The organism is Ideonella flava (assembly GCF_051857595.1).
GTDB lineage: Bacteria > Pseudomonadota > Gammaproteobacteria > Burkholderiales > Burkholderiaceae_C > Ideonella.
The window spans coordinates 1-53805 of the sequence record NZ_JBPZHD010000013.1; the positions used below are offsets into that span (position 1 = coordinate 1).

Here is a 53805-nt window from a genome sequence, read left to right on the forward strand (position 1 = left end):
ATGGACGAACTTGCGTCGCCATCGAGGGCGAAGCCCGTGCCGCCTCATCAACGTGCGTGCGCGATGGCGGCCCACTTTCATGCCTTGAACTTGCAGCGCCTGGCTGATTCGGCGGCTGCCATAGGTCCTGCCGCTGACTTCGAACGCCGCCCTGACGGCCACAGCATCCACCGATGTCGTGGTGCCGCGGCATGGGCGCTTGAGCGACTCGTAGTACCCCGCCCGACTGACCTCGAAGATCCGGCATAGCTGCACGATGGGCGCCTTCTCCGACCAATCCGTGATCAACCGATGGATCACTTCAGTTCCCGGGCGAAGAAGGCGGACGCTTTTTTTAGCAAATCATTGTCCGATTTCAGCTGCCGGTTCTCCGCTTCGAGCTGCCTGATCCGCTGCTGCTCCGGCGTCAGCGGCTTGCCCAGTCCGGGCTCGCCTGACTTCTCGGCGTCGAACTGCTCGAGCCAGCGACGCACCGCCGTCTCGCCAACGCCAAGATCCTTGCAGACCTGGCTCACGCTCAGGTCTTGCTCGCGAACCATGCGCACCACTTGCAGCTTGAACGCCGCGTCAAACGTACGTCTTGTCTTTGTCATCTCAGTCGGGACCTCTCGGGATTGAGCTCCCTATCGAGGTGTCCGGACGGATTGGACCACTGCAGTGATGCCCATCCCAACCGTGGGAGTGGCAGCCTGCCGAACCCGCCGCCGTTCACCCTGAGCTTGTCGAAGGGCCCAATGGCACATCGCTGGCTTCGACAAGCTCAGCCCGAACGGAAAGGTGATGCCCATCCCAACCGTGGGAGTGGGAGCCTGCCGCACCCGACCACCGTTCACCCTGAGCTTGTCGAAGGGCCCGCATCACCAGGCTTCGACAGGCTCAGCCCGAACGGAAAGGTGTGCTCATCCCAACCGTGGGAGTGGCAGCCTGCCGAACCCCACCGCCGTTCACCCTGAGCTTGTCGAAGGGCCCAATGGCACATCGCTGGCTTCGACAAGCTCAGCCCGAACGGAAAGGTGATGCCCATCCCAACCGTGGGAGTGGGAGCCTGCCGCAACCCACCACCGTTCACCCTGAGCTTGTCGAAGGGCCCGCATCACCAGGCTTCGACAAGCTCAGCCCGAACGGAAAGGTGGTGCTCATCCCAGCCGTGGGAGGGGGAGCCTGCCGCAACCCACCACCGTTCACCCTGAGCTTGTCGAAGGGCCCGCATCACCAGGCTTCGACAAGCTCAGCCCGAACGGAAAGGCGGTGCTCATCCCAGCCGTGGGAGGGGGAGCCTGCCGCACCCCACCACCGTTCACCCTGAGCTTGTCGAAGGGCCCAATGGCACATCGCTGGCTTCGACAGGCTCAGCCCGAACGGGCGATGTGCGAGCCGATGCCACTCTCATTTCAAGCGCAGGCGAGTCGCATCTCAGTGCGCCGAGACAGGCGACAAAGCGTTTCCGCGGACAGGTTCAGATGCGAAGCCAGGTCCTTCTGCACCAGGCGGCCGATGAGCTGAGGATGGCGGCGCGAGAAGGCGTCGACCCGCGCGGAGGCATCGAGCAGCAGCAGGCCGACGGCATGGTCGACGAGCGTCTGGCCCAGCGTGACGACGCGGTCGTGGAAGACCTGCTGAGCCTGGGGATGCCGCGCGAGGAAGGCACACCACTCGCTCATCGGCAGCGAGGCCACGCAGCCGCTGGCCGCGCACACCACCGAGTACGCCACCGCGTCCTGCCGGCGCCAGGCTTCGTAGCAGGTCTCGAAGTCGCCCTCGCCGGCGAAGCGCAAGGTCATCTCGCGGCCTTGCGGGCTGGTGACGATGCGCTTGAGCAAACCCTCGAGCACGAAGAACTGGCGCAGCTCGCGGCTGCCTTGCTCGAGCATGCATTCGCCGCGATGCGTGTCGTGCATCTCGAGCAGGTCGATGAGCTCGGCCAATGCGCCGTCATCGAGCTGCGCCAGTAGCGGATGCCGGGCGAGTTGCAGGCCGAGGAAGTGATGCCGCGGATGGGTCGACAGGTGTTGCTTCATGCGGAGCAACTCTAGGTGTGGCGATGCACGCTGCATCCAGTGAAACGTCATCGTCCGCATGGGACTTCACGCACCTTCGGCACGTGACGAAGGTCACGCCGAACCTGCGGGAAATCCGCGATGCCCATTCCCGGAAAGTTGACCCGGGTCAAGCGAATTCGAGGGCCCTCGGCGGGACAGTGACCCCGCAGTCGACAGCCACCCTTCGCGGCCGTCGCACCCCTCGAGAGTCCGCCAGGAGCCCACCAGGAGTCACCTTTCCATGAGCCACGCCAACCCTGCCTTTACCCCCTCCCAAAGCACGCCGAGTCCGCAGTTCCGATGGGGACAGCTCGCGATGGGCATCGTCTGCATGGCGATGATCGCCAACCTGCAGTACGGATGGACGCTGTTCGTCAATCCGATCTCCGAGAAGTACGGCTGGACGCGCGCCGCGATCCAGGTCGCGTTCACGATCTTCGTGCTGGCCGAGACCTGGCTGGTGCCCATCGAGGGCTACCTGGTCGACAAGTTCGGCCCGCGTCCGGTGGTGCTGGGCGGCGGCCTGCTGTGCGGCCTCGGCTGGGTGCTGAACTCCTTTGCCGATTCACTGCCGCTGCTGTACTTCGCGGCCGCCGTCAGCGGTGTCGGCGCAGGTGCCGTCTACGGCACTTGCGTGGGCAATGCGCTGAAGTGGTTCCCCGACCGCCGCGGCCTCGCCGCGGGCCTCACGGCCGCGGGCTTCGGTGCCGGCTCGGCGCTGACCATCCTGCCGATCACGATGATGATCAAGGCGCAGGGCTACGAGTCCGCGTTCCTCTACTTCGGCATCGGGCAGGGCCTGGTGGTGATGCTGCTGGCGCTGTTCCTCGCCAACCCCAACGCCTTCAAGAAGGGCAGCTCGGCCGGTTCGCACCTGACGCAAAGCCGTCGCGACTACAGCCCCTCCGAAGTGCTGCGCAAGCCGGTGTTCTGGGTCATGTACGCGATGTTCGTCATGGTCGCGGCCGGCGGCCTGATGGCCACCGCGCAGCTCGCGCCCATCGCCAAGGATTTCAAGATCGGCGACGTGCCGGTGAACATCATGGGGCTGGTGCTGCCCGCGCTGACTTTCGCGATGGCCATCGACCGCGTGCTCAACGGCCTGACGCGTCCGTTCTTCGGCTGGGTCTCCGACCGCATCGGCCGCGAGCAGACGATGTTCATCTGCTTCGCGCTGGAGTCCGTCGGCATCCTCGCGCTGTACCAGTTCGGCTCGCATCCGGTCGCCTTCGTGGTGCTCACCGGCCTGGTGTTCTTCGCCTGGGGCGAGATCTACAGCCTGTTCCCCTCGACCTGCGCCGACACCTTCGGCTCCAAGTACGCCGCGGCCAACGCCGGCATGCTGTACACCGCCAAGGGCACGGCCTCTTTGCTCGTGCCGCTGTCCAGCGTCCTGATGGCGGCCACCGGCAGCTGGCACGCGGTGTTCATCGCCGCGAGCTTCATGAACGCGGCGGCCGCGTTGCTGGCCTGGTTCGTGCTGCGGCCGATGCGCCAGCGGCAGATGGCCGAGGCGATGTTCGTGCCGTCGGCCGGCACGCCGCGCGTCGAGCCGGCTCCCCAGGGCGCGCGCGCCTGAGTGCCGTGACCCGCGTGAAAGGTCGGGGTCGATGCCAACAATGCCCTGAGGTCTCTTGACGCCGTCAGCCGGCATACAGGTAAACCCTGAGAAAATGGCTCCCAGTTGTTCTTCGACTGGGAGCCTGAATTGCATCTCGCCCTCGCGCTTTACCGCCTGTATGAGTCGCGCCGCGTCCACCGCGCGCTGAAGACCCTGGCCCTCGAGACCCGTACGCTGCTCGCCGCGCTGGCGAGCCCTCACCAGATCATCGACGAGGTCCAGGCCATGCGTGCGATGCAGCTCGAGGCGGCCCGCATCGAGCCCACGCAACCGGCCCGCGCGGCCGTCCTGCGGCATCACGCGGCCCGCATGGGGTTGTAGCCAGCCTTCTTCTTTTCGGACTCGTCGGGAGACGAGCCCTTCATCACCGATCGCATCGGCGTAAACACGCACGCCGCGTTCCGTGAATCTTGACTGCGGTCAACGGCGTTTCGTCCTACGCAGATTGACGATGTCTCCACACAGACATTCGACTCCCCTCCCGGGAGCGTCATCAGGAGACATCGCATGAACGCAGCTGCATTTCCCTTCTCGATCACGGCGCGGGTCACCCTGGTGGCCGCAGCCGCCACGATGGCGATGGCCACCCCCGCGTGGGCGTGGGAGCCCGCCAAGCCGGTCGAGTTCATCGTGCCGGCCGGCACCGGTGGCGGCGCCGACCAGATGGCGCGCCTCATCCAGGGGATCATCGTCAAGCACAAGCTGATGAACCAGTCGATGATCGTCGTGAACAAGTCCGGTGGCGCGGGCGCCGAGGGCTTCCTCGACATCAAGGGCGCCAAGGGCGATCCGCACAAGATCATCATCACCCTGTCCAACCTGTTCACGACGCCGATCGCCACCGGCGTGCCCTTCAACTGGAAGGACATGACGCCGGTCTCGATGATGGCGCTCGACCAGTTCGTGCTGTGGGTCAACGCCACGTCGCCGTACAAGACCGCCAGCGAGTACATCGCCGCCGTGAAGGCCGCCGGCCCGAGCAAGTTCAAGATGGGCGGCACCGGCTCCAAGCAGGAAGACCAGATCATCACCGTCAGCCTCGAGAAGGCGACGGGCACCAAGTTCATCTACGTGCCTTACAAGGGCGGCGGCGAGGTCGCGGTGCAGCTCGTCGGCGATCACATCAACTCCACCGTCAACAACCCCATCGAGGCGGTGGCGCAGTGGCGCGCGGGCTCGCTGCGCCCGCTGTGCGTGTTCGACCACGAGCGCATGCCCTACAAGACCAAGGTCACCGAGACGCAGTCCTGGGCTGACATCCCGACCTGCAAGGAGGCCGGGGTGCCCACCGACTACGTGATGCTGCGGGGCCTGTTCATGGCGCCCGGCGTGACGCCCGACCAGCAGGCCTACTACGTCAACCTGATGCAGAAGGTGCGCGAGACGCCGGACTGGAAGGAGTACATGGAGAAGGGCGCCTTCAACACCACCGCGATGTCCGGCGCCGACTTCCAGAAGTGGCTCGCCGGCGCCGAGGCGGCCCACAAGGCGCTGATGACCGAAGCCGGCTTCGTCGTCGCCCAGCAGTAGTCGCTGCACCCCTCCCACTCACAGGAGTGATCCATGGCTCATGAACAGCCCGTGGGGCAGGCGCGCCCGCTCGTGCGCAACAACCGCATCGATGCGATGGTGGCGGCGCTGCTGACGATGGTCGGCCTGGTCGTCCTGGTCGAGGCCCGGCGCCTGGGCGCCGGCTGGACCAGCGACGGCCCCGGCCCCGGCTACTTCCCCTTCTACATCGGCGCGCTGCTGGCCATAGGCGGCGTCGGCATCCTGTACCAGTCGCTGCTGTCGAAGACGGCGAACACCGGCACCTTCGTCGACAGCGAGCAGTTCAAGCGCGTGATGTCGGTGCTGCTGCCCGCCGTGCTGTACGTGGCGGTGATCATGGTGCTGGGCCAGTACGTCGCCTCGGCCATCTTCATCGCGCTGTTCATGGTGTGGCTCGGCAAGTACTCGTGGCTCAAGAGCGTGGTGGTCGGCCTGGCCGTCAACGCGTTGTTCTTCGCCATGTTCGAGGTCTGGTTCAAGGTGCCGCTGTTCAAGGGCGCCTTCGATCTCCTGGCCTTCCTCGGCTACTGACCTCCTGCAAGGAGCAGACCCAAATGGAAGAACTCTCCGCCCTCTTCCAGGGCTTCGCCGTGGTGCTCACGCCGACCAACATCGGCCTGATGTTCATCGGCATCACCCTGGGCGTCCTGATCGGCGTGCTGCCGGGCCTCGGCGGCGCCAACGGCGTCGCCATCCTGTTGCCGCTCACCTTCGCCATGTCGCCCACTTCGGCGATCGTGATGCTGTCGTGCATCTACTGGGGCGCGCTGTTCGGCGGCGCGATCACCTCGGTGCTGTTCAACATTCCGGGAGAGCCCTGGTCCGTGGCCACCACCTTCGACGGCTATCCGTTGGCGCAGAAGGGCAAGGCCGGCGAGGCGCTGACGGCCGCCTTCACCTCCTCGTTCATCGGTGCCTTTGTCGCGGTGCTGATGATCACCTTCCTCGCGCCACTGGTGGCCAAGTTCGCGCTGAAGTTCGGCGCGCCGGAGTTCTTCGCCGTCTACCTGCTCACCTTCTGCAGCTTCGTGGGCATGGGCAAGGGGTCACCGTTCAAGGTGCTGGTGTCGATGGCGCTCGGCTTCGCGCTGGCGACGGTCGGCATGGATACCGTGACCGGCCAGCTGCGCATGACCTTCGGCATCCCGGACCTGATGCGGGGCTTCGACTTCCTGATCGCGGTCATCGGCCTGTTCGGCATCGGCGAGATCCTGCTGTCGATGGAAGAGGGCCTGAACTTCTCAGGCAAGGCCGCGCGCATCAACCCGAAGGTGGTGTGGGAGACGTGGAAGCAGCTGCCGCGCTACTGGATCACCTCGGTGCGCAGTTCGCTGGTCGGCATGTGGATGGGCATCACCCCCGGCGGCGCGACACCGGCCTCGTTCATGAGCTATGGCCTGGCGAAGAAGATGTCCAAGAACGGCGAGAAGTTCGGCACCGGCGAGGTCGAAGGCGTGATCGCGCCGGAGACGGCGGCGCACGCAGCAGGCACCAGCGCGCTGCTGCCCATGCTCGCGCTGGGCATCCCCGGCTCGCCGACTGCGGCGGTGCTGCTGGGCGGCCTGCTGATCTGGGGCCTGCAGCCCGGGCCGCTGCTGTTCACCGAGCAGAAGGATTTCGTCTGGGGCCTGATCGCCAGCATGTACCTGGGCAACCTGGCCGGGCTGATCGTGGTGCTGTCGACGGTGCCGCTGTTCGCGTCCATCCTGCGCATCCCCTTCTCGATCATCGCGCCGGTGATCATCGTGATCTGCGCGATCGGCGCCTACACGGTGCACAGCGCCATGCTCGACGTCTGGTTGATGCTGGCCTTCGGCGTGATCGGCTACGTCTTCAAGAAGCTCGACTACCCGCTCGCGCCGCTGGTGCTGGCGCTGGTGCTCGGCGACAAGGCGGAGGACTCGTTCCGCCAGTCGATGCTGGTGTCGCAGGGCGACGTCGGGATCATGTGGTCCAACCCGCTGGTGGGCACCATCACGACGCTCGCGCTGACGATGTTGTTCTGGCCGCTGCTGTCGAAGCTGCTGGCGCTGGTTCGCACGCCGAAGGCCAAGCCGGCGTTCGCCGACGAACAACCCGTGGATTGAGAGCAGGCTGAATCGCCTTGAACGCCGCGGCCTCGGCCGCGGCGTTCTGCTTTCAGATCTTCCCGCTATGTCGGAGGCGGCTGAGCGTCTCGGCGGAGAGGTTCAGGTACGACGCCAGCTGCTTCTGCGGAATCCGGTCGACGAGGTCGGGATGCTTGCGCACGAAGCGGTGCACCCGCCCCGGCGCGTCCAGCAGGTGCAGCGTGATGGTGTGGGCCATGATCTCGCTCATCACGCGCATCACGTAGAACTCGAACGAGGCCTTGGCCTTGGGGTGCGCATCGAGGAAGGCCGCCCACTCCTTCAGCGGCATGCGGATCACGCGGGCCTTGGTGACGCAGACGATGCCGTAGGGCGTGGGGGTGCCGAGCCGCCAGGCGGCGTAGCTCGTCTCCATGTCGTTCTCGTCGGCGAAGCGAAGGATCATCTCCTTGCCTTCCTGGTTCGACACGACGCGCTTGAGGATGCCGTCGATGATGAAGTACTGCTCCATCTCGCGCACGCCCTGGTAGAGCAGGAAGTCGCCCTTGCCGCCGTCGAACACCGACATGTGGGGCTCCAGCTCCTCGCGGTCCGCATCGTCGAGATCCTTCAGCACGTCGTTGTGCTTGAGCTCCAGGCGGATCACGTTCCTTTCGGGATGGGTGGCCAGCAACGTCATGGCAGCGAGGCTTGATTTTTTGAATGTTGACCGCGGTCAACGAAGAAATCGACGCCCGCGAATGATAGTCGTCGCACGCCATTGATTCCCCCCCGGGATACCTGAAGGAGACACATGTCCAGCGTCCTCGACAACCCGCCGGCAGCCCGCGAGAGTGCCGCGCCCAAGACGGTCCCAGCGCAGACCGACGGCTTCCACCTCGTCATCGACGCGCTGAAGCTCAACGGCATCGACACCATCTTCGGCCTGCCCGGCATCCCCATTACCGACCTGACCCGGCTCGCGCAGGCCGAGGGCCTGCGGGTGATCTCATTCCGCCATGAGCAGCATGCCGGCAACGCCGCCGCCGCCGCGGGCTTCCTGACGCAGAAGCCGGGCATCTGCCTGACCGTCTCCGCGCCCGGCTTCCTCAACGGCCTGACCGCGCTGGCGAACGCCACCACCAACTGCTTCCCGATGATCCTCATCAGCGGCTCGTCGGAGCGCGAGATCGTCGACCTGCAGCAGGGCGACTACGAGGAGATGGACCAGCTCGCCATCGCCAAGCCGCTGTGCAAGGCCGCCTTCCGCGTGCTGCATGCGCAGGACATCGGCGTGGGCATCGCGCGCGCCATCCGCTCCGCGCTGTCGGGCCGCCCGGGCGGCGTCTACCTCGACCTGCCGGCCAAGCTGTTCTCGCAGACCATGGATGCGGTGGCCGGCCGCGACTCGCTGATCAAGGTGATCGACCCGGCACCGCGCCAGATCCCCGCGCCGGACACGGTGCAGCGTGCACTGCAGGTGCTCGAAAGCGCCAGGCGGCCGCTGATCCTGCTCGGCAAGGGCGCGGCCTATGCGCAGGCCGACGACGAGATCCGCGCCCTGGTCGAGAAGACCGGCATCCCCTACCTGCCGATGTCGATGGCCAAGGGCCTGCTGCCCGACACGCACGAGCAATCCGCCTCCGCCGCGCGCTCCTACGCGCTGGCCGAGGCGGACGTGGTGATGCTGGTCGGCGCGCGCCTGAACTGGCTGCTCTCGCACGGCAAGGGCAAGACCTGGGGCGGTCCGGACCCGGTGAAGGTGGCGAAGAAGTTCATCCAGATCGACATCTCGCCGACCGAGATCGACAGCAACGTGCCCATCGCGGCGCCGCTGATCGGCGACATCGGCTCCTGCGTGTCCGCGCTGCTTGCCGGCATCGGCGACCACTGGAGGAAGCCGCCGGCGGAGTGGACCGGCGCCATCGCCGACCGCAAGGACAAGAACCTGTCGAAGATGGCCGCGATGCTCAGGCAGGACGCGGTGCCGATGAACTTCCACGGCGCGCTGGGCGTGATCCGCGACCTGGTCAAGGAGCGGCCGGACGCGATCATCGTCAACGAGGGTGCCAACACGCTGGACTTCGGCCGCAGCATCGTCGACATGTACCAGCCCCGCAAGCGCCTGGACTGCGGGACCTGGGGAATCATGGGCATAGGGATGGGCTTCGCGGTGGCCGCCGCGGTGACGACCGGCAAGCCGGTCATCGCGATCGAGGGCGACTCGGCCTTCGGCTTCAGCGGCATGGAGGTCGAGACCATCTGCCGCTATGACCTGCCGGTCTGCGTCGTCGTCTTCAACAACAACGGCGTCTACAAGGGCACCGACGTGAACCCCACGGGCCACGCCGACCCGGCGCCCACCGTGTTCGTCAAGAACTCTCGCTACGAGCTGCTGATGGAGGCCTTCGGCGGCAAGGGCGTCGTGGCCCGCACGCCCGCCGAGCTGAAGAGCGCCCTGCAGGAGGCCGTCGCCACCGGCCGGCCGACCCTGATCAACGCTGTCATCGACGAGACCGCCGGCACCGAGAGCGGCCGCATCACCAGCCTGAACCCCGCCAAGGCGGCCATCAACAAGTAATCCATCTTGAAAGACAAGGAGCGAACCATGAGCAAGCCCCTCGAAGGTGTCCGCATCATCGATTTCACCCACGTCCAGGCCGGCCCCGCATGCACCCAGATGCTGGCCTGGTTCGGCGCCGACGTGATCAAGGTCGAGCGCCCCGGCTCGGGCGACGTCACCCGCAGCCAGCTGCGCGACATCCCCGATGCCGACGCGCTGTACTTCACCATGCTCAACAGCAACAAGCGCTCGCTGACGCTGGACACCAAGACGTCCGACGGCAAGAAGGTGCTGGAGGACCTGATCAAGCGCTCGGACGTGATGGTCGAGAACTTCGGCCCCGGCGCGCTGGACCGCATGGGCTTCACCTGGGAGTACATCCAGAAGCTCAACCCCGGCATGATCCTGGCCTCGGTCAAGGGCTTCAGCGAAGGCCACCACTACGAGGACCTGAAGGTCTACGAGAACGTCGCGCAATGCGCCGGCGGCGCGGCCTCGACCACCGGCTGGTGGAAGGGCGAGAACTCGGCGCCGACCATCTCTGCGGCCGCGCTGGGCGACACCAACACCGGCATGCACCTGGCCATCGGCATCCTGACGGCCTACATCGGCCGCCAGAAGACCGGCAAGGGCCAGAAGGTGGCGGTGTCGATGCAGGACGCCGTGCTGAACCTGTGCCGCGTGAAGATGCGCGACCAGCAGCGCCTGGAACGCGTGGGCTACCTCGAGGAGTACCCGCAGTACCCGCACGAGATGGAAGCCTTCGCCGACAAGGTGACGCCGCGCGGCGGCAATGCCGGCGGCGGCGGCCAGCCGGGCTGGATCCTGAAGTGCAAGGGCTGGGAGACCGACCCCAACGCCTACATCTACTTCACGGTGCAGGGCCATGCCTGGGAGCCGATCTGCGACGCGCTGGGCAAGCCGGAGTGGAAGACCGACCCGGCCTACACCACCCCCAAGGCTCGCCAGCCGCACATCGAGAAGATCTTCGCCACCATCGAGGACTTCATCAAGGACAAGACCAAGTTCGAGGCGGTCGACATCTTCCGCAAGTACGACATCCCCTGCGCCCCGGTGCTGTCGATGAAGGAGCTGCTGCGCGACGAATCGCTGCGCAAGAGCGGCTCGATCGTGGAAGTGCCGCACAAGGTGCGCGGCAGCTACTACACGATCGGCAGCCCGATCAAGTTCTCGGACCTCAAGCCCGAAGTGACCGCCTCCCCGCTGCTGGGCGAGCACACCGACGACGTGCTGGCCGAGCTGGGCTACACGCCGGACCAGATCGCGACCTTCCACGCGGTGAAGGTGGTCTGAGCCCGAGGGCACGCCCGTGGCCGGCGTCCTGTGGCTGGCGCAAGGCGGCGCCCTGCGCTGCCGCACCGAGCACAGCCTGCACATCCTGCCCCCCACGCTTGCGCTGTGGGTGGCGCAGGGGGTGCGCAGCGAGGTGCAAGGCCTGGGCGGTGCGCGCTTGCGGCGCATCGAGCTGTCCGTGGCGGATGAAGCCGTCAGCTGCAGCGTCACGCTGGCGGGGCCCCTGCTGGCGTCCCTGGCCGATACCCTGGACGGTGTGGCGGACGACGAATCCGCCACGCCGCGCCAGCGGCTCGCCCTCGCGGTCGCGCGTGAAGAGCTGCAACGCGCCGAGCCCTTGCCCATTGGCATCGCGCTGCCGCGCTCGCCCGCGTTGCGGCGGGCCTGCGAAGCGGCGCTGCGAGAAGAGGCGCCAGGGGACTGCAGCCTGCTTGCCCTTGCCGAGGCCGCCCACACCAGCGTGCGCACCTTGGCGCGGAGGTTCCAGCAAGAGCTGGCAACGCCCTTCAGCGAGTGGCGCTCCCAGGTGCGGCTGGCCCGGATGATCACGCTGTGGGCGGAAGGCCACAGCCTGGGCGCCAGCGCGGCGGCGGTCGGCTACGCGAATCCGAGCGCGATGTCTTTCATGGTGCGGCGGCTCGTCGGGATGACGCCCAGCCGCCTGCTCATGTCGAGGCCCTAGCCTGCGCGTCCGAAGACCAGCGTCAGGTTGTTGGCCGGCATGTCGAAGCGGCGTTGCAGCGCCAGGCCGGCGCGATGTGCTTCCGCTTCGACCTCCGCCAGGCGCCGCAGGCCCCAGGACGGGTCGCGGGCGCGCAGGCTGGCATCGAAGGCGAGGTTGCTGTCCGCCGTCGGCTCGCCGTCGACGATGAACGGGCCGTAGACGATGAGCAGGCCGCCACTTTCGACCAGGTGCCGCGAGGCGCCTTGCATTAGCGCCGCGCACGTCGCCCACGGCGAGATGTGCAGCATGTTGGCGCAGTAGATCGCATCGAATGGCCCGAGGGCGGCGGGCCAGGGGGAGGCGAGCACGTCCAGACGCAGAACGGGCAGCACGTTGGCCAGGCCCGCGCAGCGCGCCGCGATGCCGGGCAGGGAGCTCTCGTCGGCATCGGTCGGCTGCCATCGCCAGGCCGGCTGCGCCGCGGCAAAGTGGGCCGCGTGCTGGCCGGTGCCGGAGGCGATCTCGAGCACGGTGGCCGATGGCGGGAGCCACTGCCGGAGCACGCTCAGGACGGGCTCCTTGTTGCGATCCGCGGCGGGGCTGAATGGCAGGGCTTCGGAACTCATGGCCGGATCATGCTCCTGCCGGGCGGGTGGTCGGCGCGTGGCTGAAGGAAGTCGGGATCCCCTGCCGAGCGGTGGTGTGAGAAGCTGCGCCGTGCGACAGCCGTCGGCTGCTGCCATCCCCGCATCCGCCCACCTCCAGGAGACCGGCCTTGAGCGACACCGAGAAGCATGTTGCACGGATCATCGAGACCTACCGATCGGCCGTCTACGCCAAGGATGCCGCGGCGCTCATGCGCCTGTACGACCCGAAGGTACGGGTGTTCGATGCCTGGGGAGTCTGGTCTTACGAGAACGCCGAGGCCTGGCAGCGAACCGTCGAGAGCTGGTTCGGCTCCCTGGGGCAGGAACGGGTGAAGGTCACGTTCGACGACGTCATCGTCACCGATGCCCGCGAGTCGGCCATCGTCAGTGCCATCGTCACCTACGCCAGCGTTTCGCCTGAAGGCACGGCGCTGCGCGCGATGCAGAATCGCCTGACCTGGGGCCTCAAGACCAGCGGGCACGTGCTGCGCATCGTTCACGAGCACACCTCGGCGCCCATCGGCTTCGAGGACCAGAAGGCTATTCTTCAGCGTGCAGCCACCCCGTCGGCGAACTGAAAGACACAGGAGACGACACCATGTCCAAGGCCGCATTCAGCGTCGAGGCGTTCGGCATCTATCTGCTGGTCCTCGGGGTAGGGCTCGCGTTCGTCCCTAACCTGCTGCTGTCGGTCTTCGGCATGCCCCGGACCGAAGAGGTCTGGATCCGCGTCGTCGGCGTGCTGGTCTTCAACATCGGCGTGTACTACTGGTTCGCCGCAAAGGGCGAGGCGACCGAAGTCTTCCAGGCGTCGGTCTACACGCGGGTGCTCGTCCTCGCCTCGTTTGCGGCTTTTGCACTCCTCGGCCTGGCGAGCCCGGTCCTGATCCTCTTCGGCGCGGCCGACTTCGCCGGCGCGGTCTGGACCTGGTTCTCGCTCAGGGCGAGCTCTCCGATCGTCGGACGGGCCGGCGCCTGAAGCCCGCTCGTCCTTGCCGCGGCCGGAACGAGTTCTGGCGGCTGTTTCATCCCGTGCACTCAAGGCAGGAGCCACCCCATGAAGCGTGTGACCGGAATTGGCGGAATCTTCTTCAAGGCCAGGGACCCGAAGGCCCTTCGCGAGTGGTATCGCGAGCATCTCGGCTTCGACCTGGAGGAGTGGGGCGGGGCGGTCTTTCGCTGGGCCACGCCGGACAACGCCAGCGGCGCGGGAACGACCGTCTGGAGCCTGTTCGAAGATTCATCGACGTACTTCGCTCCCAGCACCGCGCCGTTCATGATCAACTACCGCGTCGCGGATCTGCACTCCCTGCTCGCCGCGCTTCGAGCCGAGGGATGCACCGTGGACGACAAGGTCGACGAATCTGAGCTGGGCAAGTTCGGCTGGGTCATGGACCCCGAGGGAAACCGCGTGGAGCTGTGGCAACCGCCTGAAGGACGATGAGTCGCCGCGTGGCCGCCACGCAGGGCGCTTCCAACCGTGTTTCATCGACTGGCCGCTGACGCCACCCTCGTTCTGCACCTGGCATTCATCGCCTTCGCCTTGTTCGGTGCGGTGTTGGCGTGGCGTTGGCGTTGGGTTCCGCTGGTCCAGCTCCCTGCCGCGGCTTGGGGCATCTTCGTGGAAGCCACGGGTCGCTTGTGCCCGCTCACCGGCCTCGAGAATCACTTTCGTGTGCTGGCCGGCCAAGGCGGATACGCCGAAGGTTTCATCGAGCGCTATCTCCTGCCCGTGATCTACCCCTCTGGCCTCACGCGCGATGTCCAGCTGGTCCTTGCCATCATCGTCCTGGCCGTCAATGGGGCGATCTATGGCATCCTCTTCTGGCGGCGTCGGCACCATGCCTATCCGGAGTGACGCATCGAGCGACGGACCATGCAGAGCCAGCCCTGCGAACCGAACATCTTCGAATCGAAGCGCCTGCATGCTCGCCGTATAGGGCCGGCGGATGCGCCGGCCATGCATCGGGTGTACGGCGATGCTGGCGCCATGCGCTGGGTAGGCGACGGACAACCGCTCGATCTGGCCCAGTGCGAACACTGGGTCGAGGTGACGCTGCGCAACTATGCTGAACGCGGCTACGGGATGTTCGCCCTCGCCAGTCGAGAGTCTGGCGAGGTGATCGGCTTTTGCGGGCTGGTCCATCCCGGCGGCCAGCGGGAAGTGGAGTTGAAGTACGCCCTTCGCCGCGAATCCTGGGGGCGCGGCCTGGCCTCGGAGGCTGCTGCCGCCATGTTGGGCTACGCCGGATCCGTCCTGGGCATTCGACGCGTCATCGCGACCACCGCACCGGACAACGTCGCTTCCCATCGGGTCCTTCTCAAGGCCGGCATGCGACGCGGAGAACTTCGCGCCAACGACGACGGAAGCTTCACGCAGCTCTTTGCCTGGACGGCCGAAGGTGGCGAGAATGCGCCCTGACGCCCTCGGAGAGGCTGGGAGGCAAGATGGCAGCATGCACCATCGTTCACTCTGACAAGCGCAGGCGGGTCCGCCTCGTGGGCCACGACTGAGGTGGCACGGGCCATGGATTCGATCAAGCTGCGGGTCGGTCGGCCCATCACCCCGGACCAGTTCGAAGAGCTCTCGGACGAGCAGCTCGTGCGGCTGATCCCCAAGGCCTACCGCGAGTTCTTCCCGGGCAAGGACTTCTGCGCGGACGGGCATTTCTACCTGCACGACGGCACGGCCTGGTGCTTCTATCGTGGCGGCTTCCTCGACGAGTAGCCGCGGTCAGCACGTGTTGCGGATGCCACCACTTCGCCACATCATTGCTGTCGCCTACACCGCGGTCGGCTTCGCTCTGAGCTTCGTCCTGCTGGCGCAAGTGATCGGCCCGGATTCCCCGTGGCTCGTCTTGCTGCTGATGTTCTATTTCATGGGCCTGGCCAAGGTCGCCGAGCCGCTCGTCGTGATGGGGATGCCCGCATCGCTCAGGGCCGTTCGTGCCTGGGAGGCATCGGGGCAGGTCTACCGGCAGCTGGGGGTCCAGCGTTTTGGCCGGCTGCTGCGCGACACGCCGCTGCGCCACCTCAACTCGGGCGTCTATCTTTCGTCCGATGCGCCAGACCTGTCGGGCCTCTACAACCGAGCGGCGTCAGCGGAGGCCACGCACTTCTGGGCGGCGCTGCTGTGGACGCCGTACACCGTCTACCTGTTGCTCACACGCCGACTGGGCATGGCGTTGCTGTTCGTCGCCGTCCAGTTGCTCTTCAACGTCTATCCGATCCTGCATCTGCGCTGGCTGCGCGGGCGACTGGATGGGCTGCGCGGACGCAGCCGCCACCGATTCGTCGCGTAGCGCGCTGCTCAGCCCGCTGCCTTGCGCGTTCGCGCCGACATCACCCTCGGCAGGCTGTCCTCTATCCAGTCGGCCAGGGCCCGCACGCGCTGGGCGGCCTCCTCGCCCAAGGGGCTGAGGCTGTATTCGACGTGGGGCGGCACCACGTCCAGCGCGACGCGGTCGACCAGGCCGTCGCCCTCCAGCCGCTGCAGGCTCTGCGCCAGCATGCGTTCGCTGACGCCGCCGATGGCGCGGCGAAGTTCGCTGAAACGGTGGGTGCCGGTGTCGAGCACCAGCAGGATCAGCACGCCCCAGCGGCTGGTCAGGTGCATCAGCACTTCGCGCGAGGGGCACTGCTCGGCGAGCAGGTTGGCCTTGCGTTTCTGGAGCAGCTTGGCGGCGGAGCGCGGGGTCGAGGTCATGGCGGTCCAGTCACTTACCTTTTTGTAAGTACTTACGGAAAGTTTGTGTTCATCCTACAGTAGCCGCTCTTTCCTCACCAGCACAAGAAAGGCACAGCCATGATCGGCATCACCGGCGCCACCGGCCAGTTGGGACGCATCGTCGTCGAGAAGCTCAAGCAAAAGTTCCAAGGGCAGCCCGACGCCGCGCAGATCGTCGCCCTCGTTCGCTCGCCGGAGAAGGCGGCAGACCTCGGCGTGACCGCCCGCGCGGCCTCCTACGGGGATCCGCAGGCGCTCGCCGCAGCGCTGAAGGGCATTGACACCCTGCTGCTGATCTCCTCGAGCGAGGTCGGCCAGCGACTCGCGCAGCACCAGAACGTGATCGAGGCGGCCGCCAAGGCCGGCGTGAAGCACCTCGTCTACACCAGCCTGCTGCGGGCGGACACCTCGCCTCTGAGCCTGGCCCAGGAGCACCTGGAGACCGAGAAGCTGATCCGCGCCAGCGGCATCCCGTTCACGATCCTGCGCAACAGCTGGTACATCGAGAACCACGCGGCCTCGGCCAAGACGGCGGTGGCGGCCGGAGCGCTGATCGGCTGTGCGGGCGAAGGCCGCATCTCCGGCGCCACGCGGGAGGACTATGCCGAGGCCGCAGTGGCCGTGCTCACCGGCTCCGGCCACGCCGGCAAGACCTACGAGCTGGGCGGAGACGAGGCCTACACCCTGGCGCAGCTGGCGGCCGAGATCTCGCGCCAGGCCGGCAAGGACGTCCCCTACCGCAACCTCAGCCAGCCCGACTACGCCGCGGCGCTGGAGGGCTTCGGCCTGCCGGGCTGGCTGGCGCAGGCGCTGGCGTCATGGGATGCCGATGCGTCGCGCAACGTGCTGCTCGAAGAGGGCCGGGCGCTGTCCACGCTGATCGGGCGGCCCACCACGCCGCTGTCGGTGGCGGTGGCGCGAGCGCTCGCCTGATCGCCCGCGGGCTCGCCGTTTGCTGAATGCGGGGCTGGAGCCCCGCGTCAGCATGTCCTCGACCATCGCCCTGATCCGCCATGCCGAGAAGCCATCGGAGGACGGCCGGCTGGTGGGCGTGGACGAGGCGGGTTTCCTCGATGCCAACGAGCTGACCGTTCGCGGGTGGCAGCGGGCCGGTGCACTGGCGCGTTTCTTCGCCGGTTTCGACTGCGGACCGTCCTTCCTGCCGAGCCATCTGGTCGCGGCTGCGCCGAACGCCGCGCACCCGAGCAAGCGCTGCATCAGCACGCTGCTGCCCCTGGCCGGCCACTGCGGGCTGGTCGTCGCCACGCCCTTCCACGTGGGTGCCGAGGGCCATCTCGCGCAGTACCTGGACGGGCTGCACGGCCTCGTCGTCGTGTCCTGGGAGCACAAGCGCATCCCCTCGCTGGCACGCTTGCTCGCGGCCGATGCGTCGGACGTTCCGCCGGAGTGGCCCCCGGACCGCTTCGACCTCGTCTGGTTGTTGGTGCCCGACGGCTCGGGCGGCCGGCGCTTCGCCCAACTGCCTCAGTTGCTGCTCAGCGGAGACGCTGCGACCGTCGCGGACGGTCGCGGTGTCCCGGCCTAGGGCCCCCCCAGGAGGGGTCAGACGCGCTGCTCGGTCGCCCTGTCCTGCGGAGGAAGAACGATCGCCTCGGCGGCAGGGGTCACGGGCCTGAGGGGCGCCAAGGCTCCCGAGCGCGTCAGGTGTCCATACAGGTAGCGGTATCCCTGGCTGCTGGGGTGCAGGCCGTCTGCGGCGAACAGGACATGGCGGTCCCTCGCCAGCAGGTGCCGGTGCGGGCCGTCATGGAAGCCCACGTATTCGACCCGGTGCATCGCCGCCGCTCGGTGGAACATCTCGCAGGCGAGGCGGGTGCGGTACGACATCCACCAGCTGAAGGGCGGCCGGAACAGCGGCGCCAGGCCGATGTCGCCCGGACCCAGCCAGACGACCCGGCGCCCTAGCTGCTTCAGGCGCGTGAGCAAGGGGTCGATCGCCAGGGCGGCCTGCTGCAAGGTGGCCGTGCGCATGATGTCGTTGCCGCCTATGTGCAGCAGCACGAGGTCGAAGCGGCGGCCGTCGTGGGGCAGCCGGCGCAACTGCTGCAGCACGTCGGCGATGCAGGCCCCGCCGACGCTGAGGTTGACCAGTTCGGCCTCGCGGTACTCGGCTGTCAGCAGGCCGCCGATCGAATCGGTGGGCCGCTCGGCACCCACGCCGACGCCGGTGGAGTCGCCCACGATCAGCATCCGCTTGCGGGCGCGCACCGCCCGGTACTGGTAGGGGCGCGAGGGCTTGCGGGATTCCGCTTCCCGCAGGGCGCGGCGCACGCGCAGGGCCTGGTCGAAACTGACCGCCACCAGCGCGCCGGCCGCAGCTGCCGCGGCGTAGCACAGCAGCGCGAGCGGACTGAGGGCCTGGCGGGGGAGGTCCGACATAACGGTCAACTTGAGTCGTGTTGCCCTGCCTTGAGCAAGCCACATGCCCGCCGGCGGCGCAGCGTCGAATGCGCAAAGCGTCAGCGGTCAGGGGGCGATTCGGCGATCACCACGATCGCCTGGCGCTCGATGCGCCGGACGCAGGACCAGGGCAGCGAAGCCGGCTCTTGCCGGACCAGCCCGACACGCTCCAGCAGCCCGATGCGCCCATGGACGAGCTGCTCGATCGCGCCCTGCGGCTCGCCCGGCTTCCAGGGGCAGACCAGGTCGAACAGCCGGCCCAGGCGGCGCCCGTCCTCGCCCACCAGGCGCAGCGCGTCCAGCTCGCTCAGCGTGCGCGGCTTCAACCCCTCGGCATCCATCGTCCGAGTCTCCTGTCCAGGGCGCCCGCGCCCCAGGTGCTCGCGCGCGAGCTCAGGCGGATCACCTCCGAGATCTCCACCACCTCGGCCCAGGGGATGCGGACCACCGCCCGGCCGAACACCCGGCGCGCGAGCGCGCCCAGCGCCCGCGGCAGGCGCCGGCTCCACGCGCCCGGGCCCAGCTGCAGCGCGACCACCCGCGGGCCGTCCGTCGTCCACTCGAGTTCGATGTCGTCGACCATGCCGCACGAGCGACCCTCGACGTCGACGATCTCGTGGTCCAGCACCTCGCGCAGCAGGTGCAGCGGGCGCGCGCGGCGGCGGTCGGTCCTGGTCGCCATCAGCCCTGGCCCTCGTTGGTGAGGAAGAACAGCGGCAAGGCCGCCACGGCCGCGAGCGTGATGGTCACGAGATAGAACCAGCCCAGCGTGTTGGCCAGCCAGCCGTTGGCATGGCGGCCCATGATCTTCCGGTCCTGGGCGACCATCAGCAGCGGGAAGTAGGACAAGGGCAGCACCAGCACCGACGCGACGATCGAATACTCGACGACCTGCACCGGGTCGATCCCGGTGACGACCACCAGCCCCGACAACAGCAGGATCGCGACCCACGCCAGCGTGAAGCGTGCGGTGTCGCGCTTGCGGTGCTGCTTGCCCCAGGGCCAGCCGGCGAACTGCGCCAGGTTGTAGGCGCCGGACAGACAGGTCTCGATGGCCGCCCCGCCGAAGGCGAAGAACATGCCTCCCACCGCCAGCCACAGGCCGATGCGGCCGAAGTGCGCCACCGCCGCCAACGCTGCGGGCCCGGGCGACTGCGGGTCGATCGCCAGCGGTGCGAAGAACTCGGCCCCCAGGCTGATGAGCGCGACCGACAACAAGGCTCCCAGGCCGAAGCCGACGATCACCACGAGACGGTTCATCGGCACCTCCTTGGGCGTCCACTGGTCCTCGATGCCGCCCGAGGCATAGAAGTAGGTCTCGTAGGGCAGCATGATGGAGCTCAGCAGGGCGACGGCGAAGTAGGCATACAGCAGCTGCTCGCGCGCCGACAGGTCCTGCGGCCAGCTCGGGACGAATCCCCTGGCCATCTCGCCCCAGTCCGGCTGGCCGGCCACCAGGGCCACCAGGAAGACGATCATCATCAGGCCGCCCAGGCCGTAGAGGCGCTCTATCCACTGGAACGGCAGGAACCAGACGACGAGCAGCAGGAACAGCATCGCACCCAGCATCAGGGGCCGGTAGGGCCAGGCGGACATCAGCTGCCACAGCAGCGCGACGCCGCCGACCTCGGCGGCGCAGGTCAGCAGGCTCACCACCAGCGAGGCGACCAGCGTCACCGCGCCGGCGTTGAAGCCGTCCCGCTCACGGATGAGGCTGAACACCGGCCGATGCTTGACGGCGGCCACGCGCCCGGCCATCTCGCAATAGGCCATGATCCCGACGGTGCCCAGCAGGCTCACCCACAGCAGCTGGTGCGCGAAGCGCGTCCCTGCGTTGAGCGAGAAGGTCAGCTCGCCGATCTCGACGAAGCCGCCCATCGCGGTGAGGATGCCGAGGAAGACTTCCGCGAACTGGCCCATCGTCTGTCCCGGCGCTCAGTGCGGCAGGGCCGCCTCGTCGTGCTGCAGGCGCTCGCGCAGCGCCGGCACGGCCTGCAAGGCTGCGGGATCCTGCCGGGCCGGGCCGTGCTCCGAAAGCACGAGCACCAGGGCGGCAAGCTGCTGACCCGCAGCCTGCGCGTCAGCGCGGATCGCGGCGGCCGAGGCGGGCGCGGGAGCCTTGTCCAGCTGCTCGCGGGCACGCTGGACCGCCAGGCCGAGCTGGATGGCGTGTCCGCGCACCGCACGCTCCGGCAAGCGCACGCGGCGGCTCTCGGCTTGCAGGAGCTCCAGCTCGGCGGCCTGCGACCGCAGCAGGCCGATCGCGATCCGCAGCTCGGTGGTGGCGCTGTCGGCCAGCACGGTCTGGCAGCAGCAAAAGCACAAGGACACGGCCGCCAGCAGGCCAGGGTGCCTGGCGAATGAAGGGCCTCGCATCGGGTCTCCGGGCGATCGTGATGATCACGGCCGGGCAGGCGACATGCCCGGGACATGCCCGGATTTGGCACGCGGCTTGCCGAGTCGGCGGCGGGCGGGGGCCGTCGCCCCCGAGGCGAAGTGGCATGTCTTTCGCGCGTCGCGCCGTGGTGAAGTTCTGCTGCTGTGCGGCGGCCTGGCTGGCCGGCGGAGCAGCGCTCGGCCAGTCACCGGCTCCGGCGGGCCAGTGGACCATGGCGGCCGGCGACCACGCCAATACGCGCTACTCGCCCTTGGCCCTGATAAACCAGTCGAACGCCTCGCGCCTCACGCTGGCTTTCAGCTTCGACACCGGCAGCAGCAAGGGCCACGAGGCGGCGCCGCTGGTCGTGGGCGACACGATGTACCTCGTCACGCCGTACCCGAACACCGTCTATGCGCTTGACCTGCGCCAGGGCAAGGGCAAGGTGAAGTGGAAGTTCGACCCGCAGCCCGCCCCGCACTCGCAGGGCGTGGCCTGCTGCGACGTGGTCAACCGCGGCGCCGCCTATGCCGATGGGCGCCTGTTCTTCAACACGCTGGACGGCCAGGCCATCGCGCTCGAGACGGCCACCGGCAAGGAGCTCTGGCGCACGCCGCTGGGCGACGTGACCAAGGGAGAGACCATCACCATGGCGCCCCTGCTGGTCAAGGGCAAGGTGCTGGTGGGCAACAGCGGCGGCGAGATGGGCGTGCGCGGCTGGCTGGCGGCCCTCGATGCCGCAACCGGCCGCATCGCCTGGAAAGCCTATTCGACCGGCCCCGACGCCGACGTGCTGATCGGCCCGCTGTTCAAGCCCTTCTACGCCTCCGATCGCGGCAGCGACCTGGGCGTGAAGAGCTGGCCCGGCGAGGCCTGGAAGATAGGCGGCGGCAACGTCTGGGGCTTCATCTCCTACGACCAGGCGCTGGACCTTGTCTATGCAGGGACGGCCAACCCCGGGCCCTGGAACCCCGAGCAGCGCCCGGGCGACAACAAGTGGACGGCCGGCGTCTTCGCGCGCCGGCCCGATACCGGCGAGGCGGTGTGGTTCTACCAGTGGTCGCCGCACGACCTGCACGACTACGACGGCACCAACGAGAACGTGCTGGTGGACCTCGAGATCGGCGGCCGCCTGCGCAAGGTGCTCCTGCACGCCGATCGCAACGGCTATCTCTACGTACTGGACCGCGCCACCGGCCAGGTGCTGTCGGCAGATCCCTTCGTGCCCATCACCACCAGCCAGGGCGTGGACCTGGACACCGGCCGCCCGCGCATGAACCCGGCGAAGGATCCGCGGGTCGGCGAGTCGGTGCGCGACATCTGCCCCGGCTCGCCCGGCGGCAAGGACTGGCAGCCCAGCGCCTGGTCGCCGCGCACGAGGCTGCTCTACATCCCTCACCAGAACCTGTGCCAGGACGCGATGACGCTGGAGACCAGCTACATCGCCGGCACGCCCTACGTCGGCATCGAGGTGAAGATGCGGCCGGGCCCCGGCGGCCACCGGGGGGTGTTCACCGCCTGGGACCCGGTGGCACGCCACAAGGCCTGGGAAGTGCGAGAAAAGTTCCCGGTATGGAGCGGCGCGCTGGTCACCGCCGGCGACCTGGTCTTCTACGGCACGATGGACGGCTGGTTCAAGGCCCTCGACGCAAAGAGCGGCGCAGAGCTGTGGCGCTTCAAGACCTCGTCCGGCGTCATCGGCCAGCCGGTGAGTTACCGCGGGCCCGATGGCAAGCAGTACGTCGCGGTCCTCGCCGGCGTGGGCGGCTGGGCCGGCGCCATCGTCAGCGGCCCGCTGGACGCGCAGGATCCGACGGCTGCGACAGGCTTCGTCAATGCGATGAAGGATTTGCCGCAAGCCACTTCGGCCGGAGGCAGGCTGTATGTCTTCGCGCTTCCTTGAACACGTGTTCGCGCTCGCCCTGGTCGGCGCGGCCTTCGCCCTGGTCTTCGGCTCGCCGGCGGCCAGCGGCGCCGAGCCGCTGCGCGTCTGCGCGGACCCGGACAACCTGCCGTACTCGCGGCGCGACGGCAGCGGCTTCGAGAACCGCATCGCCGAGCTGCTGGCCGGCGAACTGCACCGCGAGCTGCGCTACGCCTGGCAACCGCAGCGGCGCGGCCTGGTGCGCAAGACGCTCGGCAGCGGAGAGTGCGACCTGTTGCTGGGCGTGCCCGCCGGGCTGGATCGCCTGGCCGCCAGCGCGCCGTACTACCGGTCGAGCTATGTGCTCGTCACGAGACAGGCCGATGCCAGGCCGCTCGCCGGCTTCGACGACCCGCGGCTGAAGGAGCTGCGCATCGGCGTGCAGCTGGTGGGCGACGACCTCGCCGCCACGCCGCCCGGCCATGCGCTCGCGCTCAGGGGCGCCGTCGAGCATGTGGTCGGGTTCACCGTCGATGGCGAGGGCCCGGCCGGCGAGCGGATGATCGCTGCGCTCTCGCGCGGCGAGCTGGATGCGGCCATGGTGTGGGGGCCGCAGGCGGGCTGGTTCGCTGCCCAGGCGGCGGTGCCGATGCGGGTGCTGCCGCTGGCGCCGCCGCGTGAACTGGGCAGCGTGCCTTTCGACTATGCGATCGCCCTGGGCGTGCGCCGCGACCCTTCGGGCGAGGCCCTGCGTCGAGAACTCGACCAGGCCCTGTCCCGCCGCCAGGCCGACATCGATGCCATCCTCGCGCGCTACGAAGTGCCGCGGTGGCCGCTGCAGGGGGCGACGCGATGAGACCCCTGGCCAGCATGCTCGCCGTCGCCCTGTTGCTGGGGGCGTGCGAACGCGAGCAACGCCATCTGAACGGCCCCCTCGCGGCCGCGCCCGGCTCCGACGCGGCTTCGGTCACGCCGGCGCAGGAGCGCGTGGCTTACGACGTCACGCAGGGCAAGCGGCTCTACCGTTGGTACAACTGCAGCGGCTGCCATGGCAACGGCGGCGGCAACATGGGCCCGCCGCTGATGGATGCGAAGTGGCGCTATGGCGCGAGCAGCGCCGAGATCGTGCAGTCCATCCTGCAGGGCCGGCCCAACGGCATGCCTGGCTTCGCCGGACGCATTCCTCCCGACCAGGCGTTGCAGCTCGCGGCGTACATCCGCTCCATGAGCGGCCAGCTGCGCACCGACGTCGCCGCCAACCGCAGCGACGCGCTCAGTGCAGGCCCGCCCGAATCGCGCCGCGACCGCCTGGCCCCCGTTCGCGAGGCGCCGTCGTCGTCGCCTGCGGGGAGCTGACGCCATGGACACCGGCCTCTGGCACAGCGCCCTGTGGACCGCCGGCCCCCAAGCGGGGGAGATCCTCGACCTCTGGCGGCTGACGCTCGCGGTCTGCCTGCTGGTGTTCCTGGCAGTGCTGGCCGCGCTGGCGTTCGCCCTGCGCCGTTCGGGCCGCGCCACGCGAGAGACGCCGGCGGAGCTCGGCGGGCTGGCGGTTCCCGAGGCCGGCCCCCGGCGCGCCGTGGCCTGGGCGCTGTCGATCTCGGCCGTGCTGCTCGGCGCCCTGCTCGTGCAAAGCGTGGCCACCGACAGGGCGTTGGCGGCGCTGCCCTTGCAAGGCGCGCTGCACGTGGAGGTGACGGGCCACCAATGGTGGTGGGCGGTGCACTACGACGATCCCGATCCCTCGCGCACCTTCGACACCGCCAATGAACTCCACCTGCCGGTCGGTCGGCCGGTGGTCCTCACGCTGCGCTCGGCGGACGTGATCCACAGCCTGTGGATCCCCAGCCTGGCCGGCAAGAAAGACCTGATCCCGGGGCGCACCGCCACCCTCGTCCTGCGGGCCGACCGGCCCGGCGCCTACCGTGCCACCTGCGCGGAGTTCTGCGGCTGGCAGCACGCCTGGATGGCGCTGCCGGTGATCGTGGAGTCGCAGGCAGGCTTCGACGAGTGGGCGAGCACGCAACGGCAGCCGGCGAAGACTCCCACCGACACGCTGGCGCTGCAGGGCCGGCGCATCGTGCTCGGCGGCGATTGCGTCATGTGCCATCGCATCGCCGGTACCGAGGCCGGGGCCCGCAGCGGACCGGACCTGACGCATCTGGCCGGGCGCGCCACCCTCGCGGCCGGTGCCTTGCCCAACGACCCGGCGCACCTGGCCGCGTGGATCACCGACCCCTCGGCCCACAAGCCCGGCGTGGCGATGCCGGCCCATGCCTTCAAGCCCGACGAGCTGCACGCGGTCGTGGCCTACCTGCAGAGCCTGCAATGAACGAGACCGAGCTGACCCGCACCAACGCCGTGCCGCCGACCGCCGCGGACGCGGCCGCGCTGGAGCGCACCTGGAGCGATCCTCCCGGTCTGCTGGGCTGGTTCTGTGCCATCAACCACAAGGAGATCGGCCAGCGCTACATCGTCAGCACCTTCGTGTTCTTCGTGGCCGCCGGCGCGCTGGCCCTCCTGATGCGAATCCAGCTCGCCCGGCCCAACAGCGGGCTCATCGGGCCGGACCTGTACAACCAGCTGTTCACGGTGCACGGCACGACGATGATGTTTCTCTTCGCGGTGCCGGTGATGCAGGCGGTGGCGATCTGGCTGCTGCCGCCGATGCTGGGCGCGCGCAGCATCGCCTTCCCGCGGCTGAACGCCTACGCCTACTGGATCTACCTCTTCGGCGCGCTGATGCTGTTCGTCGCGCTGCTGCTGAACGTGGGGCCGGACAACGGATGGTTCTCCTACGTGCCGCTGGCCGGCCCCGATTACGGCCCCGGCAAGCGCGCCGACATCTGGGCCCAGATGATCACCTTCAGCGAGACCTCGGGCCTGGTGACGGCGGTGGTCATCCTGGTCACCATCCTGAAGTTGCGCGCCCCAGGGATGACGCTCAACCGCATGCCGCTGTTCGCGTGGGCGATGCTGGTCACTTCGCTCATGGTGATGTTCGCCATGCCCTCGGTGATGCTGGCCAGCACCGCGCTGATCATGGACAGGCTGATCGGCACGCATTTCTACAACCCCGCCGAGGGTGGCGACGTGCTGCTCTGGCAGCACCTGTTCTGGTTCTTCGGCCACCCCGAGGTCTACTTCATCTTCGTGCCGGCCCTGGGCTTCATGTCGCACATCATCGCGACCTTCTCGCGCCGGCCGGTGTTCGGCTACACCGCGATGGTGCTGGCGCTGGTGGCCACGGGCTTCATGTCCTTCGGCCTGTGGGTGCACCACATGTTCGCCACCAACCTGCCGGAGGTGGGCAAGGCCTTCTTCACCGCGATGAGCATGGCCATCGCGCTGCCCTCGGCCCTGCAGATCTTCTGCTGGCTCGCCACGCTGGCGACCGGCAAGCTCTGGCTGCGCACGCCCCTGCTGTTCGTGCTGGCCTTCTTCTTCGTGCTCGTGCTGGGCGGGCTGTCGGGGATCATGCTGGGCATGGTGCCGCTGGACCTGCAGGTGCACGACACCTACTTCGTCGTCGCCCACCTGCACTACGTGCTGATAGGCGGCGCGGTCTTCCCGCTGTTCGGGGCCATCTACTACTGGTTCCCCAAGATCACCGGCCGGATGATGAGCGAGACCCTGGGCCGCTGGAACTTCTGGCTGTTCTTCGTCGGCTTCAACCTGACCTTCTTCCCCATGCACCTGCTCGGCCTGCACGGCATGCCCCGGCGGGTCTACACCTACCCGGCCGGCATGGGCTGGGAAGGCATGAACCTGCTGGCCACCGTCGGGGCCTTCACCATCGCCGCCAGTGCGTTGCTGTTCGTGGTCAACGTCTGGCGCAGCGCGCGTCACGGCGAGGTCGCGGGCGCCAACCCCTGGAATGCCGGCACGCTGGAATGGGCCACGGCCTCGCCGCCGCCGGCCGTCAACTTCGAAGCGCCGCCGGTCGTCCACGGCCGCGAGCCGCTGTGGCAGGCGGCCGAGGAGCCGGTGCAGGTGGGCGGCCTGGCGGTCAACCAGCGCGAGGTCCTGGTGACCACCGTGGTCGAGGCGCGGCCGGACCACCGCGTGGTCTTCCCCACGCCTTCGCCTTGGCCCTTCGTCGCCGCGGTCGCGACGACCGTGTTGTTCATCGCGTCGATCTTCACGCCCTGGGCGGTGGTCTGGGGCTCCATCCCGCTGGCCATCGCGCTCATCGCGTGGTTCTGGCCGAGCCGCGAGCAATCGCAGCAGGAGATGCTGCTGGAGCGCTCCCCGTGACGATGCCGCTGACTCGCAAACTCGCCGGCCGCGAAGAGGCCGACTGGCAGCTGCAAAGTTCGCAGGCGGACGTGGTGGCGGCCGGCGAGGCGCTGGACGTCTCGGCGTTGCCGAGCTTCGGCTTCTCCCACCGCAGCCTGATGTGGTGGGGGACCGCCGGCATGATGGGCATCGAGGGCTGCGTCTTCGCGCTGGCCGCGGTGATGCTGCTGTACCTGCGGACGCATGCGCCGGTCTGGCCGCTCTCGACGCTGCCGCCCGCGCTCATGTGGGGCACGCTCAACACCGTCGTGATGCTGACCAGTGTGGTGCCGAACCACTGGACCAAGAAGTCGGCCGAGAAGCTCGACCTGCGGCGCACGCGGCTGGGGATGCTGGCGTGCGTGGGTTGGGCCGCGGCCTTCCTCGTCATCCGCTGGCTGGAGTTCGAGAACCTCCATTGCCGCTGGGACGACGACGCCTATGGCTCCATCGTGTGGCTGCTGATGGGGCTGCACACGGTGCACTTGCTGACGGACTTCGGCGACTCCTTCGTGCTGGCCGCCCTGCTGTTCAAGAAACCCTTGCCCGCGCGGCGCTTCGTCGACGTGAGCGAGAGCGCGGTGTACTGGTACTTCGTCGTGCTGGCCTGGATTCCGATCTACGGGCTGGTCTACCTCTTGCCCCAGCCCTGGCTGGCAGGCTGAGAGGGATTCCGACCGCCGTCCGCAGTGTTCACCATGAGCTGGCCCGCATTGATCCTCGCCCCGCTGCTGGCCCTGGCCGAGCAGGCGGTGGCCTATGCGCTCACCACGCCGGGTTGCGCACATCAGCATGACGTGCTGCTGCATCTCGTGCCGCTGGTCTTCCTGCTGGCCACGCTGGTCGCCACGGCGATGGCCTGGACCGAGGCGCGGCGGGGTGCGCCGGCGGCGGGCCATGCCGACGCGGACGGGCGCGGAACCAACGCCTACTTCATTGCCTGTGCCTCCACGGGGGTCGGTGTGCTGTCCAGCGTCGCGATCCTGGCGATGTGGGTGCCACTGTGGTGGCTGCCGCCGTGCGTTTCCTGATCGCCGGCCTGCTGGGGGCGGCCGGTTCCGGCGCCTGGGCCCACCTCGGGGAGGACCCTGCCGCGGCGGCGGGCTCGCCGGTGCTCCTGGCGGGCGGATGGGTGTTCGAGCCGTGGGTGATGGTCTGCCTGCTCTTGAGCCTGGGCTGGTATGCGCTCGGCGTGGCACGGTTGTGGCGTCATGCCGGGGCGGGCCGTGGGCTTCGACGCTGGCGCGTCGGTGCGTACGTGGCCGGCTGGCTGGCCTTGGTGGCGGCACTGCTGTCGCCGCTGGACAGCCTGGGCGCCTGGCTTTTCTGGGCCCACATGCTTCAGCACGAGCTGCTGATGGTGCTGGCCGCGCCGCTGCTGGTGCTGGGCCGGCCCCTGGCCGCCTGGGCGTGGGCCCTGCCGCCGGCCGGCCGGCGCGCACTGGGCCATGCCTTCCATCGCCGCCGATGGCGCCGGGGCTGGAAGCTGCTGACGACGGCCTGGAGCGCCTGGCTGCTGCACGCGGCGGCGCTGTGGGTCTGGCACGTCCCCGCGGCCTTCGATGCAGCGCTGCACCATCGCGGCCTGCATGCGCTGCAGCACGCGAGCTTTCTCTTCAGTGCGCTGCTGTTCTGGTGGACGGTGTTCGGTGCCTCGGCACGGCACCCGCGCCCGGGCGTGGCGCTGATGTCGCTTTTCACCACCATGCTTCACAGCGGCGCCCTGGGCGCACTGCTCGCCCTTTCACCCAGCGTCTGGTACCGGGCCTATGCCGTCAGCGCTCCGGCGCTCGGCTGGGAGCCCCTGGCCGATCAGCAGCTGGGCGGCTTGCTGATGTGGGCGCCCGGCGGTCTGGCTTACGCCGTGGCCGCCTTGCTGCTGGCGCGGCAGCTGCTGCTGGCGGCGCCGGTGGACCGCGTCGGGTGGCGGCACGCCGGCGCTTGAGCCAGCGGCGCGTGGAGCGGCTGCCGCGTCTGCAAATGTTGCAGCACCGTCGGCAGCGTCGAGGCGGCAGGGCGCTGCAGACGGGCGTCCTGGCCCATCGCCGCCGGTGCCATGCCGGCGTCATCGCCGATCCGGGCGTGGGCCAGGCTGGCGCCCATCAGGCCGACGAGTGCGCAGGCCAGGGCCAGCGCGAAGGCGAGGGTGAATTGCCGCATGGTGCCTCCTGTCGGGTCATCGGGGGCGTCGTCACAAGGTCAGCAGATAGGCCACGAGCTGGTCCTTCTCGGGCGGGTTCAGCTTGAGCTGCAGCACCAGGTTGAAGAACTCGACCGTGTCGGCCAGCGTCATGAGGCGCCCGTCGTGCAGATAGGGCGGCGAATCCTTGATGCCGCGCAGCGTGAAGGTCTTGATCGGCCCGTCGGGCATCTCGGCGAAGTCGTTCCTGGTCGAGCCGACCTTGTAGAAGCGCTCGAGCTTCAGGTCGTGCATCTGCTGGTCCATGAAGCCGGTCTGCGGGATGTGGCACTGCGCGCAGCGGGCCTTGCCCATGAACAACTTCTCTCCGGCGAGTTCCTGCGGCGTGGCGCGCATCGGATCGAGGTGGCCGACCGGGTCCAGCTTCGGCGCGGGAGGGAAGTCGATGATGTTCTGCATCTGGGCCATCATCGCGACCTGGCTCGCGCGGTCGGGCAGGTTCACGCCCTTGCGCGCGGCGCTCACGTGGTCGCCGTTGAAGTAGGCGGTGCGCTGCTCGAACTCGGTGAAGTCCTCGATCGAGCGCAGCGAGCGCTTGGAGCCGTGGATCTGCTGGTTGAACATGCCGCGCAGGCTCACCGTGTCGAGCCGGAATCGCGCCGCCTGCGGGCGGATGTCGGGCGTGAGGTGGAAGGCCGCGTTGGTATGGAAGTTCGAGTGGCAGTCCAGGCAGGCCACGCCCAGGCTCGGCAGCGCGACCTTGCGGTCCTCCGTGATGTTGAACTCCTCCTGCGGGAAGGGCGTGAGCAGCAGCCGCAGGCCTTCCATCTGAACCGGCGTGACGATGCCGTTCATGATTTCGTAGAAGTTGCGGATGGACAGCAGTTGCCCGCGCGAGACGTCGCCCAGCTCGCCATGGGTGGTCAGGAAGATCGGCGGCGGGAACTCGGGCGTGACGTGGTCCGGCAGGTCGAAGTCGACGTCGAAGCGGCGCAGGTCGCGCTGTTCCAGACGGTTGATCTCGTCGATCTGCAGCGTGGGGAAGACCTGGCCGCCCGTCGCATGCTTGACGTGGGGCAGCGGCTTGAAGCCCTCGGGCAGCAGGTTGCGCTGCCGGATCTCGTCCGGGCTCAGCTTGCCCAGGCCGTCCCAGGTGGCGCCGCCGGCGAGCTTGACGCGCACACCGCCTTGCACCGGCTTCTTGCCGCCGGACATCATCACGCCCGCAATGGGCCGGTTGGCGAGGTCGTAGCGCTCGTTGAGCAGGCCGCTCTGGCGTTGCATCACCTTGGGCTTCTGCGCCTCGTCATCGGCCTTGACGGCCGAGAAGGGCCGGGTGGGAAGAGGGCGGTAGGTGGTGTCGGGCGGCAGCGGATCGGCGGCCAGGACGGTGATGCTGGCGACGAGGCTGGCGACGGCCAGGCCGCCGGCACCCAGCACGGCGGCGGATGAGATCAGGTCGGACATGAGGGGCTCCCTTCGCGGTCTCGCGATTGGGAGCCGTCTGGCAATGGGCGTGCCGCTAAGGGGACTTCTCTTCGGCGACCGGCGTCAGCAGGAAGGCTCGCTTGTGCAGGCCGAGCGCCTTGTTGCGGGCGAAGCCGACGATGGCGCCATCGCGGTTGATGCTCCAGGCCCACTTCAGCATCCAGCCGGCGTCGCGCACGGCCGGGTCGATGCGATGGTTGAGGTCGATCACCTTGCCGTTCTCCCACAAGGTTGCGCGGTAGCCGCCGAGGGTATCGAACCGCCGCCGGCTCGCGCCGACGATCTGTCCGGCGTCGTTGATGGCGAGGGCGAAGGCGGCATCGCCGCCCAGCGTGCCGAGATCGGTCATGGTGTCGCCATCCCATCGCACCGCGTGGGTGGCCTCGTTCCGGTCGGTGCTGCTGTAGCCGGCGATGACGCCGGCGTTGTTGACGCCCTCGGCGCGGCTGTAGATGCCGCCCAGCGTGCCGAGGTCCTTGACCTTGCCGCGGTACCAGCGCGTGGCGTGGTCGTGAGGACCCGTGCCGACGATCACGCCCGCGTCATTGACGGAGGTGGCCTCTCCCGGGCCCAGGTCGGTGAACACGCCGCCCTCCCAGCGGATCGCGTGCAGGCGGCCGGACATTTCGCTGTAGCCCGCGATCACGCCATGGGCGTTGATGGCCGCGGCGTAACTGCTCGCGCCTCCCCAGGAGCCCAGGTCGGTCGGCACGGCGCCATCCCACCGGGTGGCGTGGTTGACGCCGGCCCCGGTCGCCGCCGATCCCACGATGACCCCTTCGTCATTGATCCCGAGCGCCCAGCTCTGCTCTCCTCCGAGCGTGCCCAGGTCGATCACCTCGCCGTCCTGCCACAGGGCGGCGTGGCTCTGGAGGTAGCCCTGGTGGACCAGTCCGACGACCTGGCCATGCGCATTGATGGCCCGGGCCTGGCTCATGTTGCCGCCGAGCGTGCCCAGGTCGGTGAACTGGTAGGTGCCGCCGGCCCAGGTGGCCGTGGCCGCCATGGCGGTGAAGAGCGCCAGCGCGGCGCGGCGGACGGAAACGATGGCGGACATCTCGCTGCCTCCCTTGCGGTGAAGGGAGGCTGGCGCGGCCGGCGTCAGTAGGTCTCCAGATGCAGCCTGCCCTGCTGCTTCAGCGAGGCCCCGACCGAAGCCCAATCCAGGCCGGCGGCCTCCGCCACCTCCCTGAGCGCGAGTACAACACCTTCCTCCATCGCCTTCAAGCCGCAGACATAGAAGAAGGCATTCGGGTCGGACAGCAGGGGCACGAGGTCCGCCGCGCGCTCGCGCATCAGGTCCTGCACATAGCGCTTGGGTTGTCCCTGGGTTCGGCTGAAGGCGAAGTTGATGTCGATGAAATCCTTGGGCAGGCTTTGCAGCGGGCCGAAGTAGGGCAGCTCCTCCTTCGTCCGCGCGCCGAAGAAGAGCAACAGCTTGCCGCCCTCGAACTTGCCCGAGTGGCGCAGCCGGCGACGCCACTCCGTCATCGCGCGCATCGGCGCCGAGCCGGTGCCGGTGCAGATCATGACGATGTGGCTCTTCGGGTGATTCGGCATCAGGAAGGTGGTGCCGAAAGGCCCGATCACCTGCACCGTGTCGCCCACCTTCAGGTCGCACATGTAGTTGCTGGCCACGCCACGCACCGGCTTGCCCTGGTGATCCTCCAGCACGCGCTTGATGGTCAGCGAGACGTTGTTGTAGCCGGGCCGCTCGCCGTTGCGCGGGCTGGCGATGGAGTACTGGCGCGCATGGTGCGGCCGGCCGGAGTCGTCCGTGCCCGGGGGGACGATGCCTATCGACTGGCCCTCGAGCACCGGGAAGGGCATGGTGCCGAAGTCGAGCACGATGTGGTGGGTGTCGTACTCCTTGCCGACCTCCGTGACGCGCACGTTGCCCGTCACCGTGGCGGTGACGGACTTGTCGGCGGACTTGGGGCCGTAGAGGTTGGCGTAGGCGTGGGCTGCCGACCAGGGCGGCAGCGTGGCGCCGTATTGCGCGCTGTTGAAGGCCGGCTCGGTGCCCGGCTCCGGCGCCACGACCGGCGGCTGTGCGGCCGCTTCTTCGGCCACGTCGGCGCCCGCCAGCGCCGTCAGCTGCTCACGGCTGAGCTCCGTCGGCAAGGCATCCCAGCTGAACTGCTCTTCAAGGCTGTAGGCCTTGGCCTGGGGCATCTGCCGGTAGTTGTCGATGCTGCCGGTGGGGCAGGGCGAGATGCAGTCGTTGCACCAGTTGCAGATGGTGGCGTCGACCACGTAGTTGCGCGAGTCGTGCGAGATCGCGCCCACCGGGCACATCGTCTCGCACGTGTTGCAGCGGATGCAGATCTCGGGGTCGATCAGGTGCTGCTTGATGATCTTGACGGCCATGTCCATGGCAGCGGGCTCAGTTGAATCGCACGTATTCGAAGTCGACCGGCTGGCGGTTGATGCCCATCACCGGCGGCGCGATCCAGTTGGCGAACTTGCCCGGCTCCACCACGCGGCCCATCAGGCTGGTGACGAAGGCACGGTCGACTGCGCTGGGCAGCCACTGGTCCACCTTGGCGGCCCATTCGGCCTCGGACACCACCTGGCCCTCGGGCGAGATCTTGGCACCGGCCAGGGAGCCGATGTTGCGGTGGAAGGCCTTGTGCGGCGTCTTCAGGCGGAAGGGGATGCCGGCCTTCTCGATCACCTTGTTCCAGCGCTCGACGCCGGCGATCGAATCCTTGATGTAGTCGTCGCGCAGCACCTCGTTCAGCGCGTTGAGCATGGGCACTTCGCGTTCGATCAGCTGGCCGTTGCTGACGCTCAGGACGCGGTAGGTCTGGCCGCGCAGCTGGTGGTCGTCGACGCGCTTGCCTTCCTCGAAGCGGCCCTTCAGGCCGGTGGAGTAGAAGGTCGCGGCGTTGCTGGATTCATCGGCACCGAACAGGTCGATGGTCACCGAGAAGTGGAAGTTCAGGTAGCGCTGCAGCGTGGGCAGGTCGATCACGCCGGCGGCGCGCAGCTTGGCCGGGTCGTCGGTCTTCAGCTCGTTCATCGCCTGGCAGGTGCGCTGGATGACGCGGCTCACCCCCGACTCGCCCACGAACATGTGGTGCGCTTCTTCCGTCAGCATGAACTTGGTCGTGCGGGCCAGGGGATCGAAGCTCGACTCGGCCAGCGCGCAGAGCTGGAACTTGCCGTCGCGATCGGTGAAATAGGTGAACATGAAGAAGCTCAGCCAGTCCGGCGTGGGCTCGTTGAAGGCCTGCAGGATGCGCGGGTTGTCCTGCTGGCCGCTGCGGCGCTCGAGCAGGGCCTCGCCCTCTTCGCGGCCGTCACGGCCGAAGTACTTGTGCAGCAGGTAGACCATGGCCCAGAGGTGCCGGCCTTCCTCGACATTGACCTGGAACAGGTTGCGCAGGTCGTACTGGCTGGGGCAGGTCAGGCCGAGGTGGCGTTGTTGCTCGACAGAGGCCGGCTCGGTGTCGCCTTGGGTGACGATGATGCGGCGCAGGTTGGCGCGGTACTCGCCGGGCACGTCCTGCCAGGCGTCCTCGCCCTTGTGGTCGCCGAAGTGGATCTTGCGGTCCTTCTCGCCCGGGTTGAGGAAGATGCCCCAGCGGTAGTCCGGCATCTTCACGTGGCCGAACTGGGCCCAGCCCTGCGGATCCACGCTGATGGCGGTGCGCAGGTAGACGTCGAAGTTCTGCGAGCCGTCCGGCCCCATGTCGTCCCACCAGCCCAGGAAGTTGGGCTGCCACTGCTCCAGCGCGCGCTTGAGGGTGCGGTCCTCGGCCAGGTTGACGTTGTTGGGGATCTTCTCGCTGTAGTCGATGGTGCTCATGGTGATCTCTGCCTTGGTGGGTTTGCTCGGCTTCGACAAGCTCAGCCAGAACGGTGGGCGGCGCGCATCGGGGGCTTCGACAGGCTCAGCCCGAACGGGGGAAAGGGGCGGATCTCCTCCACCCGTTCTCCGTGAGCCTGTCGAAGGGCCATCACACGCGATTCCAATCGAAGGCGGCCTTGTCGCCTTTTCCGTAGACCTTGAGGGCGCCCTTCTCGCCGACGGCGTTGGGGCGCTGGAAGATCCAGTTCTGCCAGGCGGTGAGCCGTCCGAAGACGCGGGTCACCATGTTTTCGGGGCCGTTGAAGCGCAGGTTGGCTTCCATGCCGGTCAGGGCATCCGGGCTCATCGAGACGCGCTCCTCGATCGCGATGCGGGTCTCGTCGGCCCAGTCGATGTCATCCGGGTTGCTGGTGACCAGGCCCAGCTCGAAGGCGGCGTCGCCATCGAGGGCTTCGCCCATGCGGGCGCGGATCGGCTCCAGCGCGGCGGCCTCGCCATAGAAGCGGCGCTCCAGCCGGCTCTGGCCCGTGGCCATGGGGTAGAGGCCGAAGTTGGCCTCCTCGACCGTGATCTTCGGCGCGCGCCCGGGCTCGTCGGGCAGGACCAGCATGTAGATGCGGTCGCAGGCAAGGGCCAGCTCGAGGAAGCTGCCGGCGAAGCAGGATCCCGGCTCGATCAGCGCGAACAGGCTGCGCGAGGCCACGTCCAGCCGGCTGAAGGTGCGGCGCAGGTAGCCGATGGTCTCGCGCACCAGCCAGTGCCCGCGGTGGGCGATCAGCGTCGTGTCCATCGCCAGCACGGCCGCGGCGTCGCCCTCGGTCTTGAGCAGCCAGGTGCCGATGTCGAGCTCGTTGGTGCGCATCGACAGGATGGCGTCGTCCAGTTCGCGGGCCAGGGCCAGGGGGTACCAGTGGTCGCCGGCGGCCTCGATCTCGGTGGCACTCGCGGGCTGCGGGCCGGTGGGGGCCTTGACGGTGAAGGTGGCGGTGCGCCTGGCGCGGTCGATCTCGACCGTGACGTGGCCGTAGCGCAGGGCATCCGCCTCGATGCTGCGGCGGATGGGGCCGAGCTGGACGCCGCTGGCGTGGGCGGGGCGGTCGCTCTGCCCGGCGAGTTGGGCCGCACGCTCCTGCACCTTGGCGGCGAATTGGGCGGGCTTGGCGATGTCGTCCACGAGGCGCCAGGCCTTGGCCTTCTGGCCGCGCACGCCCTCGGTGGTGGTGCAGAAGATGTCGGCCAGGTCGTGCCGCACCTTGCGCTTGTCGGTCACGCGGGTCAGGCCGCCGGTGCCGGGCAGCACGCCCAGCAGCGGCACCTCGGGCAGGCTGACGGCGCTGGAGCGGTCGTCGACCAGGATGATCTCGTCGCAGGCCAGGGCCAGCTCGTAGCCGCCGCCGGCGCAGGCGCCGTTGACGGCGGCCAGGAACTTCAGGCCCGAGTGGGCGGAGGAGTCTTCCAGGCCGTTGCGCGTCTCGTTGGTGAACTTGCAGAAGTTCACCTTCCAGGCGTGGCTGGAGACGCCCAGCATGAAGATGTTGGCGCCGGAGCAGAACACCTTGTCCTTGGCGCTGGTGACGACCACCGTGCGCACCTCCGGGTGCTCGAAGCGGATGCGGTTGACGGCGTCGTGCAGCTCGATGTCCACGCCCAGGTCGTAGCTGTTGAGCTTGAGCTTGTAGCCCGGGCGCAGGCCGGCGTTCTCGTCGATGTCGCAGGCGAGGGTGGCGACCGGGCCTTCGAAGTGAAGCTTCCAGTGCTTGTAGCGCGACGGCTCGGTGCAATAGTCGACGCGGTCGGTAGGGGTGCTCATGGGGCGTTTCTCCTGGCCGGCGCCGCCAGGGCCGGCAGCGCGATGAGAGGCATCATAGTGCATTCGCTGGAAGGAATGCAAGCACTTTAATGCATTATTCTGCCGGTAGACCCAGGGCGCCGCGCACCAGCGAGCGCAGCGCCATGAAGCTGGCTTCCAGCGATTGGGCGCTGGTGTCCAGTGTGAGTTCGGCCTTGGAATAGAAGGCTGCGCGCCCGGCGAGGATGCGCTTGAGGTCTTCCATGGCCTCTTTGCTGGCGGCCATGGGCCGCAGGTCTCCCTGGGCGCTGACGCGCCGCATGTGGTCTTCGGGGTCGGCCTGCAGCCAGACGGTCGTGCAGTGGGCCAGCAACTGGTTGAAGGTCGCCGCGTCGGAGACGAGCCCGCCCGGCGTGGCGATGACCGCCTCGGGGTAGATCTGGATCGCCTCCTCCAGCGCCCGGCGCTCATAGCGGCGGTAGGCGTTCATGCCATACAGCGCCTGGATCTCGGAGATGCTGCAGCCGGCGAACTTCTCGATCTCGCGGCTGAGTTCCACGAAGGGAAAGCCCAGGTCGTCGGCCAGCATCTGGCCCAGCGTGGACTTGCCGGCCCCGCGCAGCCCCACCAGCGCGATGCGCGAGCTGCGCTCGCGGTTGCTGCCCCCGGTGCCCAGCAGTTCGCCGATGGCCGCGCGCACGCGGTGCAGCGTGGCCTCGTCGCGCCCCTCCAGCAGCTCGCGGATCATCAACCACTCCGGCGAGGAGGTGGTGACGTCGCCTATGAGCTCTGCCAGCGAACACTGCAGGGCGCCGGCCACCTGGAGCAGCACCAGGATGGAGGCATTGCCGATGCCGTATTCGAGGTTGGCCAGGTGTCGCTCCGACACCTCGGCCGCCAGGGCGACCGCCTTGCGCGTCATGCCGCGCCGGGCGCGCAGGGCCCGTACCCGCTCGCCGAGCGCCACCAGGAAGGGATTCTTGTCGTCGGCGTTGCCCTGGCCGTCCGCACTGTTCGTCGGCGCCTGCCGGATGTCCGGTTCTTCGTCCGGTGCGTTGCCGCGAGGATGCAATATAGTGCTTGACATGGTCGAGGTGCCGGATCTAGAGTTCCGGCACGCACAATAGTTCATCCCTCGAACGGGTGCAAGCCGGAAGCGCAAGGAGACCGCCATCATGTCGCCCACCCAATTCCGCGAACTCCTCGCGGGCCTCACGCACCGCATCGCCGGGCAGCCCCTCGGGCCTGAGTTGGACGCCTGGCTCAACCGCGAATGCGGACCCGGCAGCAGCCTCTATCAGGATGTGAAGGCGGCCTGCCAGGCGGGCGTCGCTGAAGGCTGGCTGTGCGACCGCGAGGGCGGAGGCATCCGCTACGGCCGCATCTTCAAGCCGGCCGAGGACCTGCACGGCTTCTCGGTCGATGTCGTCGACATGAACGACCTCGCCGGCCCGCACCACAGCCACCCGAACGGCGAGATCGACCTGATCATGCCGATCGAGGGCGAGGCCCGGTTCGACGGCCGCCCGGCCGGCTGGTGCGTGTATCCCCCGGGCAGCGCGCACCAACCCACCGTCAGCCGCGGCCGGGCGCTCGTCCTGTATCTCCTTCCCCAGGGCGCGATCCAGTTCACCCGCTGATCGCTTCCATCTCCCACGATCGCTCGGAGGATCACCATGAGCATCGACGTCGCCGCGCCGGGCGCGCGCTTCAATTTCGCCCAGCACCTCATCCAGCGCAATGCGAAGCGCGGCGACAAGCTGGCTTACGTCGACGACGCCGGCAGCCTCAGCTATGCCGCGCTCTCCGAGCGCATCCAGCGCCTCGCCGCCGGGCTGCAGGCACTGGGCGTGCGGCGCGAGGAGCGTGTGCTGCTGCTCATGCACGACTGCAATGACTGGCCGGTGAGCTTTCTGGGTGCATTGCACGCCGGCATCGTGCCGGTGGCAGTGAACACGCTGCTGACCGTCGACGACTACGCATACATGCTCCAGCACAGCCGGGCGCAGGTGGCTCTCGTTTCGCAGGCGCTGCTGCCGACGCTGCGCGCGGCGATGGAAAAGGCCGGCAGCGACCACGAGCTGAAGGCCCTGGTCGTCTCGCGGCCGTCCGGGGAGCCGCAGGCCGGTGAACTGGCTTTCGACGCCTTCCTCGAAGCCCATGCCGGCCCCACGGAGCCGGCCACGACCTCGCCCGACGATCCCGGCTTCTGGCTTTACTCCTCCGGCTCCACCGGCCGCCCCAAGGGCACCTTGCACACCCACGGCAACCTGTACTGGACGGCGGAGCTCTACGGCCGCGCCGTGCTCGGGCTCAGCGAGCGCGATGTCTGCTTCTCGGCCGCCAAGCTCTTCTTCGCCTACGGCCTGGGCAACGCGCTGAGCTTCCCCTTGAGCGTGGGTGCGACGACGCTGCTGATGGCCGAGAGGCCCACGCCCGATGCCACCTTCAAGCGCTGGCGAGGCGAGGTGGGCAACATCAAGCCCACGGTCTTCTACGGCGCGCCCACAGGCTACGCCGGCATGCTCGCCTCGCCGAACCTGCCCCCGAGAAATGCCGTCGCGCTGCGCCTGTGCTCCTCCGCCGGCGAGGCGCTGCCGGCCGACATCGGCGAGCGCTTCACCGCCCACTTCGGCGCCGAGATCGTCGACGGCATAGGCTCGACCGAGATGCTGCACGTCTACCTCAGCAACCGCCCGGGCCAGGTGCGCTACGGCACCACCGGCTGGCCGGTGGAGGGCTACGAGATCGAGCTGCGGGGCGACGACGGCCAGCCGGTGCCCGATGGCGAAACCGGTGACCTCTACATCAAGGGCCCGAGCGCCGCGCTGATGTACTGGGGCAACCGGGAGAAATCGCGCGAGACCTTCCAGGGTGCGTGGACCAAGAGCGGCGACAAGTACGTGCGCAACGCCGACGGCACCTACACCTACGCGGGCCGCAGCGACGACATGCTCAAGGTCAGCGGCATCTACGTCTCGCCCTTCGAGGTCGAGTCGACCCTGGTCCAGCACCCGGCGGTGCTGGAGGCCGCGGTCATCGGCGTGGCCGACGAGGAGGGGCTGACGCGCGCCAAGGCCTTCGTGGTGCTCAAGCCCGGCCAGGCCGCCAGCGACGACGAGCTCAAGGCCTTCGTCAAGGAGCGGCTCGCGCCCTACAAGTACCCGCGCCTGATCGAGTTCGTGAACGAGCTGCCCAAGACGGCGACCGGCAAGATCCAGCGCTTCCGCCTGCGCGAGCGCGAGCAGCAGTCTTCGCGATGACGGCTTCGGACATCGCCTTCGTCGAGATCGCCTGGCGCGGGCGGCCGGTGCGCATCGAGCACCAGTGGCTGGGCAGCGAACGGCGAGACCGGCCGCTCATGGTCTTCCTGCACGAAGGCCTGGGCTCGGTCGCGATGTGGCGTGATTTCCCGGCCCGCATGGTCGACGCGCTCGGCTGGCGCGGGCTCGTCTACTCGCGGCCCGGCTACGGCCGCTCCACCCCACGCGAGGCCGAGGAGGCCTGGGGGCTGGACTTCATGCACCGCCAGGCCGAGGAGGTACTGCCGGCGCTGCTGGCGGCGCTGGGCGTCGATGCCGAACGCGAGCCGCCCTGGCTCTTCGGCCACAGCGACGGCGGCTCCATCACGCTGCTGCATGCGGCCGCCTTCCCGCAGTGCGTGGCCGGCGCGATCGTGCTGGCGCCGCATATCCTGGTCGAGGACTTGTCGGTGGCCAACATCGCCAAGGCGCGAGAGGCCTATGTCTCGGCCGACCTCAAGGCGCGGCTGGCGAAGTACCACGACGACCCGGATTCGGCCTTCTGGGGCTGGAACGACATCTGGCTGCATCCGCCGTTCCGGCAGTGGTCCATAGAGCGCGAACTCGCCGCCATCCGTTGCCCGCTGCTGGCGGTGCAAGGCCTGGACGACGAGTATGGGACGCTGGCACAGATCCGCGGCATCGCACAGCGCGCGCCGCAGACCGAGTTGCTGGAGCTGCCCGACTGCGGCCACTCACCGCACCGCGACCAGCCCGAGCGGGTGATCGAGGCGGTGAGGGCGTTCGTGAACACGCCCGGCTGAGTTCAGCTCTTCGGCTTGGCGGCCTGGGCCGGCGAGTCGCTGGCGAAGCGGGTCGAGGCCTCGTCCGGCGGCAGCAGCGAGGTCAGCGTGCCGGGCGGCAGGTGGCGCAGCTGCTCCGCATCCAGCTTGCCGACGAACTTCCAGCCGGTGGGCAGCTTGATGAAGGCGAAGGCGGTGGGCGGGTCGACGAAGAGGTCGTAGTCCTGCACGGCCACGGCGTCCTGCGCCAGGGCCGGCGAGCCGGCGAGCGAGGCGAACAGCGCGGCGACGATGAAGAACGGGGCGAAGTGCGGCAGGAAGGGCTTGATCGACATGGCGGTCTCCTGGGGCTGGGCTTGTTGGTGTGCAGGCAGTGTCGGCAGCCCAGGCTTCACGCGTGCTTCATCGGCGCGGCCGCAGGTTTCAATTGTTTGTCCCTCGGAGAACAATGCCGTGCAGGAGTGCTTCGATGAATCCCTCGCGTCGTTGCCTGATCACGGCAGCCTGCCTCGGTACGTGCCCTGCCATGGCCCGCGGCGAGCCCTTGGCCGCAGGCGAGGCAGGCCGTGAAGGCGCGGTGGAGATCGACGTCTCCGCCCTCGCCGAAGGAGAGCTTCGAGTCACCCAGTGGAAGAGCCAGCCGGTCTGGATCCTGAGGCGCTCGCCGCAGATGCTGGAGCAGCTGCAAGCACCGGACTTGCTCTCGAGGCTGGCCGATCCCGCGTCCGCCCTGGAGCCTGAAGGGCGCACGCCGGCCTATGCGCGCAACGCCCATCGCTCCATCAAGCCCGAGTTCTTCGTGGGCCTCGCCGTGTGCCCTCATGCGGGATGCGTCCCCGTCGCCCGCCTGAAGCCCGGCCCGAATCCCGGCAGGCCCGACAACTGGCCCGGCGGCTTCGCGTGCCAGTGCCACTTCGCCACCTTCGATCTCGCCGGTCGCGTGTTCAGGGACAAGCCCACCGACAGGAACATCGAGGTGCCGAGGCACACGTACCTCGCGCCCACCACGATCGTCATAGGCCGCGACGGCAACGCCGGCTGAACGAACGTCCCGCCTGCGCCAGTGTGAAATGCATCACGCCTGGCGTCCGGCTTGCGGGTTAGCCCGGCGGCGCTCGTGAGCATCGTTGAAGCTTTGGTGGTGGGCGAGCGCACGGCCTGCACTGACACTCGGTGCTCGCCCTTGCGGGTCTCCTTCACTTCCCTGTTTCGTTTTGGACTTGTACGTCCTGGAGCGTTTGACGATGAATAAGACGAGCTTCCCCGTGTCGCGCCTGGTGGCCGCGTTGGGCCTGGCGTTGGGTGTCGCGGGTGCTGCGCACGCGGCGGTCGAGACGACCCGCGTGGTCGTGTCCTTCAAGCCCGGCAGCACGGCGGCCCGACTGGCCCGTGCCGCCATCGCCAAGGCCGGCGGCCAGATCAAGCTGGAGATCGATGGCGAGAACGTCGCGGTCGTGCTGCCGAAGGCGGCCGTCGCCGCGCTGCAGAAGCACAGCGCCGTCGCGCTGATCGAGGAAGACGCCAAGCGCTACCCGATGTCGCTGACCAGCCCGTCGGGCCCGCCGTACCAGAGCGGCCAGCTCGTGCCTTACGGCATCAAGCTGGTCCAGGCCGATCAGCTGCCCCAGCTGGATGCCAACGCCGGCAACCGCAAGATCTGCATCATCGACTCCGGCTACGACATCACGCACGAGGATCTGCAACACGGCTCGAACGTGACCGGCAACGACGACATCGGCGGCGCGGGTCTGTGGTCGGTCGATGGCACCCACCACGGCACGCACGTGGCCGGCACCATCTCGGCCGTCGACCAGGCCGGCGTCGGCGTCGTCGGCGTGCTGCCGAGCTCCAAGATCAAGCTGCACATCGTCAAGGTCTTTGGCGATGACGGTGCCTGGGCTTACTCCTCGACCCTGGCCGCCGCGGCGAAGAAGTGCCAGTCGGCCGGCGCCAACGTGATCAGCATGTCGCTCGGCGGCCCGCTGCCCAAGACGGTCGAGAAGAACACCTTCACCCAGCTGCAGGCCGCCGGCATCCTGTCGATCGCCGCCGCGGGCAACGGTGCGAACACGCAGACCTCGTATCCGGCGGGTTACGCCGCGGTGATGTCGGTCGCCGCGCTGGACGAGAACAAGGCCTGGGCCAGCTTCTCCCAGCGCAACAAGGACGTGGAGATCGCCGCCCCCGGCGTGAGCGTGCTGTCGACCGTGCCGATGGGCGCCGGCTCGAATCCGGCACTGACCGTCGGCAGCACGGTGTACGCGCCGGGCAGCATGGATGGCTCGCCCAACGGCAGCGTCTCGGCGCCGCTGGCCGACTTCGGCCTGGGTGACACCGTCAACACCGCGATGGCCGGCAAGGTCTGCCTGATCCAGCGCGGCAACATCGCCTTCTCGGACAAGGTGCTGAACTGCCAGAACTCGGGCGGCGTCGGTGCGGTGGTCTACAACAACGCCGCCGGCGGATTTGCCGGCACGCTGGGCGGCGTGGCGACGACCATTCCCTCGCTGACCGCCTCCGACACCGAAGGCGCCGCGATGAAGGGCCAGCTCGGCCAGACCGCCTCGGTCAACATCACCGCCACCAACTACGCCTACTTCGACGGCACCTCGATGGCCACGCCGCACGTCTCGGCCGTGGCCGCCCTGGTGTGGAGCTACTTCCCGTCCTGCACGGGCGAGCAGATCCGCCAGTCGCTGAACAAGTCCGCCAAGGACCTGGGCACGGCCGGGCGCGACGTCAAGTTCGGCTTCGGCCTGGTGCAGGCCAAGGCGGCCTACGACCGCATCGTGTCGGTCGGCTGCGGCAACTGATCACCGCGCTCACGCGTGATCGCATCGGCGGGGCCTTCGGGCCCCGTTTGACTTTTGTACCTCAAAACAAGAAGTTGAGGGACAATTCGCCATGCGCCGCGCTGCCGCAGACCGACCTCTCTACGTCCCTTTCGAGGGGCCGGTCAGCACCCTTTACGCCGAACTGGTCGAGCGCGCATCGGCAGAAGGCCACCTTCTGCCCGGAACTCCCGGCTCCCTGGCCCTGCGCGAACGACCCGGTTCCGGCTCGTACTGGTACAGACGCCACTACGACTCGCCAGGTACGCCGCAGGTCGAGGACTTCGTCTGCAAGGAGAACGACCTCGAGGCGTACGAGGCGATGAGGCAACGCATCGAGGCGGCTGAATGGAGCCAGGAGCAGGTGCGCAACCTGCGGCACCTGGGCATGCAGGTCGCAGACAAGGACGCAGCCCGCGTCCTGGTCGAGGTGCACAACCGCGAGCTGTTCAGGGCCGGTCTCGTGCTGGTCGGAACGCTGGCCTTCATGTCCTGGCTCAACGAGCTCGGCGTGAAGGCAGTCGCCGCCCGTACCCAGGACATAGACCTTGCCAGGCGGCAGAAGCTGAAGTTGGCTGCCCCCATCTCCTTTCTGGAGGCTGTGACGGCCACCAGGTTGGGCTTCTTCGCCATACCGGGCATCTCTGCAGCCGCGCAGCCGACCTCGGTCAAGCGACCGGGCAAGGAAGGTCTGCGCGTTGACGTCCTCACCTCGGGCGCAGCGTTGGGAAAGGTGGTCCCGGTGCCTGAGCTGGACTGGCACGCCCAGGCCGTTCCGCATTTCGACTACCTGCTGGTATCGCCGCGGCGTACGGCGACGCTGGCTGGCGGCCACTGCGTGCCGGTCAATGCGCCCGCGCCCGAGCGCCTGGCCTGGCACAAGCTGTACTCGAGCACCCGTCGCGCCCATGACTCGGCCAAGGCGGAGAAGGATTTGCGGCAGGCGGCCACCTTGCTGGCTGTGCTGGTGGAGCGGGACGACCTGAGGCTGGCGTCAACTGCAGCAGCGGTGCCCAAGGAGGTGTTCGACGCAGCCCGTCAGCGCCTGCCTTCACTTCGGAGCCTGCTCGCGCCGCATCCTCAGGCGCTCGACGAGGTCGAGCAGGCGTTGGCCGGGCCGTGAGGGGCGGACCGACACGGGTGAAGGGCAGCTCGGCACGCACAGCCGATGAGCATCGTTGAAGCTTGCCGGCCGGTGTTTCGCTCGACTGAACGGACACTCAGCGCTCCTTTTTCCGGCTTCACGAGAGCCGGCCCTTGGACCTTTGATGTTCTGGAGCGATTGACGATGACCAAGACAAGCTTCCCCGTTTCACGCCTGGCGGCCGCACTGGCCCTGGCCATGGGCGTGGCCGGAGCGGCACACGCGGCCGAGACGACCCGCGTGATCGTGTCCTTCAAGGCCGGCGGCGAAGCCGCGCGCCTGGCCCGTGCCGCCATTGCCCAGGCCGGCGGCCAGATCAAGCTGGAGATCGACGGCGAGAACGTCGCCGTGGTGCTGCCCAGGGCGGCCATCGCCGCGCTCGAGAAGCACAGCGCCATCGCGCTGGTCGAAGAGGATGCCAAGCGCTATCCGATGTCGTTGACCGAGCCTTCCGGCCCGCCTTACCGCAAGGGCCAGCTCGTGCCCTACGGCATCAAGATGGTCCAGGCCGACCAGCTGCCCGACCTGGATGCCAACGCCGGCAACCGCAAGATCTGCATCATCGATTCGGGCTACGACAACACCCACGAGGACCTGCCCCACGTGCACGTGACCGGCGAGGACGACATCGGCGGCGCAGGCAAGTGGGATGTCGATGGCACCCACCACGGCACCCACGTGGCCGGCACCATCGCCGCGGTCAACAAGCGCGGCGTTGGCGTCGTGGGCGTGATGCCGAACAAGCTGATCAACCTGCACATCATCAAGGTGTTCGGCGACGACGGCGCCTGGGCCTATTCGTCCACCTTGGCGGCCGCGGCCAAGAAGTGCCAGGCCGCCGGCGCCAACGTGATCAGCATGTCGCTCGGCGGCCCGCTGCCCAATGCGACCGAGAAGAACACCTTCACCCAGCTGCAGACGGCCGGCATCCTCTCGATCGCCGCGGCGGGCAACGGGGCCAACACGCAGACCTCCTACCCCGCCGGCTATGTGCCGGTGATGTCGGTGGCGGCGCTGGACGAGAACATGGCCTGGGCGGCCTTCTCGCAGCGCAATGCGGACGTCGAGATCGCCGCGCCCGGCGTGGCCGTGCTGTCGACCGTGCCCATGGGGGCCGGCTCCGATTCGTCCCTCACGGTGGGCTCCACCGAGTACGCCCCGGGGGGCATGGACGGCTCGCCCAAGACGAACGCCAGCGCGCCGCTGGCCGACTTCGGCCTGGGCGACAAGGTCGACACCTCGGTCTCGGGCAAGGTCTGCCTGATCCAGCGCGGCGACATCGCCTTCTCGGACAAGGTGCTGAACTGCCAGAACTCCGGCGGCGTCGGCGCGGTGATCTACAACAACGTGGCCGGCGGTTTCGCCGGCACGCTGGGCGGCGTCGCCACCACCATCCCGTCGGTGACCGCGTCCGACACCGAAGGCGCCGCGATGAAGGGCCAGCTGGGCCAGACCGCCAGCATCAGCATCACGCCGACGAACTACGCCTACTACGACGGCACTTCCATGGCCACGCCGCACGTCTCGGCCGTCGCCGCGCTGGTGTGGAGCTACTTCCCGTCGTGCACCGGCGAGCAGATCCGCCAGTCGCTGAACAAGTCCGCCAAGGACCTGGGCACGGCCGGGCGCGACGTCAGGTTCGGCTTCGGCCTGGTGCAGGCCAAGGCCGCCTACGATCGCATCGGCGCGCTCGGCTGCGGCAACTGATCGAAGCGCGTCAAACGCATTGGATCCGCGGGGCCTTCGGGCCCCGTTTTCGCGGCCGGTCCTGCCACACTGGGGACCTTCTTGCACGACCACCGGAGCCGCCAGTCCATGCACCGATACGTTGCCTTCCTGCGGGGCGTCAGCCCGATGAACGCCAAGATGCCGGAGCTCAAGCGCGCCTTCGAGGCGGCGGGCTTCCAGGACGTGAGGACGCTGCTGTCCAGCGGCAACGTCGTCTTCAGCACGCGTGGTCAAACGGTGGACGTGCTGGAGAAGCGCGCCGAGGAGGCGATGAAGGCCGAACTCGGCCGCCACTTCGGCACCATCGTGCGGCCGGCGAGTTACCTGAGGCAGTCGATCGAGTCGGATCCCTACGCGCCCTTCAACCTGCCGCCCGAGCTGAAGCGGATCATCGTCTTCCTGCGACGCCCGCTCGAAACCCACTTGCCACTGCCTATCGAGCGCGACAACGCGCGGCTTCTGGCCTCGACCGGCTCGGAGGTGTTCGGCGCCTACCTGCCCGACGACAGGGGGCCGATGTTCATGGCGCTGATCGAGCGCGCCTGCGGGTCCGACGTCACGACGCGGACCCTCGAGACGGTGCGTAAATGCACCAGCGCCTAGGCAGGCCAGGCGGCCAGCCTAGGCGGACGAGCCGGCCTGATGGCCGGCAGCGCGCCCGGGCGAGAGGGTGGTGCGCTTCGTATCGCGCTCGCTGCCTTCGCGGCGGTGCCTGAGCGATGGAGCCATCGCGGCACATTGGCGGCAAACACCGCCGACAGGAGACGCGATGAACATCAATCCGGCCAGTGGACCCTCGTCCCGGCGGTCGTCCTCGGCGGAGCCGTCCGCTTCGCCCACTCGCGAAGCCGTCCGCGGGGAAGACGCGGCCCTGGCGCGACCGCATGATGCGCCGCCTCCTCAGCGGCAGGCATCGCCTGGGGCGCAGCGGGCCCCGCGCGCGGCAGTTCCGCTGGCGCAGGCCCACCGCCATCAGCCGGCCGGCCCGTCGGCGCCCACGCAGCTGCTGTCGCAGGCGCAGACGGACTTCCATCGACTGCAGCAGGCCGATTTCCGCCGACTCGACCAATTGGCGGCGACCCAGGTGCTGTTGGCTGGCGGCGCCGAACCTGCCGATGCGCGCAAGGAGACCGGGCTGGACCGCGAAGTGCTGGCCAATCATTTCGACGCCCACGGCCGCCTGTTCGTGTGCCAGGCGGCCGAGCGCACGCTGCAGAAGTGCGATGAGACCCGTGCGCAGCGCTTTGCCGAGATGCCGCGCGCCCTGAGGCCGGAGGACCTGGATCGCCTGGCGCAGGTGCTGACGGACAACCCCGGTGTCACCGATGGGCGGCTGCGCCAGCTCGCCCGCGCGGCCGGCGTTCCGCGCCCGGTCCTCACCTATCTCTTCGTCCCGCACGCGTCGCTGCGCGATCGCCTCGCCACGCTGCCCGAAGGCCAGCACGCGGCGCTTTCCGCCGTCCATACGAGGCCCCCGACGCCGCCAGGGCCGCTGGCTCCGCCGGACGGTCCGGCCAGCCCGAATGCGCCGACGCGGCGGCGGGTGCGGACGCAGACGACATCGACGACGACCCGGACGAGGACCCTGACGCAGACTCCGACGCGGACGTCCACGTCGACGCCGCCGCAGATGCCGCCCCTCGATCCCATGCACCAGCGCCACCTGGACGAAAGCCGCCGCTTCGTGCAGGTGGCGCACGCGCACATGCTGCTGGCCTCCGGGCATGGCATCGAACGCGTGGCCGAGGAAAGCGGCCTGCCCGGCGAACTCCTGGCGAGCGCCTTCGCCGCGGATGGCCGCGTGCTGTTGAATGCGGCCGGCGATCGCCTGGCCCAGTCGTCCGACGAAGCGACCGCCAGGCGCTTCGCGGCGATGCCGCGCTCGCTCGAGGAGACCGACGTGGCGCGGCTCGCCCACGCCCTGCGGATCCTTCCGAATGTCGACCACGAGACCCTGCGCCTGGCCGCGGAGAACGTCGGCGTGACGCCGCAGGCGGTGGCCTATCTCTTCGATGCCGGCGTGCCGGCCCTCGAACGCTTGGCTGCATTGCCCGAGCAGCAGCGCGCAACGCTGGAAGCGGCGATGCGGGTCCCGTCCCCCGTGCAGGAGTCGCCGGCGGCCTCGCCGGAGGCGCCAGCGGCGGGATTGTCGCAAGCGCACCGCGACTACCTCGAGGGGTTTCTTTTCGACGATGACGGCCAGCAGCCGGCCACGGAGGCGTCGACGGCAGCATCGGCAACAGCCCCTGCCTCGGCATCGGCCGCTGCGGCGGCGCCATCGGCATCGGCATCGGCATCAGCGTCAGCGTCAGCGTCAGCATCAGCATCAGCTTCAGCGTCCCAGGCACGCCGGACGTTCCTCGCCCGCACTGCCGTCCTCGACGAGGGTGCTCGCGCCGAGTTGTTCGCCGACGCGCAGAGACAGTTGGCGAGCGGCGCCGGCATGAACGTGGTGGGGCCTGACTTCACCCTTGGGCGCCGCCCGTTGGCACGGACCTTCAGCCCGCAGGGTCGGCTGCTGCTGACACCTGAAGCAGACGTCCTTTTGCACCCCCGGGATCCTGCCCACGCGGCGCCGTTCACGGCGTTGCCACGGGCCTTGGCACCGGCCGATTTCAGCCTGCTCGGCGAGGTGCTGAGGCAGAACCCGGGCGCCTCCCATCAGCAACTCCGTCAAGCGGTGCTGTCGCAGCTGTCGCCGCAGGCGGTCGCCCACCTGTTCGATGCCGGCGCGCCGTTGCGCGACCGATTGGCCACCCTGCCCGAGCGCCAGCGCGAGGACCTGATGGCACGCTTGAACAACCGGCCGACTCACGTGGCGCAGAGACTGCTCGATGCCAGGGCGCTCTTGCTCGAGGGCCATGACATCGGCAGTTCGGCGAAGGCGATCGGCGGCAGCGTTCAAAACCTGCGGAGGTATTTCGATGCGCAGGGCCATCTGCTGTTGACACGCGAGGCCGATCGGCGGCTGCGCGATCCGGCGGATGGCCAGGCCTTCACGACCATGCCGCGAGCCCTGATCAGCACGGACCTGCGGCTGTTGGCCAGGGTGCTGGGGGCCCACCGGGGCGCTTCCGACGAGCAACTGCGCAGGGCCGGCGTCGAGGCCGGCATGTCGCAGGCGGCCCTGGCCCACTTGTTCGATGCGGGCCAGCCGCTGCAGGATCGGCTCGCCACGCTGCCGCTCGAGCAACGCGAACGCCTGGCCTCCGCACCTGAGGCCGACCCGCTCGCGCAGCCCGAGGCGGCCGCGGCGTCTTCGCCCATCAGCCAACGCTCAGCTTCCGGGGAGTGGGACATTCCGCAGATCTCGGGCGCCGAGCTCGATGCGTTCCTGGCGAATCTCGACGACGCGGGTTCGTCGCAGTCGGCGGCGCAGGTGACGGCCTCGCCCATGGCGTCCGTGCCCCGGCCGCTTTCCCCGGCTGCCACGGCTCCGTCCGGGACGCCCGCGGACGCCCCCAGCGGTGCGGCCCGGACCGGGCTGTCGCAGGAGATGCAGGCCGCGGTGGCCGAGATCCTGCGCGCCGAGAGCGAGCAAGCGCAGAGGTACGCAAAGGCCCAGGCGCTGCTGGCGGGCGGTGCGAGCCTTGGGCAGGCGGCCAGGGCCATCGGTGCCTCCGGTGGCACGCTGGGCAACTCCTTCAGCGAAGAGGGCCACCTGCTGCTGACCAAGGCGGCCGAACGCCTGCTGGAGTCCCGTGATCCCGCGAACGTGCAACCCTTCGCCGCGCTGCAGCGGGCCTTGACGCGATCCGACCTCGCGCTGCTGGGACAGGTCATGAGGCAGAACCCGGGCGCGCCGGATGATCGATTGCACAGCGCAGCCATCGCGGCCAAGGTCTCTCGCCGGGCGATAGCCCATCTTTTCGACGCGGGCGCGCCTTTGCGCGAACGGCTCGCCACCTTGCCCGCACATCAACAGCGGGCCCTGGGCATCTCGGTGCCGGCCGAGCCACGGCGGGCCGCTGCCGCGATGCCGCGCCTCGGCGCCGGCACGTCGGCCAGGCCGCCTTCTCCTGCGCAGCCGGCGGTGGTCCGGACGCCGGCGGCCGTACCGTCGCCGGAGCTCTGGGATATGCAGATGCCGGTCGATGAAATGGACGCCATCCTGGCGCAGCTGAACACGTCGCCGCCCAGGCCGCGGGAGGTCTCGATGGCGAACGTCCCGCAGCCTGGCGACATGCGCGCCGGCGGCAGCCCGCGAGGCGAGCCCTTGCCGGTCCCGCCGAGGGATGGACTTTCCCCTCCGGGCACGCCGTTCAGCGGTGGGCTGCCGGACCCGGGGACGCCGCCGTGGGCGATGCTGGACATCCCCGTATCGCCCGATCAGGCCATGGGCTTCGACTCGCCGTTGCCGTCCCCGTCGGGCAGCCCGGTCCGGCGCCCGGAATCGCCGGTGCGCCAGAGCAGCCCGGTGGCACCCGCTGATCGCGAACCGCCTCCCGCGGCCGCTGGAGCAGGTGGACCTTCGTCGACGACCGCGTGGGGCGCGAGCCGCGCCCGCACGATGCCGTCGCGACCGCCACGCGCCGACCTGGGTGCCAAGCCGCCGCCACCGGCCACAGGCGCGCCGGCACGCGGCACCGCATTCACCGGAGCTTCGTCTTCGACCCGGCCCTCGGCCAGCCTGAAGCGCCCGGGCGAGGAGCTGACGGCGCCGGCCGCCGTGCGACCGCGTCGTGACGACCCGCCACGCGTCTCGCAGCCCGCCCCGCAGGAGCTGAGGTGGGGGCAGCAGGCGCCGCGCACCCGTCCGGGGCCTCGTCCGGCGCAGCCGCCGCAGACGCCTTCGTCCGACTCCTCGTCCAGCTCTTCTTCGGAATGGTCGCCCGGCTCTCGCTGAAGCCGGGCGGGACTCAGCAGGCCGGCGCCATCACCATCAGGCCGGACGCGGTGTTCGAGATGGGGATGTGGTAGTTCTGGTGCACGCGCCGCACGCTCTCGCCGAGCGCGCCGCGTGCCGCCAGCCACATGAGCAGCTCCACGCCCTGCGTGCCGGCCTTCTCGACCAGTTCGTGGATGCTGTACTGCGTGGCCCAGCGCGGGTCGTGCAGCAGGCTCTCCATGAATTGCAGGTCGAAGTCCTTGTTGATGAAGCCGGCGCGCTGGCCATCGAGCTGGTGCGAGAGGCCGCCGGTGCCCAGCACCATCACGCGCTGGTCCGCTTTCCATGAACGCACGGCGCGCCCTATCGCTTCGCCGAGCGCATAGCAACGCTTCGCGCTGGGCAACGGGAACTGGACGGTGTTGATGCACACCGGCACCACCTTCACCGGCCAAACCTGCGTCGGCCACAGCAGCGCCATTGGCAAGGTGAAGGCATGGTCCACCACCATCTCCTGGCAGGTGGTGAGGTCGAAGTCCTCGGCGACCAGCGAATCGATGAGGTGCCAGGACAGGTCCTGCTCGCCTGTGAAGGCGGGCACCTGGGGGATGCCCCAGCCCTCGTCGGCATTGCGGTACTCGGCCGCGGCGCCGACGGCGAAGGTCGGCATCTTGTCGAGGAAGAAGTTCAGGCCGTGGTCGTTGTAGATGACGACGACGACGTCGGGCTTCGCCTCGGCTTCGAGCCAGCGGTGCACTGGCGCGTAGCCGTCGAAGAAGGGCTTCCAGTAGGGGTCCGCCTGCTGGTTCTTCGCGATCGCGCGGCCGATGGCGGGGACGTGGGAGGTGGTGACGGCACCGACGAGTGTGGCCATGGTGTGGGTCTCCTGGTTCAACCGGCGTGGGCCTGCAGGCGCGCCTTGAATTCGTCCTTGGTCATGCCGGTCTGCAGGGCGCCCAGGTCCTGCACGTCCAGGCCGAGGATGCCGGCGAACTTGGCGAGGTAGTAGACGTTGCCGCCGGCGGCGATGAGGCCGAGCACGTCGCGTTTGCCGATGGCGCGCACCTGCTCCTCGTTCAGGCCGTAGCGGGCGCAGTAGGCGGCCTCGTCGCGCTGGAACTGCGTCCGGTTCTCGGCGCTGTTGAACGAGTAGCACATCTTGTTCAGCGCATAGCCCTTGCGGGCCTGCACGCCGTCGAACAGGGTGGTGCCGGGAATGTCGGGGGTGCACATGGGGCGTCTCCTCGGGGGTCGGTGGCTTTGCGCTGCGTCAAGGCAGATGGCGCTGGCCGGTCCTTGACAGTGTCGCGATGCCCCCGCGGTGGATAAAGCCATCCATACTCATTCGACGCATGAATGCCATCGATGGGTTGGACCTGGATGGCCACCTGCTGCAGCTGCTGGTGGCCGTGCACGAAGAGGGCTCGATCACCCGCGCCGCCGAGCGCCTGGGGGTGACGCAGTCGGCCGTCAGCCATGGGCTGGACAGGCTGCGCGCCCTGGTGGGCGATCCGCTGTTCGTCAAGAGCGGCCGCGGCATCGCCGCCACCGAACAGGCCGGGCCACTGGCCGAGCGTGCACGCCGCCTGGTCGAGGAGTTGCGCGCCTTTCCCACCGCGGCCGGCTTCGACCCCGAACGACTGCAGCGCTGCATCACCATCGCCGCCAACGACCTGCAGCGCGACCTGCTGCTGCCCGCATGGCTGCGACGCGTGCGGGCGCAGGCGCCAGGCGTCACGCTGCGTGTCATCCCCTCCGGTGCACCCGAGCCGGCGCTGCTGCGCGAAGACGCCTGCCAGGTGATCCTGACGCCGCGACCACCGGACGGCAGCGACATCGTGCACAAGCGCCTGTTCGACGACCGCTACGGCGTCTTCTTCGACCCCGCCTGCCGCCGCGCGCCGGCCACCGAGTCGGACTACCTCGCCGCCGACCACGTGACCGTGCTGTACGAGCCGCGCCGTGTGCTGGAGATCGACCGGTGGCTGGCTGAACAAGGCGTGCAGCGGCACATCGTGGCCAGCGTGCCTGGCTTCGCGGGCATCGCCGCGCTGCTGCAGGGCGGGCCGTGGCTCGCGACCCTGCCCACGCTGCTGGGCCGGGGCGTGCTGCGTGGCCTGGCCGTGGCGCCCGTGCCGGTGGCCACGCCGCCGATGCCGATGTACCTGGTCTGGCACCGCCGCCACCAGGGCGATCCGGCCCATCGCTGGCTGCGGCAGGTGCTCGAAGCGGTCGCCGCCGAGCTGGCCTGATTGGCCCACGAGACAGTCGTTCAATCCGGTCGCTTCACAGTCCTGCCTTCGCCGCGGCACGTGGTCAAGGTCATTCATGTTCAAACGACGTTCGATGTGGTTCGCGGCAATGGCCGCGGTGGTGTTTGCTGTCGTGGCGGGTTGCGGCGGTGGGTCGTCAGGCTCATCCTCGGTCCCCACCGCCCCGGACGTGACCACCAGCGGTTGCCGCAGCACTTCTTCGAACCATCCCTGGGGCGTGCAATCGCTGCGGACGTGGACGCCGCGCGTGGCGACGGCCGCCGAAGGAAAGACCGGCGGCGCCTTCGGTGCGGCCTTCGAGGCACGCCTGGTGGTGGCCTTCGGCGTCGACCTGCAGAACACCGAGCGCCAGGCGGTCTTCGAATTGGCGGATGGCTGCCGGCGGCAGTACACCGTCGCGTCGTTGTCCGATGCCGATGTCACGGTCATCGAGACCGCCATGGCGGCGCATGCCTCGGCGGCCGACCCGGCCAGCTATGCGGTGCTCTTCGAGGACGGCCGCGCCACGCAGGCAGCGATCGATGCCGGCAGCCTGAAGCTCTACGACACGCAGCACTTCGCCTTCTGGCGCGGCGTGACCGCCTCGGGCGTCAGCAACCAGTACGTCG

The 53805-nt window shown here is 68.8% G+C and carries 57 protein-coding genes (1 of these 57 only partly in view); 36 read left to right on the forward strand and 21 right to left on the reverse strand.

All coding sequences use genetic code 11. The features are described from left to right. The 3 genes from ACS5PM_RS25680 to ACS5PM_RS25690 all read right to left on the reverse strand — a co-directional run. On the reverse strand, positions 1-300 hold a 300-nt coding region (locus ACS5PM_RS25680; protein ID WP_439390663.1), incomplete at its 3' end, for an IS3 family transposase. Continuing rightward, positions 297-593, reverse strand: coding sequence for a transposase (locus ACS5PM_RS25685; RefSeq protein WP_439390664.1), 297 nt, complete (start codon positions 591-593; stop codon positions 297-299). The genes ACS5PM_RS25685 and ACS5PM_RS25680, both read right to left, overlap by 4 nt. A 798-nt stretch (positions 594-1391) precedes the next feature. After that, positions 1392-2018, reverse strand: a complete 627-nt coding sequence (locus ACS5PM_RS25690; protein WP_439390666.1) for a Crp/Fnr family transcriptional regulator — start codon at positions 2016-2018, stop codon at positions 1392-1394. 262 nt (positions 2019-2280) lie between these two features. Here ACS5PM_RS25690 and oxlT point away from each other — a divergent pair, with 262 nt between their 5' ends. The 5 genes from oxlT to ACS5PM_RS25715 all read left to right on the forward strand — a co-directional run bounded on the left by oxlT (position 2281) and on the right by ACS5PM_RS25715 (position 7298). Continuing rightward, a complete protein-coding gene (gene oxlT, locus ACS5PM_RS25695; RefSeq protein ID WP_439390667.1) occupies positions 2281-3618 on the forward strand; it encodes an oxalate/formate MFS antiporter in 1338 nt (445 codons plus the stop codon). Positions 3619-3747: 129 nt separating this feature from the next. Then, positions 3748-3981 carry a hypothetical protein gene (locus ACS5PM_RS25700; RefSeq protein ID WP_439390668.1) on the forward strand — a complete coding sequence of 78 codons (234 nt, stop codon included), beginning with the start codon at positions 3748-3750 and terminating at the stop codon, positions 3979-3981. A gap of 252 nt (positions 3982-4233) precedes the next feature. Beyond that, entirely contained in the window at positions 4234-5190 is a 957-nt protein-coding gene (locus ACS5PM_RS25705) for a Bug family tripartite tricarboxylate transporter substrate binding protein (RefSeq protein ID WP_439390916.1), read from the forward strand. A gap of 33 nt (positions 5191-5223) precedes the next feature. Next, positions 5224-5742, forward strand: a complete 519-nt coding sequence (locus tag ACS5PM_RS25710; protein ID WP_439390669.1) for a tripartite tricarboxylate transporter TctB family protein — start codon at positions 5224-5226, stop codon at positions 5740-5742. Positions 5743-5765: 23 nt separating this feature from the next. Further along, positions 5766-7298, forward strand: coding sequence for a tripartite tricarboxylate transporter permease (locus ACS5PM_RS25715; protein ID WP_439390670.1), 1533 nt, complete (start codon positions 5766-5768; stop codon positions 7296-7298). Between the two features lie 52 nt (positions 7299-7350). Here ACS5PM_RS25715 and ACS5PM_RS25720 read toward each other — a convergent pair whose 3' ends face one another. Next, positions 7351-7959 carry a Crp/Fnr family transcriptional regulator gene (locus ACS5PM_RS25720; RefSeq protein WP_439390671.1) on the reverse strand — a complete coding sequence of 203 codons (609 nt, stop codon included), beginning with the start codon at positions 7957-7959 and terminating at the stop codon, positions 7351-7353. Between the two features lie 114 nt (positions 7960-8073). On the opposite strand from ACS5PM_RS25720, the gene oxc reads away from it, so the two are divergent. From oxc to ACS5PM_RS25735, 3 genes are read left to right on the forward strand one after another with little or no spacing between them, the layout of a single operon-like run. Then, positions 8074-9840, forward strand: a complete 1767-nt coding sequence (gene oxc / locus ACS5PM_RS25725) for an oxalyl-CoA decarboxylase (RefSeq protein WP_439390672.1) — start codon at positions 8074-8076, stop codon at positions 9838-9840. A gap of 27 nt (positions 9841-9867) precedes the next feature. Beyond that, the gene (gene frc / locus ACS5PM_RS25730; RefSeq protein ID WP_439390673.1) at positions 9868-11136 is read left to right on the forward strand and encodes a formyl-CoA transferase; all 1269 of its coding nucleotides are present in this window, start codon (positions 9868-9870) and stop codon (positions 11134-11136) included. Positions 11137-11152: 16 nt separating this feature from the next. Further along, positions 11153-11818: an AraC family transcriptional regulator gene (locus ACS5PM_RS25735; protein WP_439390674.1), complete on the forward strand. Its 666-nt coding sequence runs from the start codon at positions 11153-11155 to the stop codon at positions 11816-11818. On the opposite strand, the gene ACS5PM_RS25740 is transcribed toward ACS5PM_RS25735, so the two are convergent. Continuing rightward, positions 11815-12426, reverse strand: coding sequence for a DUF938 domain-containing protein (locus tag ACS5PM_RS25740; RefSeq protein ID WP_439390676.1), 612 nt, complete (start codon positions 12424-12426; stop codon positions 11815-11817). The genes ACS5PM_RS25735 and ACS5PM_RS25740 overlap by 4 nt on opposite strands. 149 nt (positions 12427-12575) lie before the next feature. Between ACS5PM_RS25740 and ACS5PM_RS25745 the strand changes: the two genes are divergently transcribed. From ACS5PM_RS25745 to ACS5PM_RS25775, 7 genes are all read left to right on the forward strand, one after another. Then, positions 12576-13025, forward strand: coding sequence for a YybH family protein (locus ACS5PM_RS25745; RefSeq protein WP_439390677.1), 450 nt, complete (start codon positions 12576-12578; stop codon positions 13023-13025). 20 nt (positions 13026-13045) lie between these two features. Then, a complete protein-coding gene (locus ACS5PM_RS25750; protein ID WP_439390678.1) occupies positions 13046-13426 on the forward strand; it encodes a hypothetical protein in 381 nt (126 codons plus the stop codon). A gap of 78 nt (positions 13427-13504) precedes the next feature. Then, positions 13505-13891, forward strand: coding sequence for a VOC family protein (locus tag ACS5PM_RS25755; protein ID WP_439390679.1), 387 nt, complete (start codon positions 13505-13507; stop codon positions 13889-13891). 36 nt (positions 13892-13927) lie between these two features. Beyond that, the gene (locus ACS5PM_RS25760) at positions 13928-14305 is read left to right on the forward strand and encodes a DUF2784 domain-containing protein (RefSeq protein WP_439390681.1); all 378 of its coding nucleotides are present in this window, start codon (positions 13928-13930) and stop codon (positions 14303-14305) included. Between the two features lie 18 nt (positions 14306-14323). Beyond that, on the forward strand, positions 14324-14869 hold the full coding sequence (locus tag ACS5PM_RS25765) for a GNAT family N-acetyltransferase (protein WP_439390682.1): 546 nt from the start codon (positions 14324-14326) through the stop codon (positions 14867-14869). 105 nt (positions 14870-14974) lie between these two features. Further along, positions 14975-15175, forward strand: coding sequence for a hypothetical protein (locus ACS5PM_RS25770; protein WP_439390683.1), 201 nt, complete (start codon positions 14975-14977; stop codon positions 15173-15175). A 22-nt stretch (positions 15176-15197) separates the two neighbouring features. After that, positions 15198-15749: a glycosyl-4,4'-diaponeurosporenoate acyltransferase CrtO family protein gene (locus tag ACS5PM_RS25775; RefSeq protein WP_439390685.1), complete on the forward strand. Its 552-nt coding sequence runs from the start codon at positions 15198-15200 to the stop codon at positions 15747-15749. Positions 15750-15757: 8 nt separating this feature from the next. On the opposite strand, the gene ACS5PM_RS25780 is transcribed toward ACS5PM_RS25775, so the two are convergent. Further along, positions 15758-16153: a winged helix-turn-helix transcriptional regulator gene (locus tag ACS5PM_RS25780; RefSeq protein WP_439390686.1), complete on the reverse strand. Its 396-nt coding sequence runs from the start codon at positions 16151-16153 to the stop codon at positions 15758-15760. A 99-nt stretch (positions 16154-16252) separates the two neighbouring features. Here ACS5PM_RS25780 and ACS5PM_RS25785 point away from each other — a divergent pair, with 99 nt between their 5' ends. Continuing rightward, positions 16253-17107 (forward strand): SDR family oxidoreductase, encoded by an 855-nt coding sequence (locus ACS5PM_RS25785; RefSeq protein ID WP_439390688.1) that lies wholly within the window; start codon positions 16253-16255, stop codon positions 17105-17107. A 52-nt stretch (positions 17108-17159) separates the two neighbouring features. Next, on the forward strand, positions 17160-17720 hold the full coding sequence (locus tag ACS5PM_RS25790; RefSeq protein ID WP_439390690.1) for a histidine phosphatase family protein: 561 nt from the start codon (positions 17160-17162) through the stop codon (positions 17718-17720). A gap of 17 nt (positions 17721-17737) precedes the next feature. Here the strand turns inward: ACS5PM_RS25790 and ACS5PM_RS25795 are convergent, their stop codons facing one another. The 5 genes from ACS5PM_RS25795 to ACS5PM_RS25815 form a co-directional block, all read right to left on the reverse strand. After that, positions 17738-18574: a GDSL-type esterase/lipase family protein gene (locus ACS5PM_RS25795; RefSeq protein WP_439390691.1), complete on the reverse strand. Its 837-nt coding sequence runs from the start codon at positions 18572-18574 to the stop codon at positions 17738-17740. Positions 18575-18654: 80 nt separating this feature from the next. Next, positions 18655-18936 carry a hypothetical protein gene (locus ACS5PM_RS25800; RefSeq protein ID WP_439390692.1) on the reverse strand — a complete coding sequence of 94 codons (282 nt, stop codon included), beginning with the start codon at positions 18934-18936 and terminating at the stop codon, positions 18655-18657. Next, positions 18918-19277 carry a hypothetical protein gene (locus ACS5PM_RS25805; protein ID WP_439390693.1) on the reverse strand — a complete coding sequence of 120 codons (360 nt, stop codon included), beginning with the start codon at positions 19275-19277 and terminating at the stop codon, positions 18918-18920. Before ACS5PM_RS25805 ends, ACS5PM_RS25800 begins: the two co-directional genes overlap by 19 nt. After that, the gene (locus ACS5PM_RS25810) at positions 19277-20515 is read right to left on the reverse strand and encodes an NRAMP family divalent metal transporter (protein ID WP_439390694.1); all 1239 of its coding nucleotides are present in this window, start codon (positions 20513-20515) and stop codon (positions 19277-19279) included. Before ACS5PM_RS25810 ends, ACS5PM_RS25805 begins: the two co-directional genes overlap by 1 nt. 15 nt (positions 20516-20530) lie before the next feature. Beyond that, complete coding sequence (locus ACS5PM_RS25815) at positions 20531-20971, reverse strand: hypothetical protein (RefSeq protein ID WP_439390695.1); 441 nt, start codon at positions 20969-20971, stop codon at positions 20531-20533. Positions 20972-21096: 125 nt separating this feature from the next. Here ACS5PM_RS25815 and ACS5PM_RS25820 point away from each other — a divergent pair, with 125 nt between their 5' ends. Genes ACS5PM_RS25820 through ACS5PM_RS25855 form a run of 8 tightly spaced genes read left to right on the forward strand, consistent with a single transcriptional unit; the run spans position 21097 to position 29059 of the window. Then, positions 21097-22875, forward strand: a complete 1779-nt coding sequence (locus ACS5PM_RS25820) for a methanol/ethanol family PQQ-dependent dehydrogenase (RefSeq protein WP_439390696.1) — start codon at positions 21097-21099, stop codon at positions 22873-22875. After that, positions 22856-23692, forward strand: coding sequence for a quinoprotein dehydrogenase-associated putative ABC transporter substrate-binding protein (locus ACS5PM_RS25825; protein ID WP_439390697.1), 837 nt, complete (start codon positions 22856-22858; stop codon positions 23690-23692). Before ACS5PM_RS25820 ends, ACS5PM_RS25825 begins: the two co-directional genes overlap by 20 nt. Next, positions 23689-24192, forward strand: a complete 504-nt coding sequence (locus tag ACS5PM_RS25830) for a c-type cytochrome (RefSeq protein ID WP_439390698.1) — start codon at positions 23689-23691, stop codon at positions 24190-24192. The genes ACS5PM_RS25825 and ACS5PM_RS25830 overlap by 4 nt, the downstream gene beginning before the upstream one ends. Positions 24193-24196: 4 nt before the next feature. Next, complete coding sequence (gene coxB / locus ACS5PM_RS25835) at positions 24197-25168, forward strand: cytochrome c oxidase subunit II (RefSeq protein ID WP_439390700.1); 972 nt, start codon at positions 24197-24199, stop codon at positions 25166-25168. After that, positions 25165-27093: a cytochrome c oxidase subunit I gene (gene ctaD / locus ACS5PM_RS25840; RefSeq protein WP_439390702.1), complete on the forward strand. Its 1929-nt coding sequence runs from the start codon at positions 25165-25167 to the stop codon at positions 27091-27093. Before coxB ends, ctaD begins: the two co-directional genes overlap by 4 nt. A 2-nt stretch (positions 27094-27095) precedes the next feature. Further along, positions 27096-27779, forward strand: a complete 684-nt coding sequence (locus tag ACS5PM_RS25845; RefSeq protein WP_439390917.1) for a cytochrome c oxidase subunit 3 — start codon at positions 27096-27098, stop codon at positions 27777-27779. A gap of 33 nt (positions 27780-27812) precedes the next feature. After that, on the forward strand, positions 27813-28145 hold the full coding sequence (locus ACS5PM_RS25850) for a hypothetical protein (protein ID WP_439390703.1): 333 nt from the start codon (positions 27813-27815) through the stop codon (positions 28143-28145). Next, on the forward strand, positions 28133-29059 hold the full coding sequence (locus ACS5PM_RS25855; protein ID WP_439390704.1) for a cytochrome c oxidase assembly protein: 927 nt from the start codon (positions 28133-28135) through the stop codon (positions 29057-29059). Before ACS5PM_RS25850 ends, ACS5PM_RS25855 begins: the two co-directional genes overlap by 13 nt. Here the strand turns inward: ACS5PM_RS25855 and ACS5PM_RS25860 are convergent. The 7 genes from ACS5PM_RS25860 to ACS5PM_RS25890 form a co-directional block, all read right to left on the reverse strand. Further along, entirely contained in the window at positions 28972-29274 is a 303-nt protein-coding gene (locus ACS5PM_RS25860) for a hypothetical protein (protein ID WP_439390705.1), read from the reverse strand. The two genes, ACS5PM_RS25855 and ACS5PM_RS25860, sit on opposite strands and share 88 nt — an antisense overlap. 31 nt (positions 29275-29305) lie before the next feature. Further along, entirely contained in the window at positions 29306-30721 is a 1416-nt protein-coding gene (locus tag ACS5PM_RS25865; RefSeq protein ID WP_439390706.1) for a hypothetical protein, read from the reverse strand. 55 nt (positions 30722-30776) lie between these two features. After that, entirely contained in the window at positions 30777-31799 is a 1023-nt protein-coding gene (locus ACS5PM_RS25870) for a hypothetical protein (RefSeq protein WP_439390707.1), read from the reverse strand. 44 nt (positions 31800-31843) lie between these two features. Next, on the reverse strand, positions 31844-33118 hold the full coding sequence (gene boxA, locus ACS5PM_RS25875; protein WP_439390708.1) for a benzoyl-CoA 2,3-epoxidase subunit BoxA: 1275 nt from the start codon (positions 33116-33118) through the stop codon (positions 31844-31846). Positions 33119-33128: 10 nt separating this feature from the next. Continuing rightward, entirely contained in the window at positions 33129-34556 is a 1428-nt protein-coding gene (boxB, locus tag ACS5PM_RS25880; RefSeq protein ID WP_439390709.1) for a benzoyl-CoA 2,3-epoxidase subunit BoxB, read from the reverse strand. A 151-nt stretch (positions 34557-34707) separates the two neighbouring features. Beyond that, positions 34708-36369 (reverse strand): 2,3-epoxybenzoyl-CoA dihydrolase, encoded by a 1662-nt coding sequence (gene boxC / locus ACS5PM_RS25885; protein WP_439390710.1) that lies wholly within the window; start codon positions 36367-36369, stop codon positions 34708-34710. A gap of 94 nt (positions 36370-36463) precedes the next feature. Beyond that, positions 36464-37435 carry a helix-turn-helix transcriptional regulator gene (locus tag ACS5PM_RS25890; protein ID WP_439390711.1) on the reverse strand — a complete coding sequence of 324 codons (972 nt, stop codon included), beginning with the start codon at positions 37433-37435 and terminating at the stop codon, positions 36464-36466. A gap of 88 nt (positions 37436-37523) precedes the next feature. On the opposite strand from ACS5PM_RS25890, the gene ACS5PM_RS25895 reads away from it, so the two are divergent. From ACS5PM_RS25895 to ACS5PM_RS25905, 3 genes are read left to right on the forward strand one after another with little or no spacing between them, the layout of a single operon-like run. Continuing rightward, on the forward strand, positions 37524-37988 hold the full coding sequence (locus tag ACS5PM_RS25895; RefSeq protein ID WP_439390712.1) for a DUF4863 family protein: 465 nt from the start codon (positions 37524-37526) through the stop codon (positions 37986-37988). Positions 37989-38024: 36 nt separating this feature from the next. Then, the gene (locus ACS5PM_RS25900) at positions 38025-39611 is read left to right on the forward strand and encodes a benzoate-CoA ligase family protein (protein WP_439390713.1); all 1587 of its coding nucleotides are present in this window, start codon (positions 38025-38027) and stop codon (positions 39609-39611) included. Beyond that, positions 39608-40414, forward strand: a complete 807-nt coding sequence (locus tag ACS5PM_RS25905) for an alpha/beta fold hydrolase (protein ID WP_439390714.1) — start codon at positions 39608-39610, stop codon at positions 40412-40414. The genes ACS5PM_RS25900 and ACS5PM_RS25905 overlap by 4 nt, the downstream gene beginning before the upstream one ends. A 2-nt stretch (positions 40415-40416) precedes the next feature. On the opposite strand, the gene ACS5PM_RS25910 is transcribed toward ACS5PM_RS25905, so the two are convergent. Beyond that, complete coding sequence (locus ACS5PM_RS25910; RefSeq protein WP_439390715.1) at positions 40417-40728, reverse strand: hypothetical protein; 312 nt, start codon at positions 40726-40728, stop codon at positions 40417-40419. 134 nt (positions 40729-40862) lie between these two features. Between ACS5PM_RS25910 and petA the strand changes: the two genes are divergently transcribed. The 6 genes from petA to ACS5PM_RS25940 all read left to right on the forward strand — a co-directional run bounded on the left by petA (position 40863) and on the right by ACS5PM_RS25940 (position 50942). Further along, entirely contained in the window at positions 40863-41435 is a 573-nt protein-coding gene (gene petA, locus ACS5PM_RS25915; RefSeq protein ID WP_439390716.1) for a ubiquinol-cytochrome c reductase iron-sulfur subunit, read from the forward strand. A 202-nt stretch (positions 41436-41637) separates the two neighbouring features. Next, the gene (locus ACS5PM_RS25920; protein WP_439390717.1) at positions 41638-43206 is read left to right on the forward strand and encodes a S8 family serine peptidase; all 1569 of its coding nucleotides are present in this window, start codon (positions 41638-41640) and stop codon (positions 43204-43206) included. A gap of 91 nt (positions 43207-43297) precedes the next feature. After that, positions 43298-44347: a GSU2403 family nucleotidyltransferase fold protein gene (locus ACS5PM_RS25925; protein WP_439390718.1), complete on the forward strand. Its 1050-nt coding sequence runs from the start codon at positions 43298-43300 to the stop codon at positions 44345-44347. Between the two features lie 165 nt (positions 44348-44512). Beyond that, a complete protein-coding gene (locus tag ACS5PM_RS25930) occupies positions 44513-46075 on the forward strand; it encodes a S8 family serine peptidase (RefSeq protein WP_439390719.1) in 1563 nt (520 codons plus the stop codon). Between the two features lie 108 nt (positions 46076-46183). After that, complete coding sequence (locus ACS5PM_RS25935) at positions 46184-46699, forward strand: DUF1697 domain-containing protein (RefSeq protein ID WP_439390720.1); 516 nt, start codon at positions 46184-46186, stop codon at positions 46697-46699. 166 nt (positions 46700-46865) lie between these two features. Beyond that, positions 46866-50942: a hypothetical protein gene (locus tag ACS5PM_RS25940; RefSeq protein ID WP_439390721.1), complete on the forward strand. Its 4077-nt coding sequence runs from the start codon at positions 46866-46868 to the stop codon at positions 50940-50942. Between the two features lie 13 nt (positions 50943-50955). On the opposite strand, the gene ACS5PM_RS25945 is transcribed toward ACS5PM_RS25940, so the two are convergent. After that, positions 50956-51798, reverse strand: coding sequence for a class III extradiol dioxygenase family protein (locus tag ACS5PM_RS25945; RefSeq protein ID WP_439390722.1), 843 nt, complete (start codon positions 51796-51798; stop codon positions 50956-50958). A gap of 17 nt (positions 51799-51815) precedes the next feature. After that, complete coding sequence (locus ACS5PM_RS25950) at positions 51816-52157, reverse strand: protocatechuate 4,5-dioxygenase subunit alpha (RefSeq protein ID WP_439390723.1); 342 nt, start codon at positions 52155-52157, stop codon at positions 51816-51818. A 119-nt stretch (positions 52158-52276) separates the two neighbouring features. Between ACS5PM_RS25950 and ACS5PM_RS25955 the strand changes: the two genes are divergently transcribed. Beyond that, complete coding sequence (locus ACS5PM_RS25955; RefSeq protein ID WP_439390724.1) at positions 52277-53176, forward strand: LysR family transcriptional regulator; 900 nt, start codon at positions 52277-52279, stop codon at positions 53174-53176. A gap of 76 nt (positions 53177-53252) precedes the next feature. Continuing rightward, positions 53253-53805: the start of a DUF6055 domain-containing protein gene (locus tag ACS5PM_RS25960; protein WP_439390725.1), read on the forward strand. It continues 1217 nt past the right edge of the window; the window shows 553 of its 1770 coding nt (coding positions 1-553); it begins with the start codon at positions 53253-53255; its stop codon lies off the right edge, out of view.

Excerpts from the sequence above, each read along its gene's own strand:
- ACS5PM_RS25770 (WP_439390683.1), top strand. The coding sequence starts at position 14,975 with ATGGATTCGATCAAGCTGCGGGTCGGTCGGCCCATCACCCCGGACCAG.
- ACS5PM_RS25930 (WP_439390719.1), top strand. The coding sequence starts at position 44,513 with ATGACCAAGACAAGCTTCCCCGTTTCACGCCTGGCGGCCGCACTGGCC.
- ACS5PM_RS25870 (WP_439390707.1), bottom strand. The coding sequence starts at position 31,799 with ATGTCCGCCATCGTTTCCGTCCGCCGCGCCGCGCTGGCGCTCTTCACC.
- ACS5PM_RS25845 (WP_439390917.1), top strand. The coding sequence starts at position 27,096 with ATGCCGCTGACTCGCAAACTCGCCGGCCGCGAAGAGGCCGACTGGCAG.
- boxC (WP_439390710.1), bottom strand. The coding sequence starts at position 36,369 with ATGAGCACCCCTACCGACCGCGTCGACTATTGCACCGAGCCGTCGCGC.
- ACS5PM_RS25935 (WP_439390720.1), top strand. The coding sequence starts at position 46,184 with ATGCACCGATACGTTGCCTTCCTGCGGGGCGTCAGCCCGATGAACGCC.
- ACS5PM_RS25905 (WP_439390714.1), top strand. The coding sequence starts at position 39,608 with ATGACGGCTTCGGACATCGCCTTCGTCGAGATCGCCTGGCGCGGGCGG.
- ACS5PM_RS25765 (WP_439390682.1), top strand. The coding sequence starts at position 14,324 with ATGCAGAGCCAGCCCTGCGAACCGAACATCTTCGAATCGAAGCGCCTG.
- ACS5PM_RS25815 (WP_439390695.1), bottom strand. The coding sequence starts at position 20,971 with ATGCGAGGCCCTTCATTCGCCAGGCACCCTGGCCTGCTGGCGGCCGTG.
- ACS5PM_RS25890 (WP_439390711.1), bottom strand. The coding sequence starts at position 37,435 with ATGTCAAGCACTATATTGCATCCTCGCGGCAACGCACCGGACGAAGAA.
- ACS5PM_RS25910 (WP_439390715.1), bottom strand. The coding sequence starts at position 40,728 with ATGTCGATCAAGCCCTTCCTGCCGCACTTCGCCCCGTTCTTCATCGTC.
- ACS5PM_RS25920 (WP_439390717.1), top strand. The coding sequence starts at position 41,638 with ATGAATAAGACGAGCTTCCCCGTGTCGCGCCTGGTGGCCGCGTTGGGC.
- ACS5PM_RS25750 (WP_439390678.1), top strand. The coding sequence starts at position 13,046 with ATGTCCAAGGCCGCATTCAGCGTCGAGGCGTTCGGCATCTATCTGCTG.
- ACS5PM_RS25925 (WP_439390718.1), top strand. The coding sequence starts at position 43,298 with ATGCGCCGCGCTGCCGCAGACCGACCTCTCTACGTCCCTTTCGAGGGG.
- ACS5PM_RS25710 (WP_439390669.1), top strand. The coding sequence starts at position 5,224 with ATGGCTCATGAACAGCCCGTGGGGCAGGCGCGCCCGCTCGTGCGCAAC.
- ACS5PM_RS25955 (WP_439390724.1), top strand. The coding sequence starts at position 52,277 with ATGAATGCCATCGATGGGTTGGACCTGGATGGCCACCTGCTGCAGCTG.
- ACS5PM_RS25820 (WP_439390696.1), top strand. The coding sequence starts at position 21,097 with ATGTCTTTCGCGCGTCGCGCCGTGGTGAAGTTCTGCTGCTGTGCGGCG.
- ACS5PM_RS25705 (WP_439390916.1), top strand. The coding sequence starts at position 4,234 with ATGGCGATGGCCACCCCCGCGTGGGCGTGGGAGCCCGCCAAGCCGGTC.
- ACS5PM_RS25740 (WP_439390676.1), bottom strand. The coding sequence starts at position 12,426 with ATGAGTTCCGAAGCCCTGCCATTCAGCCCCGCCGCGGATCGCAACAAG.
- oxlT (WP_439390667.1), top strand. The coding sequence starts at position 2,281 with ATGAGCCACGCCAACCCTGCCTTTACCCCCTCCCAAAGCACGCCGAGT.
- ACS5PM_RS25850 (WP_439390703.1), top strand. The coding sequence starts at position 27,813 with ATGAGCTGGCCCGCATTGATCCTCGCCCCGCTGCTGGCCCTGGCCGAG.
- ACS5PM_RS25895 (WP_439390712.1), top strand. The coding sequence starts at position 37,524 with ATGTCGCCCACCCAATTCCGCGAACTCCTCGCGGGCCTCACGCACCGC.
- coxB (WP_439390700.1), top strand. The coding sequence starts at position 24,197 with ATGGACACCGGCCTCTGGCACAGCGCCCTGTGGACCGCCGGCCCCCAA.
- ACS5PM_RS25685 (WP_439390664.1), bottom strand. The coding sequence starts at position 593 with ATGACAAAGACAAGACGTACGTTTGACGCGGCGTTCAAGCTGCAAGTG.
- boxA (WP_439390708.1), bottom strand. The coding sequence starts at position 33,118 with ATGGACATGGCCGTCAAGATCATCAAGCAGCACCTGATCGACCCCGAG.
- ACS5PM_RS25805 (WP_439390693.1), bottom strand. The coding sequence starts at position 19,277 with ATGGCGACCAGGACCGACCGCCGCCGCGCGCGCCCGCTGCACCTGCTG.
- boxB (WP_439390709.1), bottom strand. The coding sequence starts at position 34,556 with ATGAGCACCATCGACTACAGCGAGAAGATCCCCAACAACGTCAACCTG.
- ACS5PM_RS25950 (WP_439390723.1), bottom strand. The coding sequence starts at position 52,157 with ATGTGCACCCCCGACATTCCCGGCACCACCCTGTTCGACGGCGTGCAG.
- ACS5PM_RS25775 (WP_439390685.1), top strand. The coding sequence starts at position 15,198 with ATGCCACCACTTCGCCACATCATTGCTGTCGCCTACACCGCGGTCGGC.
- ACS5PM_RS25940 (WP_439390721.1), top strand. The coding sequence starts at position 46,866 with ATGAACATCAATCCGGCCAGTGGACCCTCGTCCCGGCGGTCGTCCTCG.
- oxc (WP_439390672.1), top strand. The coding sequence starts at position 8,074 with ATGTCCAGCGTCCTCGACAACCCGCCGGCAGCCCGCGAGAGTGCCGCG.
- ACS5PM_RS25860 (WP_439390705.1), bottom strand. The coding sequence starts at position 29,274 with ATGCGGCAATTCACCCTCGCCTTCGCGCTGGCCCTGGCCTGCGCACTC.
- ACS5PM_RS25690 (WP_439390666.1), bottom strand. The coding sequence starts at position 2,018 with ATGAAGCAACACCTGTCGACCCATCCGCGGCATCACTTCCTCGGCCTG.
- ctaD (WP_439390702.1), top strand. The coding sequence starts at position 25,165 with ATGAACGAGACCGAGCTGACCCGCACCAACGCCGTGCCGCCGACCGCC.
- petA (WP_439390716.1), top strand. The coding sequence starts at position 40,863 with ATGAATCCCTCGCGTCGTTGCCTGATCACGGCAGCCTGCCTCGGTACG.
- ACS5PM_RS25825 (WP_439390697.1), top strand. The coding sequence starts at position 22,856 with ATGTCTTCGCGCTTCCTTGAACACGTGTTCGCGCTCGCCCTGGTCGGC.
- ACS5PM_RS25810 (WP_439390694.1), bottom strand. The coding sequence starts at position 20,515 with ATGGGCCAGTTCGCGGAAGTCTTCCTCGGCATCCTCACCGCGATGGGC.
- frc (WP_439390673.1), top strand. The coding sequence starts at position 9,868 with ATGAGCAAGCCCCTCGAAGGTGTCCGCATCATCGATTTCACCCACGTC.
- ACS5PM_RS25795 (WP_439390691.1), bottom strand. The coding sequence starts at position 18,574 with ATGTCGGACCTCCCCCGCCAGGCCCTCAGTCCGCTCGCGCTGCTGTGC.
- ACS5PM_RS25790 (WP_439390690.1), top strand. The coding sequence starts at position 17,160 with ATGTCCTCGACCATCGCCCTGATCCGCCATGCCGAGAAGCCATCGGAG.
- ACS5PM_RS25865 (WP_439390706.1), bottom strand. The coding sequence starts at position 30,721 with ATGTCCGACCTGATCTCATCCGCCGCCGTGCTGGGTGCCGGCGGCCTG.
- ACS5PM_RS25755 (WP_439390679.1), top strand. The coding sequence starts at position 13,505 with ATGAAGCGTGTGACCGGAATTGGCGGAATCTTCTTCAAGGCCAGGGAC.
- ACS5PM_RS25715 (WP_439390670.1), top strand. The coding sequence starts at position 5,766 with ATGGAAGAACTCTCCGCCCTCTTCCAGGGCTTCGCCGTGGTGCTCACG.
- ACS5PM_RS25945 (WP_439390722.1), bottom strand. The coding sequence starts at position 51,798 with ATGGCCACACTCGTCGGTGCCGTCACCACCTCCCACGTCCCCGCCATC.
- ACS5PM_RS25800 (WP_439390692.1), bottom strand. The coding sequence starts at position 18,936 with ATGGATGCCGAGGGGTTGAAGCCGCGCACGCTGAGCGAGCTGGACGCG.
- ACS5PM_RS25780 (WP_439390686.1), bottom strand. The coding sequence starts at position 16,153 with ATGACCTCGACCCCGCGCTCCGCCGCCAAGCTGCTCCAGAAACGCAAG.
- ACS5PM_RS25900 (WP_439390713.1), top strand. The coding sequence starts at position 38,025 with ATGAGCATCGACGTCGCCGCGCCGGGCGCGCGCTTCAATTTCGCCCAG.
- ACS5PM_RS25830 (WP_439390698.1), top strand. The coding sequence starts at position 23,689 with ATGAGACCCCTGGCCAGCATGCTCGCCGTCGCCCTGTTGCTGGGGGCG.
- ACS5PM_RS25785 (WP_439390688.1), top strand. The coding sequence starts at position 16,253 with ATGATCGGCATCACCGGCGCCACCGGCCAGTTGGGACGCATCGTCGTC.
- ACS5PM_RS25720 (WP_439390671.1), bottom strand. The coding sequence starts at position 7,959 with ATGACGTTGCTGGCCACCCATCCCGAAAGGAACGTGATCCGCCTGGAG.